Annotated in this window: 44 protein-coding genes (1 of these 44 running past the window's edge); 29 read left to right on the forward strand and 15 right to left on the reverse strand. The window is 65.5% G+C overall.

Going from position 1 to position 57,671, the window contains the following annotated elements:
• Positions 1-338 precede the first annotated feature (338 nt).
• A complete protein-coding gene (locus tag ABIC32_RS05510) occupies positions 339-764 on the reverse strand; it encodes a CBS domain-containing protein (RefSeq protein WP_354072969.1) in 426 nt (141 codons plus the stop codon).
• Positions 765-866: 102 nt separating this feature from the next.
• Complete coding sequence (locus ABIC32_RS05515) at positions 867-1,538, reverse strand: rhomboid family intramembrane serine protease (RefSeq protein WP_354072971.1); 672 nt, start codon at positions 1,536-1,538, stop codon at positions 867-869.
• Between the two features lie 119 nt (positions 1,539-1,657).
• Between ABIC32_RS05515 and hfaA the strand changes: the two genes are divergently transcribed.
• The 4 genes from hfaA (at position 1,658) to ABIC32_RS05535 (ending at position 7,293) form a co-directional block, all read left to right on the forward strand.
• Positions 1,658-2,098: a holdfast anchoring protein HfaA gene (gene hfaA, locus ABIC32_RS05520; protein WP_354072973.1), complete on the forward strand. Its 441-nt coding sequence runs from the start codon at positions 1,658-1,660 to the stop codon at positions 2,096-2,098.
• Entirely contained in the window at positions 2,095-3,111 is a 1,017-nt protein-coding gene (gene hfaB / locus ABIC32_RS05525; protein ID WP_039247049.1) for a holdfast anchoring protein HfaB, read from the forward strand. Before hfaA ends, hfaB begins: the two co-directional genes overlap by 4 nt.
• Positions 3,038-4,297 carry a holdfast anchor protein HfaD gene (gene hfaD / locus ABIC32_RS05530; protein WP_354072975.1) on the forward strand — a complete coding sequence of 420 codons (1,260 nt, stop codon included), beginning with the start codon at positions 3,038-3,040 and terminating at the stop codon, positions 4,295-4,297. The genes hfaB and hfaD overlap by 74 nt, the downstream gene beginning before the upstream one ends.
• A 110-nt stretch (positions 4,298-4,407) precedes the next feature.
• The gene (locus ABIC32_RS05535; protein ID WP_354072977.1) at positions 4,408-7,293 is read left to right on the forward strand and encodes a M16 family metallopeptidase; all 2,886 of its coding nucleotides are present in this window, start codon (positions 4,408-4,410) and stop codon (positions 7,291-7,293) included.
• A gap of 128 nt (positions 7,294-7,421) precedes the next feature.
• Here ABIC32_RS05535 and ABIC32_RS05540 read toward each other — a convergent pair whose 3' ends face one another.
• On the reverse strand, positions 7,422-8,324 hold the full coding sequence (locus tag ABIC32_RS05540; protein ID WP_153923261.1) for a hypothetical protein: 903 nt from the start codon (positions 8,322-8,324) through the stop codon (positions 7,422-7,424).
• Positions 8,325-8,640: 316 nt separating this feature from the next.
• Here ABIC32_RS05540 and ileS point away from each other — a divergent pair, with 316 nt between their 5' ends.
• From ileS to ABIC32_RS05565, 5 genes are all read left to right on the forward strand, one after another.
• Positions 8,641-11,562: an isoleucine--tRNA ligase gene (gene ileS / locus ABIC32_RS05545; RefSeq protein WP_354072980.1), complete on the forward strand. Its 2,922-nt coding sequence runs from the start codon at positions 8,641-8,643 to the stop codon at positions 11,560-11,562.
• Between the two features lie 751 nt (positions 11,563-12,313).
• Positions 12,314-13,567, forward strand: coding sequence for a cation:proton antiporter domain-containing protein (locus tag ABIC32_RS05550; protein WP_354072982.1), 1,254 nt, complete (start codon positions 12,314-12,316; stop codon positions 13,565-13,567).
• 40 nt (positions 13,568-13,607) lie between these two features.
• A complete protein-coding gene (locus ABIC32_RS05555) occupies positions 13,608-13,808 on the forward strand; it encodes a DUF2093 domain-containing protein (protein WP_354072984.1) in 201 nt (66 codons plus the stop codon).
• The gene (locus tag ABIC32_RS05560) at positions 13,805-14,662 is read left to right on the forward strand and encodes a M23 family metallopeptidase (RefSeq protein ID WP_354072986.1); all 858 of its coding nucleotides are present in this window, start codon (positions 13,805-13,807) and stop codon (positions 14,660-14,662) included. Before ABIC32_RS05555 ends, ABIC32_RS05560 begins: the two co-directional genes overlap by 4 nt.
• Positions 14,663-14,728: 66 nt before the next feature.
• Entirely contained in the window at positions 14,729-15,235 is a 507-nt protein-coding gene (locus ABIC32_RS05565; RefSeq protein ID WP_354072988.1) for a response regulator, read from the forward strand.
• Here ABIC32_RS05565 and ABIC32_RS05570 read toward each other — a convergent pair.
• Together ABIC32_RS05570 and ABIC32_RS05575 are read right to left on the reverse strand one after the other, a co-directional pair.
• The gene (locus ABIC32_RS05570) at positions 15,193-16,107 is read right to left on the reverse strand and encodes a lysophospholipid acyltransferase family protein (RefSeq protein ID WP_316408399.1); all 915 of its coding nucleotides are present in this window, start codon (positions 16,105-16,107) and stop codon (positions 15,193-15,195) included. The two genes, ABIC32_RS05565 and ABIC32_RS05570, sit on opposite strands and share 43 nt — an antisense overlap.
• Positions 16,108-16,150: 43 nt before the next feature.
• On the reverse strand, positions 16,151-16,921 hold the full coding sequence (locus tag ABIC32_RS05575) for an SDR family NAD(P)-dependent oxidoreductase (protein WP_295166408.1): 771 nt from the start codon (positions 16,919-16,921) through the stop codon (positions 16,151-16,153).
• A 109-nt stretch (positions 16,922-17,030) separates the two neighbouring features.
• Here ABIC32_RS05575 and tipF point away from each other — a divergent pair, with 109 nt between their 5' ends.
• The 4 genes from tipF to ABIC32_RS05595 all read left to right on the forward strand — a co-directional run bounded on the left by tipF (position 17,031) and on the right by ABIC32_RS05595 (position 20,806).
• The gene (gene tipF / locus ABIC32_RS05580) at positions 17,031-18,302 is read left to right on the forward strand and encodes a flagella assembly cyclic-di-GMP phosphodiesterase TipF (protein WP_354072990.1); all 1,272 of its coding nucleotides are present in this window, start codon (positions 17,031-17,033) and stop codon (positions 18,300-18,302) included.
• Positions 18,303-18,494: 192 nt separating this feature from the next.
• Positions 18,495-19,364: a TIGR01459 family HAD-type hydrolase gene (locus ABIC32_RS05585; RefSeq protein WP_354072992.1), complete on the forward strand. Its 870-nt coding sequence runs from the start codon at positions 18,495-18,497 to the stop codon at positions 19,362-19,364.
• A 39-nt stretch (positions 19,365-19,403) separates the two neighbouring features.
• Positions 19,404-19,865, forward strand: a complete 462-nt coding sequence (locus tag ABIC32_RS05590) for a MaoC family dehydratase (RefSeq protein ID WP_354072994.1) — start codon at positions 19,404-19,406, stop codon at positions 19,863-19,865.
• Positions 19,865-20,806 (forward strand): bifunctional riboflavin kinase/FAD synthetase, encoded by a 942-nt coding sequence (locus tag ABIC32_RS05595; RefSeq protein WP_354072996.1) that lies wholly within the window; start codon positions 19,865-19,867, stop codon positions 20,804-20,806. The genes ABIC32_RS05590 and ABIC32_RS05595 overlap by 1 nt, the downstream gene beginning before the upstream one ends.
• On the opposite strand, the gene ABIC32_RS05600 is transcribed toward ABIC32_RS05595, so the two are convergent.
• Positions 20,801-21,328: a gamma carbonic anhydrase family protein gene (locus ABIC32_RS05600; protein WP_112861495.1), complete on the reverse strand. Its 528-nt coding sequence runs from the start codon at positions 21,326-21,328 to the stop codon at positions 20,801-20,803. The two genes, ABIC32_RS05595 and ABIC32_RS05600, sit on opposite strands and share 6 nt — an antisense overlap.
• A 310-nt stretch (positions 21,329-21,638) precedes the next feature.
• On the opposite strand from ABIC32_RS05600, the gene ABIC32_RS05605 reads away from it, so the two are divergent.
• The 5 genes from ABIC32_RS05605 to ABIC32_RS05625 all read left to right on the forward strand — a co-directional run bounded on the left by ABIC32_RS05605 (position 21,639) and on the right by ABIC32_RS05625 (position 28,430).
• On the forward strand, positions 21,639-22,430 hold the full coding sequence (locus ABIC32_RS05605) for a PhoH family protein (protein ID WP_091752533.1): 792 nt from the start codon (positions 21,639-21,641) through the stop codon (positions 22,428-22,430).
• A 124-nt stretch (positions 22,431-22,554) separates the two neighbouring features.
• Entirely contained in the window at positions 22,555-23,877 is a 1,323-nt protein-coding gene (locus ABIC32_RS05610; RefSeq protein ID WP_055805536.1) for a UDP-glucose dehydrogenase family protein, read from the forward strand.
• Complete coding sequence (locus ABIC32_RS05615) at positions 23,877-24,851, forward strand: SDR family NAD(P)-dependent oxidoreductase (RefSeq protein ID WP_502909310.1); 975 nt, start codon at positions 23,877-23,879, stop codon at positions 24,849-24,851. The genes ABIC32_RS05610 and ABIC32_RS05615 overlap by 1 nt, the downstream gene beginning before the upstream one ends.
• A gap of 21 nt (positions 24,852-24,872) precedes the next feature.
• Positions 24,873-26,156, forward strand: coding sequence for an outer membrane beta-barrel protein (locus ABIC32_RS05620; protein ID WP_354072998.1), 1,284 nt, complete (start codon positions 24,873-24,875; stop codon positions 26,154-26,156).
• Positions 26,157-26,237: 81 nt separating this feature from the next.
• Positions 26,238-28,430, forward strand: a complete 2,193-nt coding sequence (locus tag ABIC32_RS05625; protein WP_354073000.1) for a GumC family protein — start codon at positions 26,238-26,240, stop codon at positions 28,428-28,430.
• 22 nt (positions 28,431-28,452) lie between these two features.
• Here the strand turns inward: ABIC32_RS05625 and ABIC32_RS05630 are convergent, their stop codons facing one another.
• Positions 28,453-29,274: a hypothetical protein gene (locus ABIC32_RS05630; protein WP_199060630.1), complete on the reverse strand. Its 822-nt coding sequence runs from the start codon at positions 29,272-29,274 to the stop codon at positions 28,453-28,455.
• A 65-nt stretch (positions 29,275-29,339) separates the two neighbouring features.
• Between ABIC32_RS05630 and ABIC32_RS05635 the strand changes: the two genes are divergently transcribed.
• Positions 29,340-30,773 (forward strand): SLC13 family permease, encoded by a 1,434-nt coding sequence (locus ABIC32_RS05635; protein WP_354073003.1) that lies wholly within the window; start codon positions 29,340-29,342, stop codon positions 30,771-30,773.
• 457 nt (positions 30,774-31,230) lie between these two features.
• Here ABIC32_RS05635 and ABIC32_RS05640 read toward each other — a convergent pair whose 3' ends face one another.
• Positions 31,231-33,720, reverse strand: coding sequence for a TonB-dependent receptor domain-containing protein (locus tag ABIC32_RS05640; protein ID WP_354073005.1), 2,490 nt, complete (start codon positions 33,718-33,720; stop codon positions 31,231-31,233).
• A 216-nt stretch (positions 33,721-33,936) separates the two neighbouring features.
• Positions 33,937-35,823 (reverse strand): methyl-accepting chemotaxis protein, encoded by a 1,887-nt coding sequence (locus ABIC32_RS05645; protein WP_313008417.1) that lies wholly within the window; start codon positions 35,821-35,823, stop codon positions 33,937-33,939.
• A gap of 355 nt (positions 35,824-36,178) precedes the next feature.
• On the opposite strand from ABIC32_RS05645, the gene ABIC32_RS05650 reads away from it, so the two are divergent.
• Positions 36,179-37,270 carry a DUF2332 domain-containing protein gene (locus ABIC32_RS05650; protein WP_354073007.1) on the forward strand — a complete coding sequence of 364 codons (1,092 nt, stop codon included), beginning with the start codon at positions 36,179-36,181 and terminating at the stop codon, positions 37,268-37,270.
• A gap of 19 nt (positions 37,271-37,289) precedes the next feature.
• Here the strand turns inward: ABIC32_RS05650 and pelA are convergent, their stop codons facing one another.
• Entirely contained in the window at positions 37,290-38,591 is a 1,302-nt protein-coding gene (gene pelA / locus ABIC32_RS05655) for a pectate lyase (protein ID WP_354073009.1), read from the reverse strand.
• Between the two features lie 29 nt (positions 38,592-38,620).
• A complete protein-coding gene (locus ABIC32_RS05660) occupies positions 38,621-40,018 on the reverse strand; it encodes a glycoside hydrolase family 28 protein (protein ID WP_354073011.1) in 1,398 nt (465 codons plus the stop codon).
• A 168-nt stretch (positions 40,019-40,186) separates the two neighbouring features.
• On the opposite strand from ABIC32_RS05660, the gene ABIC32_RS05665 reads away from it, so the two are divergent.
• On the forward strand, positions 40,187-42,439 hold the full coding sequence (locus tag ABIC32_RS05665; protein ID WP_354073013.1) for a glycoside hydrolase family 88 protein: 2,253 nt from the start codon (positions 40,187-40,189) through the stop codon (positions 42,437-42,439).
• A 109-nt stretch (positions 42,440-42,548) separates the two neighbouring features.
• Here the strand turns inward: ABIC32_RS05665 and ABIC32_RS05670 are convergent, their stop codons facing one another.
• The 4 genes from ABIC32_RS05670 to ABIC32_RS05685 form a co-directional block, all read right to left on the reverse strand.
• A complete protein-coding gene (locus ABIC32_RS05670) occupies positions 42,549-45,410 on the reverse strand; it encodes a TonB-dependent receptor (protein ID WP_354073015.1) in 2,862 nt (953 codons plus the stop codon).
• Positions 45,411-45,604: 194 nt separating this feature from the next.
• Complete coding sequence (gene lldD / locus ABIC32_RS05675) at positions 45,605-46,738, reverse strand: FMN-dependent L-lactate dehydrogenase LldD (protein WP_354073017.1); 1,134 nt, start codon at positions 46,736-46,738, stop codon at positions 45,605-45,607.
• Between the two features lie 9 nt (positions 46,739-46,747).
• The gene (gene lra1, locus ABIC32_RS05680) at positions 46,748-47,509 is read right to left on the reverse strand and encodes an L-rhamnose 1-dehydrogenase Lra1 (RefSeq protein ID WP_199059904.1); all 762 of its coding nucleotides are present in this window, start codon (positions 47,507-47,509) and stop codon (positions 46,748-46,750) included.
• Positions 47,510-47,533: 24 nt separating this feature from the next.
• Positions 47,534-48,340: an IclR family transcriptional regulator gene (locus ABIC32_RS05685; protein ID WP_284877676.1), complete on the reverse strand. Its 807-nt coding sequence runs from the start codon at positions 48,338-48,340 to the stop codon at positions 47,534-47,536.
• A 140-nt stretch (positions 48,341-48,480) separates the two neighbouring features.
• Here ABIC32_RS05685 and rhmD point away from each other — a divergent pair, with 140 nt between their 5' ends.
• The 8 genes from rhmD to ABIC32_RS05725 form a co-directional block, all read left to right on the forward strand.
• On the forward strand, positions 48,481-49,677 hold the full coding sequence (rhmD, locus tag ABIC32_RS05690) for an L-rhamnonate dehydratase (protein WP_284877677.1): 1,197 nt from the start codon (positions 48,481-48,483) through the stop codon (positions 49,675-49,677).
• Positions 49,678-49,707: 30 nt separating this feature from the next.
• Positions 49,708-50,556, forward strand: a complete 849-nt coding sequence (locus ABIC32_RS05695) for a fumarylacetoacetate hydrolase family protein (protein WP_354073021.1) — start codon at positions 49,708-49,710, stop codon at positions 50,554-50,556.
• Complete coding sequence (locus ABIC32_RS05700; protein ID WP_307510374.1) at positions 50,553-51,305, forward strand: SDR family NAD(P)-dependent oxidoreductase; 753 nt, start codon at positions 50,553-50,555, stop codon at positions 51,303-51,305. The genes ABIC32_RS05695 and ABIC32_RS05700 overlap by 4 nt, the downstream gene beginning before the upstream one ends.
• A gap of 9 nt (positions 51,306-51,314) precedes the next feature.
• The gene (locus ABIC32_RS05705) at positions 51,315-52,217 is read left to right on the forward strand and encodes an amidohydrolase family protein (RefSeq protein WP_354073024.1); all 903 of its coding nucleotides are present in this window, start codon (positions 51,315-51,317) and stop codon (positions 52,215-52,217) included.
• Positions 52,218-52,277: 60 nt separating this feature from the next.
• Complete coding sequence (locus ABIC32_RS05710) at positions 52,278-53,543, forward strand: sugar MFS transporter (protein WP_354073026.1); 1,266 nt, start codon at positions 52,278-52,280, stop codon at positions 53,541-53,543.
• On the forward strand, positions 53,543-55,825 hold the full coding sequence (locus ABIC32_RS05715; RefSeq protein ID WP_354073028.1) for a hypothetical protein: 2,283 nt from the start codon (positions 53,543-53,545) through the stop codon (positions 55,823-55,825). Before ABIC32_RS05710 ends, ABIC32_RS05715 begins: the two co-directional genes overlap by 1 nt.
• A gap of 27 nt (positions 55,826-55,852) precedes the next feature.
• Entirely contained in the window at positions 55,853-57,307 is a 1,455-nt protein-coding gene (locus tag ABIC32_RS05720) for an oligogalacturonate lyase family protein (protein ID WP_354073030.1), read from the forward strand.
• A gap of 206 nt (positions 57,308-57,513) precedes the next feature.
• Positions 57,514-57,671: the 5' portion of a TonB-dependent receptor gene (locus tag ABIC32_RS05725; RefSeq protein ID WP_354073032.1), read on the forward strand. The gene runs 2,623 nt beyond the window's last position; the window shows 158 of its 2,781 coding nt (coding positions 1-158); the start codon lies at positions 57,514-57,516; the stop codon falls past the right edge of the window.

The raw sequence follows: 57,671 nt of genomic DNA on the forward strand, positions 1-57,671 counted from the left end.
CCCCGTGTCAACCGCTCTTTTCAGAGATCTTTCGGAGAGAAGAGCGAACCCTTCAGACCGCAAGAAACCACCGGAGGAAAGCGAGGCTTACCTCTGAAAACCCGTCGGCGATTCGATTGGAGCGCGGAACCTAGTGAAACCAACCGATGAAAGCAAGAAGTTTTTCGCTTCTTCCTTCCGTGGGACCTTGGAGATCTTCACCCCCGCGGCCCCGCCGGCCGGCCCGTTTCCGAGCGAGGCGGCTCTATACGGAGAGGCGGATTTGTCAGCAAGCGGATTCTGACAGGAGAGGGGAAGTTTCTCGCAAAACCGGAGTCGGCCAACAGCGCGCGCGCCTCTCAGCCTGCAATATAGGTCCGCAAGCTCTCAGCCTCATGGGCGTGTTCGGCGATCTGGCACTTCACCACGTCGCCGATGGAGATGACGCCGACCAGACGATCCGCCTGCATGACCGGCAGATGCCGGATGCGCCGATCAGTCATGCGGGTCATCAAGACCGACATCTCCTCGGCCGGCTCGGCATAGATCACCTTGGCCGTCATATAGTCGGCGACCGGACGGTCCAGCGCATGGGCGCCATCGGCCGCCAGCGCCTTGACCACATCGCGTTCGGAAAACACGCCTACCACGCGGTCTCCGTCACAGACGACCAACGCTCCGACCCGCTTCTGCTCCAGTTCTTCGCACGCCTGCGTCACGGTCAGATCCGGCGCGATCGAGAAGACGGCGTTTCCCTTGGTCTTGAGGATTTCGGCGACGAACATCGCGGTCCCTTCTCTCTATAAGAGACGACCGCAGGGCCGGAATGGCGACAGGGCCGCTCAGGGAGCGATGATCGCTCACCCCCCGTCCGGAATCAACGCGCCTCACGGATGAGGCGCGGCGCCCGTTCCGAACATCCGCCCCAAGGGACCGATGGCCAAAAAGCCAACGATGAAGCCGACCGCGTGGGCCTCCCAGGCGATCCTGGCCCCTTCGGCGCCGGGTAGTCCGCCGATCATTCCGGTCACGGCGTTGACCGTCATCCAGGTGATGGCCGCGCCGATCACGCGGCGATCACCCGTCGGCAGGACCCTGCCCTGTCCGCCCAGCAGTCGTGTCGCGGCGCCGATCAGGCCGAAGACGGCGCCGGACGCGCCGACCATCGGCTCGCTGGATCCCCAGTGGATCAGTCCATAGCCCAGCGACGCCAAGACGCCGCACGCCAGATAGAAGAGCAGAAAGACCGTCGGACCGATCCTGGTCCCGAACAGCCGCGCCACCGGCGTCCCGAACGCCAGCGCCGCCACCGCATTCATGATCGCGTGGGTCCAGCCGCCGTGCAGCAGCATGACCGTGAGCAGCCCGCCCCACCGCCCCTGCTCCAGATCAATGGGCGCGAACGCCATGCTCATGCCCATGTCGGGCAGGTCGCGCTGGAAGAAAAAGAGCGTCGGCATCGATACCGCGATCAGCAGCACGACCAGCGGCACGTTGAACATCGGCTCTCGCGCCGGGCGGCTGTTCGGCGGATCGAATCGACCGGATGCGTCTGACATGACGCCACAAATGCTCAGTGACCTGCGTCACATCAAGCGCTTCTTAATAACCTTAATGCAGGTTGGGGTGCGGATCACGCTCGTGGTCCGGCGTCCGTTTGTGCGCGAGGAACCCCGGAATGCCCGCCAAGAGGCTGTTTGTATCCACCGCCGTCATGGCCTTCGCCGCCGCTGCAAGCGTGCCGGCGATCGCGCAGTCGACGGGTTCGGGCGGCGCTGCGCGCTTCCAGCAGGGCTATGGCGGCGCGCGAACGGCCGCCAATACGGCCGCGACCGGCTATACCCGCGACGCCAACGGCAATCGTCTGATCGTCAACGGCATCATCCAGTCCGGCGCCTCAACCTATTCCAGCCAGTCCGGCGGCGCGGCCTCGGCCTATGCCGGCGCAGGCGCGTCCAGCAACGGCGGCACGACCATCGGCGGCTCTACCGCCATCGGCAATCAGCTGAACGTGGTGGTCCAGGGCAGCCGCAACACCGTCATCGTCAACTCGACCCAGACCAACACCGGCGCCATGAACGCCGGTACGGCCCTGAACGGGAATATCAACCTGCCATGAGCCGCCGTCATCTCATCAAGGGGTCCGCCGCCGTTTCGGCCGTCGCCCTTCTGCTCGCCGGCTGCGTCAGCCCGGTCGCGGGTCCGTCGGGGCAATATGCGACGCCGATCGGCAACGCGCCGGTGACCGCAAACCCCACGCCCTATTCCGCCGCGCTGTATTGCCTGGCTGACTACGCACGTCGCTATAATCTGCCCTCGCCGCGCATGGCCGTGGGCCGGATCAGCGACTACACCGGCACGGTGTCGTCCGATGGCGGCCGCCAGATCACGGGCGGCGCCTCGCTGATGGCGAACTCGGCGTTGGCCAAGGCCGGCGCCCGCATCGTCGAACGCTACGACACCTCGGTCTCCGAGCTTGAGCTGCGCTACGCCAACAACAAGCTGATCGGCGACCAAGCCCCCGACGCCAAGGGGCCAGAGGACACCCAGTACCGCCGCATCCTGGCAGGCCAGGTGCCGGGCTCTGACTTCTATGTCGTCGGCGGCATCACTGAGGTGAATTACAACATCCGCTCCGGCGGCTTCGACATCGCCGGCGGCGAGGTCGACAGCAACCGCCCCGGCTCGGGCATCGTCAATCACCGCGTCTATGTGATGAACATCGCCATGGATTTGCGCCTGGTCCAGACGACCACGCTGGAGGTCGTCGATGTCGTCTCCTATCAGAAGCAGATCATCGGCCGCGAAATCTCGGCCGGCGTGTTCGACTTCCTGAACGGCAACGTCTTCGACATCTCGGCCGGCACGGGCGGGATGGAGCCGACGCAACTGGCCGTCCGCGCCCTGGTCGAACGGGCCACGGTCGAGTTCATGGCCAACCTCTATGGCGCGCCAGGCCCCGAAATCTGCCTGAACCCCGCCAACGACCCGCTCGGCGATTCCACGGTCGGCCCGACCGGCGGCTATTATCCGGCCTATCCCACTCAGGACACCAACAATGGCCAGACCCGCGCCGATCCGTCTCGTTGGCATGATGGCCGCGACGGCGACGTTCGCCGCACTCGCCACTGAGGCGAGCGCCCAGCAGACGCCGGCCTGCGATCCGCAAGCCGGCGAAACCTGCTCCAGCACCCAGACCCAGACCGGCGACGTCACCGGCCTGGTGAACATCGACCTGTCCGTCGACCAGGTGACCGTGAGCACAAACGCCCAGGGCAATGCGCTTGCGGGCGGGGTCACGGCCGCCTCCGCGGGTCTAGTCTCGCGCCAGTCGATGACCGGCGCTGCCGTGGCCCGCAGCAATGTGGTCGTGAACGGAGAGGCCGACAGCCAACTCAGCGTCGATACGACCGCGCGCGGCAACTATCTCAGCGTCACCACCGATCGCGCAACCTTCGCCGTGGACTCGAGCCAGTCCGCGACCGGCGACCGGGTCGAGGCAGGCACCTATGTTCAGGCGCCGAACGGCCGCGTGCTGCAAGGCGGTTTCGCGACCAGCACCGCCGTCGCCAACACCGTCGCTCTGGGCGGCCCCTCCTCGTCCCTGACCGGCGTCATCGACCAGAGGGCCCAGACCACCGTCTTCGCCGAGACCGTCGCCGACGTTCAATACATCCCCGCGCCCGCGACCTTCTCGTCCCAGGCTGTCGCCAATGCGGTCCAGACGAACACCACCGGCGCCTCGCACCAGGACTTGGCCATCCGCCAGTCGAACGCCGCCTCGACGACCGAGGCGCGCACCGACGTCTATGTCGACAACGGCTGGGACCTGACGGTCGGCGCCAATGCTGGGGCCAACCAGGCGATCACCGCCAACGCCGGCGGCTCCATGCTGATCCAGACGGACCAGGCCAACGCCGGCCGCGTCCGCGCCGACGCCCGCGTCCAGACCAACCTCCAGGGCCAGACGGTTCTGGCGGCCCGCAGCGTCGCCAACGAGACCGTCGCCGGCAACAACGACATCTATCTGAAGCTGGACAACACTCAGTTGAACACCGGCGGGGTCGAGGCCAACGCGACCTATGTCGGCGTCAACGGCTATGACGCCTATGTCGGCTCCGACGCCGTCGGCAATGCGGTGACGGGCTATGCCTGTTCCCAGTGCGGCGGAGACGTCAACGTCAACAACAACCAGACCAACAGCGGCAATGTCACCGCGACCACCAACGCCACGGTCTCGTCCGGACGCACCGCCGTGATCGGCGCCAACGCCGTCGGCAACAGCGCCAGCTTCTACATCAGCCGCCCCGGCGGCTGATCCGAACATGACAAGTCGGTAAGGTTCGCCAGCCCCGCTTGTGGCGAAGGCAAGCACACTTTACACATCCGGCATCGCGCCATCGGGGGTTGCGGTTTCGGAGTGATACTATGCGTTCTGCGCGTCATCTACTGCTTGTCGCCGTCTCGGGACTGGCCCTGACCACCGGGGCGTTCGCCGCCCCTGCTCTCGCCCAGACCACGCCGCCCGCTGCGGCCGCCGCCGGTCAGGTCGCGCCGTCCGCCCCCTGGGCCCAGGCCGCCAGCGACATTCCCGCCGATCCGGCCGTCCGTTACGGCCTGCTGCCCAACGGCATGCGCTACGCCCTGCTGCACAATGCGACGCCTCCTGGTCAGGCCTCGTTCCGTCTGCGCATCGACGCCGGCTCGCTGATGGAGCGCGACGATCAGAAGGGTCTGGCTCATTTCATGGAGCACATGGCCTTCAACGGCACCAAGGACGTGCCGGAAAACGAGATGTTGCGCATCCTCGAGCGCTTGGGCCTGGCCTTCGGCGCCGACACCAACGCCTTCACCAGCTTCGACCAGACCGCCTATATGCTGGAGCTGCCCAACACCAAGGACGAGACGGTCGATCCCAGCCTGCACATCCTGCGCGAGATGATGTCGGCGGCGCTCATGGCCTCGGACTCGATCGATTCCGAACGCGGCGTTATCGTCGGCGAGGAGCGCACGCGCGACACGCCGCAGTATCGCGTCTTAAAGACTCAGCTGGGCCTGCTGGCGCCCGGCCAGCGTCTGTCGGAACGCCTGCCGATCGGCGACCTCGACATCATCCGCACCGCGCCGCGCCAGCGCTTCGTCGACTTCTACGACGCCTACTATCGCCCCTCGCGCGCCACCTTCATCGCCGTGGGCGACTTCGACGTGGATGCGATGGAGGCCAAGGTCCGCGCGGCCTTCGGCGACTGGAAGCCGACCGCCGCCGATGGTCCCGAGCCCGACCTGGGAACCGTCGCCCCGCGTCAACCGCAGACCAGCATCCTGGTCGAGCCGGGCATCCAGTCCTCGATCCAGATCAACTGGATCAAGGCCCCGGACCTCAGCCCCGACACGGCCGCCGAACGCGCCGCCGACGTCCGTCGCGGCCTGGGTCTGGCCGTGCTGAACCGTCGCCTGGGCGAGATCGCCCGCGCCGACAACCCGCCCTTCATCGGCGCCGGCGCCGGTTATCAGTCGCTGTTCGACAGCCTGGACGCCGGCACCCTGTCGGTCGCCTTCAATCCCGGCGGCTGGCAGCGCGCGTTGGAAAGCGTCGAGCAGGAAAGCCGTCGTCTGGCCGAATACGGCGTCAGCGACGCCGAGCTTCAGCGCGAGATCGTCAACACCCGCACCGCGCTTCAGAACGCCGTGGCCTCGGCCGCGACCCGTTCGACCCCGGCCCTGGCGACCGGCCTCCTGGGCGCCGTCAACGACGACCAGGTCTTCAGCTCGCCCCAGACCAATCTCGATCTCTTCAACAAAGCCGTCGAAGGCCTGACCGTCGACCAGGTCAATCAGGCGACCAAGGCGGTGTTCGAGGGCCAGGGCCCGCTGCTGCTGTTCAGCTCCCCCGTCCCGGTCGAGGGCGGCGAGGCCGCCGTCACCGCCGCGCTGGAGGCCTCGCGCAATACGCCGGTTCAGGCCCGCGCCGCCGAGGCCGAGTTGAAATGGCCTTATGACAACTTCGGCGCCCCGGCGGTCCCCGCCGCCCGTTCCGAAGTCGCAGACCTGGGCGCGACCCTGGTTCGCTTCCCGAACGGCACCTTGCTGAACATCAAGAAGACGGACTTCCGCGCCGACCAGATCCTGGTCAGCGCCCGCACCGGTCTTGGCGAACTGGGCCTGCCTGCCGACACCCTGTCGCCCCTGTCGATGGCCAGCACCGTCCTGGCCCCCGGCGGTCTTGGCAAGCTTAGCTTGGACGAGATGAACCGTGTCCTCAGCGGACGCACCTATAGCGCCGCCGTCAATCAGGCCGGCGACGCCTATATCTTCGCCGGCGCCACCAAGCCCGCCGATCTCCAGCTGGAGCTTCAGGTCCTGGCCGCCTACCTCACCGATCCGGGCCTGCGCGGCGCCTCGTTCGAACAGACCAAGGCCATGTTCCCGCAGATCCTTGCCCAACTCGGCGCCACGCCGCGCGGCGTCTTCCAACGCGACGCCTCGGGCCTGCTGGCCAGCGGCGACGCGCGTGAGACGACCCCGACGGCCGAACAGATCGCCGCGATCCAGATCGACGACATCCGCTCCGGCGTTCGCTCGGCCCTGGCCCAGGGTCCGGTCGAGATCACCGTCGTCGGCGACGTCGACGTCGACGCGGTCATCGCCGCAGTCGGCTCGACCTTCGGCGCCCTGCCCTCGCGCGGTCAGGCGCCCACACCGCCCGCCGGCTCGACGGTGCGCAAGTTCCCCGCCCCGACCGCTACGCCGGTCCAGCTGTATCACACCGGCCCCGCCGAACAGGCGCTGGGCTTCGTCGCCTGGCCGACCACCGACCAGGTCGACGATCGCAAGACCGCGCGTCAGCTATCGATCCTGTCGGACGTGCTTCAGCTGCGCCTGAACGACGAAATCCGCGAGAAGCAGGGCCTGGCCTATTCGCCCAGCGCCGGCTCGACAGCCTCGGACACCTATCCTGGCTACGGCTTCATCTCGGTGACCGCGGAAACCCCGCCGGCCGCCCTGCCCAAACTGTTCGAGACGGTAGACGCCATCGCCGCCGACCTGCGCGACAATCCGATCAGCGAGGACGAACTGAACCGCGCCCGTCGCCCGGCCGTCGAGCGCATCCGTCGTAGCATGGCCGACAACGGCTATTGGCTGACCCAGCTGTCGCAGGCCCAGAGCGATCCGGCGACGCTGGACCAGACCCGCAACCAGATGGCCACCCTGGAAGCCGTCACCGCCGCCGACCTTCAGGCCCTGGCTCGCCAGTATCTGAAGTCCGACAGCGCCTGGCGCGCCACCGTCACGGCTCAGCCGGCGGCCCAGTAACGCCCACGAAAAAGGCCCCGGTTCTCGCGAACCGGGGCCAGTCGTCAGGATCGTCGACGGAGAGCCGACGGTCGCCTTATCTCATGTCCCGCCTGATCGGCGGCTGAACGGGCGTGTTCAGGTCCGGTTCAGAAGACCCGGCCGCCGACGCCGCCGTCCAGGGTGATCACCCCGGTCAGCACGGTCGCGCTCTCGACCTGTTCTTCGCGGTATTCCGTGTATTCCTCTTCGCGATACATCGTCAGGATCTTGATCCCGGCGCCGTAGCGACGCAGCAGCGAACGCTCGTTGCAATCCCGCTCGGGCTTCTCGGGCCGGCATTCCAGCTTGCCGCCCGTTCCGTACCACAGCGCCTCATGCTTGCGGCAGGTCAGGGTCGTGCCGTGATCGAAGCTGATGTCGCCGTTGTAGTCGGCGATGGTCGCCTGCAGCCAGGTGCCCGACAGGCAGCGATACAGCTCGCCCTCGAACCCTTCGGCGATCTCGCGGTCCGGCCGCACCTGCGAGGCAGGGTGCGGCACCTGGCGGTCGTCGATGCAGACGGCCTGGATGACGACCCGCTTCATCATGCTGCGGAAGGCGCTGTAGGGTGTGCGCACGGTCTGGGCGATCACGCCCTCGACAGCCAGGCCCTGGATGGTGGTCGGATAGGGCTGATCGACGCTGACATAGGCCGCGCCGCCGCCTCCGCCGAAGCTGCCCGAGAACCCGCCGGCACGCGCATTGACGTAGGATCGCGCGCCCGAGTTGGCGTTGGCCCCAGCGCCCGCGTTCGCATTGGCGCTCGCGCCAAGGTTCACGTTCACATTGACGTTGGTGTTGATGTTGCCGTTCCAGTTTCCACCGCCGCCGGGACCGCAGTTTCCACCGCCGTTGCAGGGCGGCGGCTCAGGCGGAGGCGGAGGCTCGCACGAGGTGCAGGGCGGCGGCTGACAGCCGGACGTGCATTGCGCCAGCGCGGCTCCGGCGCCCGCCGAGACGGCGAGACCGGCCGCCAGGCCCAGCATCCATTTCGTGATCCGCAGCCGCATCGGCGGGAACTCCCAAGCGAATATCGTGTCGGCCGAACAAGATTCCGGCCGATCCTCCCGTCACAAAACCGCAAAAGCCTTTCGTTTCCGTTGATGAGGCCCGCGCTTCGGGATGGCGCAATGCCGCATCCGTCTGCTAGACCGCCCGCACAATGACCGTCCGCGTCTCCATTCGCCTGATTTCGATTAGCCGCCCGGCGTAGCGCTCCTGGGCCTGATGGCCCCGTGCACGCCGGGATCGAAAGCCCTCAAGCAGCGCGAAGCGCGATAGGGCGAAGAGAACAGCGACCTAATTTTCAAGACGCCGAGACGACCTATGGCCGACGCCCCCGAAAACACCTCTGAATCCACCGCCCGCGACTATCGCGACACCGTCTTCCTGCCCGAGACCCCCTTCCCCATGCGCGGCGGCCTGCCTCAGAAGGAGCCGGTCATCCTGGAACAGTGGGGCGACCTCTACGGGACCCTGCGCGCCGAGCGTCAGAAGCAGAACGCCCCCCTCTACGTCCTTCACGACGGCCCGCCCTACGCCAACGGCGACATCCACATCGGCCACGCCCTGAACAAGACGCTGAAGGACTTCGTGGTCCGCAGCCGCTTCCTTCTGGGCTACGATGTCGATTACGTCCCCGGCTGGGACTGCCACGGCCTGCCGATCGAGTGGAAGATCGAGGAGCAGTTCCGCGCCAAGGGCCGCCGCAAGGACGAGGTGTCCAAGGACGAGTTCCGCCGCGCCTGCCGCGAATACGCCGGCAAATACATCGACCTGCAAAAGGACCAGTTCCACCGGCTGGGCATCGTCGGCGACTTCGCCAACCGCTACGCCACCATGGACTTCACCTCCGAGGCGGCCATCGTCGCCGAGTTCCACAAGTTCAAGAACTCGGGCCAGCTGTATCGCGGCTCCAAGCCGGTCATGTGGTCGCCGGTCGAGCGCACGGCGCTTGCCGACGCTGAGATCGAGTACCACGACCACGTCAGCCCGACGATCTGGGTCAAGTTCCCGGTCACGGCCATGTCCGACGACCATCCCGACGACCTGCTGGCCTTCCGCTCCAGCACACCCTCTATCGTCATCTGGACGACCACGCCCTGGACCATCCCGGCCAACCGCGCCATCAGCTACGGCCCCGAAATCGCCTATGGCCTGTATGAGGTCACGGCCATGGAAGAAGGCCTGGAGTTCGCGCCCTGGGCCAAGCCCGGCGATCGCCTGATCCTGGCCGACAAACTGGCCGAGGACGTGTTCAAGGCCGCCAAGATCGCCGCCTGGACCCGCGTCTACGACATCAATCCGTCGGGCCTCGAAACCGCCCACCCGCTGGCCGCGCTCGACAGCGGCTACGGCTTCTCCGTGCCCTTGCTGGCCGGCGACCACGTCACCGACGACGCCGGCACCGGCTTCGTCCACACCGCGCCCGGCCACGGCGCCGACGACTTCGAGGTCTGGAAGGCCCACGGTCATCACGAGGTGCCCGACACTGTCGATCCCGACGGCGCCTACTACCCCGGCGTCCCCCTGTTCGCGGGCCTGAAGGTGCTGGAGACCGAAGGCAAGAAGACCGGCAAGTTCGGTCCCGCCAATGGCGCGGTGATGGAAAAGCTGATCGAGGCCGGCAATCTGTTGGCGCGCGGGCGGCTGGAGCACTCCTATCCGCACAGCTGGCGCTCCAAGGCGCCGATCATCTTCCGCAACACCCCCCAGTGGTTCATCCGCATGGATCAGCCCCTGAAGAGCGGCGACACCCTGCGCGAGACGGCGCTGAACGCCATCGACGCCACCGCCTTCCATCCCGTCGCCGGCAAGAACCGCATCCGCTCGATGGTCGAAGGCCGTCCCGACTGGCTGGTCAGCCGCCAGCGCGCCTGGGGCACGCCGCTTGCCATGTTCATCGACAAACAGACGGGCCAGCCCTTGCATGACCCCGAGGTCGATGCCCGCATCGTCGCGGCTGTCGCCGAACACGGCGCCGACATCTGGTTCACCGCGCCCGACAGCGATTTCCTGGGCGCCCACGACCCGGCCCGCTACGAAAAGGTCGAGGACATCCTGGACGTCTGGTTCGACTCCGGTTCGACCCACGCCTTCACGCTCGACCCGCGCCTGCCGGAAAACGGCTACACCGGCGACCGTCCCGCCCACTGGCCGGCCGACCTCTATCTGGAAGGCTCCGACCAGCACCGCGGCTGGTTCCAGTCGTCCTTGCTGGAAGGCTGCGGCACGCGCGGCCGCGCCCCGTTCAAGGCGGTCCTGACCCACGGCTTCACCCTCGACGAAAAGGGGGAGAAGATGTCCAAGTCCAAGGGCAATACGACCGACCCCCTGACCATCATCAAGGAATCCGGCGCCGACATCCTGCGTTTGTGGGTGGCCCTGGTCGACTATTCGGACGACCAGCGGATCGGCAAACAGATCCTGCAGACCACGGTCGACGCCTATCGCAAGCTTCGCAACACCGTCCGCTATCTGCTGGGCGCCCTGGCCGATTTCGACGAGGCCGAACGCCTGCCGCTGGACCAGATGCCGCCGCTTGAGAAGTTCGTCCTGCACCGCCTGCACGAGTTGGACGCTCAGGTCCGTGCGGCTTACGGCGAATACCGCTTTCAGGACGTCGTCCGTCCGGTGCTGGAGTTCTGCGCCGGCGACCTGTCGGCCCTGTATTTCGACATCCGCAAGGACGCCCTCTACTGCGACCGCCCCGATGCCTTGCGCCGTCGCGCCGCCCGCACGGTGATGGACGAGGTCTTCATGCGCCTGACCGCCTGGCTGGCCCCGCTGACGCCCTTCACGATGGAAGAGGCCTGGACCACGCGCTTCCCCGACGCCGGCTCCAACTGCGCGCGGGTCATCCCCGACACCCCAGCCGAATGGCGTAATCCGGCCGAGGCCGAGCGTTGGGCGGCGATCAATACGGTTCTCGAAGTGGTCAATGAATCGCTTGAAGCCGCCCGCCGCGAGAAGCTGATCGGCGGCGCCCTTGACGCGTGGCCGGCCGTCACCGCCCCGGCCTCCGCCTTCGCCCCGTTCGAAGGCCTCGACGCGGCCGAGATTTTCCGCACCTCGGGCGCCGATCTTGTTGAAGGCGAAACCATCTCGGTCACGGTCGCTGTCGCCGACTACCCGAAATGCGCCCGCTCCTGGCGCCGCGTCCCCGACGTCGGCTCCGACCCCGCCTACCCCGACCTCTCGGCCCGCGACGCCGATGCGGTTCGGTATTGGGACCAGACGCACGCCTGATCGCACCAAAGTCTCCTCCCCACGCGTGGGGAGGGGGACCGCGAAGCGGTGGAGGGGCTCTTGAACTCCCACAGACGCCTGCGATGCGCGAAGAGCCCCTCCGTCTCTCCGCTGCGCTTCGAGCCACCTCCCCATGGATGGGGAGGAGACGATGTTCAGCCATCGCAATGTCGCTGGTCCCTTCGCAGCGATTTCAATCGCTTGCCGATTTATGTCCCTCGTCTCCCGTCCACGGGGTCAAACGGGCCCATAATACATCCGTCTCGTCGCATGGAGGGCTCGCCTGGCCTGCGACCTTGCGGCGGCGGGAGCGGAGGGAACGGGGGCGATGGTGAAATCCCATCGCGGCGCCGGGGCTGATCGGTCGGGGAATCGCCCCGGCGTCCGCAGTCGCGTCGCAGGGTCGAGGGGGATACTCGGCCGCACTCGGGACGGTCCTCGCAGGGACCGCCGACCCGTCGCAGGCTTATGGGGTTAGGCGATAAGACCGCCACCGCTCGGCGCCCCGAGCTTGCAGGCCAACCCACCGCGCGGAGCGTCATACCCTTCGTCGAAACGGTACTTACAAACTCACACTCCGGGCGAAGGCCCGGCGCTCCGCCCAGCCCTCCATTAACTTCGCAGGCCGAACGCCGCGAAGACGAAGCCGTTTTCCGTCCCGCGCGACACCGCGTCATCTTGTCAAACCGCCCCTCGCGCCCCAACTGCAAAGCCTACCAAAATCCCACCTTCGCTCGCGACGGGAGCCCTGATGCCGCATGCCGACAGCCTGATTCTCACCCTGGTCGGGGGCTTTGTCCTCGCCTTCGTGTTCGGCATGCTGGCGCATCGGCTGAAACTGTCGCCCTTGGTGGGCTATCTCGTCGCGGGCGTGATCGTCGGCCCCTATACGGGCGGCTTCGTCGCCGACACCGAACTGGCGCCGCAACTGGCCGAGATCGGCGTCATTCTGCTGATGTTCGGCGTCGGCCTGCATTTCTCGCCCAAGGATCTGATGCAGGTCCGCAAGGTCGCTATTCCGGGCGCCCTGGTTCAGATCGGCGTCGCCACCGTGCTGGGATGGGGGCTCGGCCGTTTCGTGCTGGGCCTGGGCGATGTCGAGGCTGTGCTGATGGGCTTTGCATTGTCCGTCGCCTCGACCGTCGTCCTGCTGCGGGCGCTGGAGGAGCGCAAACAGGTCAAGGGCGAGATCGGCCGCATCGCTGTGGGCTGGCTGATCGTCGAGGATCTGGTCATCGTCATTGCCCTGGTCATGCTGCCCATGGTGCTTGTCCCGGCCGGAACACAGACGGACTTTGCGGCCCTGGGTACAGACGTCGGCCTGACCCTGCTAAAGGTCGTGTTGTTCGTCGTCGGCATGCTGGTCGTCGGCGGCAAGGTCATTCCCTGGCTGCTGATCCGCATCGCCCACACCAAGTCGCGCGAGCTTTTCACCCTGGGCGTCCTCGCCATCGCCCTGGGAATCGCCTGGCTGGCCTATTTCCTGTTCCACTCCTTCGCGCTGGGCGCCTTCCTGGCCGGCCTGGTGATGAACGCGTCGCCCCTGGGTCACAATGCGGCCGAGCGATCCCTGCCGCTGCGCGACGCCTTCGCGGTGTTGTTCTTCGTTTCGGTCGGCATGCTGTTCGACCCGATGATCGTGGTGCGCCAGCCCTGGGCGGTCCTGGGCGTGCTGGGCATCGTCATCGTCGGCAAGTCGGTCGCGGCCCTCGTCATCACCCAGACCTTCAAGCTCGATCGGCCGACCGGCTTCACCGTCGCCGCGTCCCTGGCCCAGATCGGCGAGTTCTCCTTCATCCTGGCCGCGCTCGGCGTGTCCCTGGGCGCCATGAGCCGCGAGACCCACGACCTGATCCTGGCCGCCGCCCTGCTGTCGATCTCGCTGAACCCCTTCGTCTTCCTGTTCACCGATCGGATGGGCGGCAAGCCGAAGCCTCCCGCAGCCGGCGCGCTCCGACCCGCAGCGGCGGACGGCCCGATCACGGATGCGGTCGCGGCGCCCTGAGCCCCTTTCCGCGCCGTCCGCCGCCCGCTATCGTCCGCTCATGGACAAAATCGCCGCAGATCAGGCCGTTCTTCACTATGGCGACGGCGAGTTCGCCGTCTTGAAGCCCGGCCGCTTCGTGCGCTGCGCCGTCACGGACAAACCGATTCCGCTGGAAGTCCTCCGCTACTGGAGCCCGACCCGCCAGCAGCCTTACTACGGCCCCGCCGAATTCATCGCGGCCCAGCAGGGCGAAAAATGATCCCGTCGCGCCGCGCCCTGCTGACCGGCGCGGGCGCCAGCCTGATCGCCGCGCCGCTGATGGCTGAAGACCGCAACGCCCTGCCGCTGACCTTGAACGGCGCCTGGCGTCAGGGCGGCTACGCCTTCGGTCGCACCGCGCCGCGCGCCCTGATCTTCGTCGACGGCGAGGCTCTGACCACCGCCTCGGCCGCCGGCCTCTTCGTGATCGGCTTCGACCGCGACGCCGGTCCGATCACCCAGATCGAAGCCCGGTCCGGCGACCGGTCCGCCCGACGCACCCTCGACATCGCTCCCTACGCCTTCCCGTCAACCAGCGTGAACGGCCTGCCGTCCTCGACCGTCGAGCCCAGCGATCCCGCTCTGCTGGCCCGCATCCAGCAGGAGATCGCGCTGAAGACCGAGGGCTTCGCCAGCCGCATCGACGCCGACGACTTCAAGGACGGGTTCGTCTGGCCGCTGGAGAGCTACCGGGTCTCCAGCGCCTGGGGCGTTCAGCGCGTCCTAAACGGCACGCCCGCCCGGCCGCACTATGGCATCGATCTGGCCGCCCCTCAGGGCAGCGTGATCCGCGCCCCCGCCGACGGCCGCATCGCCTTCGTCCGCCCCGACATGCATTTCGAGGGCGGTCTGACCCTGATCGACCACGGTCAGGGCCTGATCAGCTGCTATCTGCACCAGTCGCGGCTGGACGTGGCGCTGGGTCAGCGCGTCCGGCGCGGCGATGCGCTGGGCCGCGTCGGCATGACCGGCCGCGCCACCGGCCCCCACCTGTGCTGGCGCATGAAATGGCGCGATCGCAACCTGGATCCTTCCCTCATGATCGGGGCGCGTGTTCCAGAAAGTCTAGCCTGATCAAAGGCTCCTCTTGCGAGACTACGCATATCCCCTTAGCCTCGATCAAAGATCTGGCGGGGCCCGATGTTTTCTCTGAAATCGCTGAACGTCCTGCTTGTGGACGACAATCAGAATATGCGCGCCATCGCGTCAGCCGTGCTGCATTCGGCCGACATCCGCAACGTCTATGAGGCGTCCGAAGGCGCGACGGCTTTCGATTTGCTGCGTCGCCACGCGATCGATCTGGCCATCGTCGATTTCAACATGTTCCCGCTGGACGGGGTCGAGTTCACACGGCTGGTCCGCATTAGCCCCGACAGCCCCAATCCGTTTCTGCCGATCATCATGATGACCGGCCATTCCGAACGCAGCCGCGTCTATGAGGCCCGCGACGCCGGGGTGACCGAGTTCATCGTCAAGCCGATCACCGCCAAGGCCGTACTGGATCGGCTGAACGCCGTCATCATGAAGCCCCGCCCCTTTATCAAGGCCGATGGCTATATCGGCCCCTGCCGTCGGCGCCGCGAGACGCCCGACTACGCCGGGCCCTACCGTCGAGGATCGGACGCCTCGCGGTCCAACGCCGCATAGACCTTGTCCGGCCAGCGCTTGTGGACCCAGAACCAGTCCACCGGATGCTCTTTCACACGGTCCTCGACGAAGCGATTGGCGGCCTGAATGCCCGCCAGCGTATCGGCCGCCTTGTCCTCGCTTTGATTGACCACGATCGGCTCGTGCGCCGTGACCCGGAACCGCACGCCAGGCAGGCGCACCACCGACAGCGGCAGCATGACCGTGTCGAACTTCAACGCCAGCCTCGCCGCTCCAGGGGAGGCGTTCACCGGCTGGCCGAAGAACTCCACCTCCGGCCCCTGGTTGTATTTCTGATCGACCAGCAAGGCGATGGAGTCGCCGCGCTTCATCCCCGCCATCAGCTCGCGCGTCCCGTCGCCCTTGGGTGCGAACAGGCGGATGCCGTACCGCTCACGGCTCTGGCGGATCAGGGCGTCGACATACGGATTATTGGCGGCGCGATAGGTCACCTGACACGGCACGCCCGAGGCCATGATCACCGCCGCCATCACCTCGAAGTTGGCCAGATGGCCCGAGATCAAAACGGCCGGCTTGCCGCTGTCGCGCAGGGCGTGCAGCCGCTCCATCCCGACCACCTCGACCCGCCCGCCTTCGGGCGTCAGATGATCCATGACCGCCAGCTCGGCGAAGGTCCGGCCCGTCTGGTCCCACTGCGCCAAGGCCAGGGCCTCGCGCTGATCGCTCGGCATGTCGGGAAAGGCGATCCGCAGATTGCGCATCACCGTCTTCTGCGTGCCGGTCAGCGGCCCCAGAGTGCGCAGCAGCCAGCCGCCCAAGCCGGACGCCCGCTCGACACCCAACAGGCGCAGAAAGCCGAACAGCGCCTGAAAGCCGAAGGCCTCCAGGCGCCAGATCAGATCCTGCTTCACGCTTGTCGCGCTACCGCCCGCCGTGCGGCTTGAGCGCGTGTCTTCACCAGGCAATCGTCAATCCACCGTCCACCACAAGGGTCTGGCCGGTCACATAGGCCGACGCAGGGCTGCACAGATAGACCGCCGTGCCCGCGATTTCATCGGGCTGGCCGATCCTTTTCAGCGGCGCCGGCTCGGTGACCTGTTTCAGCAGCTCCGGGTTCTCCCACAGATATTTGGCGAAATCGGTCTGAACCAGCCCAGGCGCGATGCAGTTGACCCGCACGTTCGACGGCCCCCACTCCACCGCCAGATTGCGCACCAGCTGCATATCCGCCGCCTTGGAGATATTGTAGGCGCCAATCAGCGCGTTGCCGCGAAGCCCGCCGATGGACGAGATCACCAGGATCGACCCATCCTTGCGCTCCACCATCTGCGGCGCGACCATCTGGATCAGCCAGTGGTTCGAGATGACGTTATTCTGCAGGATCTTCTCGAACTGATCGTCGGCGATGCCCGCCATCGGCCCGGCATACGGATTGGTCGCGGCGTTGCACACCAGGATGTCGATCTGGCCGAAGGCGGCGTTTGTCTCGTCGACCAGCCGCTGCAAATCCTCCTTCGAGGCGATGTTGGCGGGAACGGCAATTGCGCGTCCCTCGCCATACTTGCCGTTGATCTCGGCGGCGACCTCGTCGCACGGCCCGGCCTTGCGCGACGAGATGACGACCTTGGCGCCATGTTCGGCCAGCCGTTCGGCGATGGCCTTGCCGATTCCCCGCGATGAGCCGGTGATGATTGCGACCTTGCCGGTCAGATCGAACAGTTCCATTGCGTTTCCCGTAGGTTTGGCGGGGATATTTGCAGCCCCGCTCTAGCCGAATGACATTGATAGCCTGATACTCAGGCGATTCCATCCGGGAGTGGCCGACCGCCAGCCGATGCGCAACGTAACAACGGGCTTTCTCTACTTCGCCTATCTGTTCCTCGGCATGACCGTGGGCGCCTTCCTGTGGCGCGCGGGCCTTGGGATCGGCGCAGGCGTGGCCGGAACGCTCGGCGCACTGGGGCTGTTGGGCGCCTTCCACGGCATCGTCACCGGCATCGCCGAACGCCGCGTCCTGAAAAAGGAGTTCGGCCAGGTCCGCGAGGCCCACCGGCTGCTCGCCGATGCGATGGAATCGACACAGGGCGCCCTGACCGAACTGGCGCACGCCATCGAGACCGGCGTCCTGTCCGACACCGACGCCCTGACCGGCGAGGTCCGGATGCTGGAATCGCTGGTCCAGCAGATGAGCGAAAGCATCGACGAACGCCTGGCCGCCGCGCCCCATATCGGCGTCGAGACTTTCGAGGGCCGTCGCATGGCCCAGTCCAACGTTCTGCTGCGCACCATTCACGAGGCGCTCAGCGAAGGGCGCGTCGATCTGTATCTGCAGCCGGTCGTCTCCCTGCCCCAACGCCGGACCATCTTCTACGAGAGCTTCACCAGGCTGCGCGACGCCACCGATCGCGTCATGATGCCGGCGGAGTATCTGTCTCTGGCCGAGGGCGAGGGCCTGGTGCCGGCGATCGACAATCTGCTGCTGTTCCGCTGCGCCCAGATCGTGCGGCGCCTGGCGCGTCAGGACCGCAAGGTCGGCGTTTTCTGCAACGTGGCCCTGACCTCGCTGGGCGACGAGACCTTCTTCCCGCAGTTCCTGGATTTCCTCAGCGAGAACCGTGACCTGAACCAGGCGCTGATCTTCGAACTGGGTCAGGCGACGTTCGACGCCCGCGGCGCCATCGAGGCGCGCAACATGGCCAAGCTGGCCGACCTGGGCTTCCGCTTCTCGCTGGACAAGGTGCAGACGCTCGACCTCGACTTCGCCGACCTGCAACGCTCGGACGTCAAATTCATCAAGGTCGCGGCAGACCTGATGATCGAACAACTGCTGGACCTGGACGGCGGCGCCCCCTTGCGCTCCATGCCCGACATCCAGGCCGCCGACTTCGCCGCCCTGACCCGCCGCTACGGCGTCGAGGTCATCGCCGAAAAGGTAGAGAACGAACGCCAGGTCGTCGATATCCTCGAACTGGACGTCGGCATGGGCCAGGGCCACCTGTTCGGCGAACCCCGCGCCATCAAGGAACAGGTGTTGGCCGAGACCGACCCCCCGGCCGAGTTCCTGCGCTCCACCCTGCGTAGCGCCGAGCAGCGCAGACGCTACTAGAGCCACTGTCCCGTCTCTTTCCCGCTTTGCGGGGAGGTGGCGCGGCGCCCCTTCGCGCCTCGACGGAGGGGGTCTTCCCCCACAACAGGCGCCGAGCCAGTTTCAAGAACCCCTCCACCGCTTCGCGGTCCCCCTCCCCATTTCATGGGGAGGAGACTTTCGCCTCTGCGTCGTAGCGGCTACCAAAGTCCCATGACCCTCCCCCACGCCCTGCCCCACCTCGGCGCCGTCGCCGGCGACTATGACATCCTGCTCTGCGACGTGTGGGGCGTGATCCATAACGGCCGCGAGAGCTGGGCCGCGCCGTGCGAGGCGCTTACGCGGTTCAACCGCGAGGGCGGCCATGTCGTGCTGATCTCCAACTCGCCCCGGCCGGCGTCGGACGTGATCGCTCAGCTGGACGGGCGGGGCGTGCCGCGCGAGGCGTGGAAGGCCTTCGTCACCTCGGGCGACGCGACCCGCGCCGAACTGGCCAGGCGCGCGCCCGGCCCGGCCTGGATCGTCGGCCCCGAACGGGACGCGCCGCTGTACGCCGGCCTTGGCCTCGAGCGCGCCGCGTCGCCTGAGGACGCCGCCTTCATCTCCGTCACCGGCCCGGTGGACGACACGGTCGAGACGCCCGAAGACTACCGTGAGCGGTTCGCCGTCGGCGCCGCACGCGACATCGAACTGATCTGCGCCAATCCCGACCGCGTCGTCCAACGCGGCGACCAGCTGATCTACTGCGGCGGAGCACTGGCCGACCTGTATGAATCGCAGGGAGGACGCGTCGTCATGGCGGGCAAGCCCTTCGCCCCGATCTATGATCTGGCGATCAAGGAGGCGGAAGGCCTGCTTGGCCGCTCCGTCGATCGCTCGCGCGTCCTGTGCATCGGCGACGGCGTCGTCACCGACGTGATGGGCGCGAACGCGCAAGGGCTCGACTGCCTGTTCATCGCCCAGGGCATCCACGGCGACCAGGCCAAGGGAGAAGACGGCGCGCTCGACCCGGCCCGCGCCGCTGCCCTGCTGAAGGCGGAAACGACCTATGCGCGATACGCCGCGCTCGAACTGAACTGGTAAGGCTCGCCATTTTGTCGCACCGCCGCTAAAGCCTCATCCATGGTCGAATTGGTTCAGCAGCATCCGTCCGGTGGTTACATCCTGGACGAACTTCACGTCGGCATGGCGGCCGAGAAAATCGTCGTCGCGACGGAGGACCGCATTCGGCTGTTCGCCGAGGCGTCCGACGATTTCAACCCGGTGCATCTGGATGAGGCCTTCGCCTCCAAGACCGCCTATCGCGGCCGGATCGCCCACGGCCTGCTCAGCGCCTCGTTCGGCTCTGCAGTGGTCGGCACCATCCTGCCGGGCGCCGGCTCGATCTACATTTCCCAGACCCTGGCCTTCCATCAGCCGGTGCGGATCGACGACGTCGTGCGTATCCTGATCACCGTGATCGACGTCGAGCCCGAGAGCGCGCGGGTCAAGCTCAGCTGCGAAGGCTTCGTCGGCGAGACCATGATCATGGACGGCGTCGCCGTCGTCCGCGTCCCCCGCCGGCGCAAACCGTCCCAGCGTTGATGCAGATTGCGCGTATTTGGCGCGACTGGCGCGAGGTGCCGGACGCGCTGAAGGGCGCGGCGGTCGCCGTCGGCGCCTTCGACGGCGTGCATCGCGGGCATCAGGCCGTCATCGCTGGCGCACGTGACGCGGCGCAACGGCTGGGCGCGCCGCTGGGCGTCGTCAGCTTCGATCCTCATCCCCGCCGCTGGTTCCAGAAGGACGCCGCACCCTTTCGATTGATGACGGCCGAGCAGATGGCCGAGGCTTTGGCGCCGCTGGGTGTGGACATCCTTTATCTGCTGCCCTTTGACACCGAGATGGCCGGCATGACCGACGCCGCCTTCGCCGAGCGGGTTCTGGCCGAGGGTCTGGGCATCCGCCACGCCGCCGTCGGGTTCGACTTCACCTTCGGCAAGGGCCGCTCCGGCTCGCCCGAGGCCTTGCGCGCCTACGGCGAGCGGCTGGGCTTCACTGTCTCGGTCGCCGAACGGCTGGATGACGCGGACGGGCTGAAACTGTCGTCCAGCGCCGTGCGCGAGGCCCTGAAGGCTGGCGACATGGCCCGCGCCGCCGCCATCCTGGGCCGCCCCTTCGCTATTCGGGGCGAGGTGATCCACGGCGACAAGCGCGGCCGCACCATTGGCGTGCCGACGGCCAACGTCGCGCTCGGCGACTATATGCGCCCCGCCTACGGCGTCTATGCGACCCGCAGCCGATTGCCGGACGGGCGGGTGATCGACGGCGTCGCCAGCCTGGGCGTGCGTCCCATGTATGCGCTGGAGACCCCGCTGATGGAGGTCTGGCTGTTCGACTTCGACGGCGACCTCTACGGCCAGACGCTGGACACGGAACTGGTCGCCTGGCTGCGCGGCGAGGAGACCTTCGACGGTCTCGACGCCCTGAAGACCCAGATCGACGCCGATGCGGCGGCGGCGCGAACCATCCTCAGCCGATCATAGAGGCCGCAGCTCCGCCGCGAACCGCTTCCAGTTCTGCACATAGTGTTCGGCCGACATCTGCAGCACGGCGATGTGCGCCGGGTCACGCTCCCGCACCACCTTGCCGGGCTGGCCCACGACCAGACTGTTGTCCGGGATGATCTTGCCTTCTGTGATCAGCGCGTTGGCCCCGATGATGCAGTTCCGGCCGATCTTGACCCCGTTCAGCACCACCGCTCCGATGCCGATCAGGCTGTAGTCGCCCACCTCGCAGCCATGCAGCATGGCCTTGTGTCCCACCGTCACGCCGCGTCCCAGCGTCAGCGGCGAACCCATGTCGGTGTGCAGCACGCTGCCGTCCTGAATGTTGCTGTCAGGCCCCACTGTGATCGGATCGTTGTCCCCGCGCAGCACGGCGCCGAACCAGACACTGGCGTTGGAATGGAGAATCACGTTCCCTATCACGGATGCGCTTGGCGCCACCCAGTATTCGCCCTGCGGCGGAAGCTGCGGTTTGCTGTCGCCCAAGGCGTAAATGGTCATCTGTACACCGCCTAATCTTTGAAAAACGAGGGCTTTAACGGATCGCTAACCACGATAGCATCATTCTGTTGATGCGATTCGTGGGTCGCCATTTCGGCCCCGGATCCGAAACCGGATCAAGCCCGATCCGGTCATCAAGTCGGGGCTTTCGCGTGGCGCGTTGGGATCCTGGTTCGGTTGTTCGGCGGCGGGCGCACCCCGTTGCAGACGGCCCTGCTGTCGATCCGGGCCGCCGCTCTGCAGGCCGCGACCTCTTCCTCCCCAAGACCATCCAAGGCGGCGCCCGTTCGGGTCCGCCTTTTTTCATGCCCTGGAGGCGTCCATGACCAAGCGTGCTGCAACCAAGCGTCAAACGCGTGAACACGGAATCCTGGATTCGCGTGATTTCATGGAGGAGTCGAAAGTTCGTCGGCTTCACGCCCCGCATAACGAGCGATCAGGGTGGTCGCCCTACCCTTCGAACGACGACCGCGACCAAGGCTATCTGAAGACGTTGAAGCCCAAATCCGAGGGCCAGGGCGAGTTGATGGAAGCCATCGACCACCACAACCTGGTCATGGCGCTGGGTCCCGCAGGCACCGGCAAGACCTACCTCGCCGTCGCCAAGGCGGTCGAGGCGCTGGAGGCGGGCAAGGTCGGCCGCATCGTCCTGAGCCGCCCTGCAGTCGAGGCCGGCGAATCCATCGGCTTCCTGCCCGGCGACATGGAAGACAAGCTGGCTCCCTATCTGCGCCCGCTCTACGACGCCCTGTCCGATCGTCTGTCGATGAAGCGGGTCAAGGCGCTGATGGCCGAAGGTCTGATCGAGATCGCCCCGGTCGGCTATATGCGCGGCCGCACGCTGAACAACGCCTTCATCGTCGTGGACGAGGCGCAGAACTGCACCTACGTCCAGCTCAAGATGTTGCTGACCCGCCTGGGCTGGCATTCGACCATGGTGGTGACCGGCGATCCGCAGCAGTCGGACCTGCTGCCCGGCATCTCGGGCCTGTCGGACATCTCGGCGCGACTGGAGGCCGTACCCGACATCGCCGTGGTGCGTCTGGCCGAGCGCGACATCGTCCGCCACCCGCTGGTCGCGTCGATGATCGGCGTGCTCTAGCTCTGATCCTGCAGCCGACGTTGTCCGCGTCGGCTGCAGGCGCGTTGCACCGCGAAACCAAAAGCCATTGTCCCCGGGCGCACCGCACCGCTAAAGGTCGGCTCGCGGCTGATGAGGGATTTCGATGCGCGTAGCGATGATTGGGACGGGCTATGTGGGCCTGGTGTCCGGCGCCTGTTTCGCCGACTTCGGCCATGTCGTCACCTGCATCGACAAGGACCCCTCCAAGATCGAGCGGCTGGAGCGGGGCGAAATCCCGATCTATGAGCCCGGGCTGGATGATCTGGTCGCCGCCAATGTGCGCGAGGGTCGACTGTTCTTCACCCTGGACGGCGCCGAGGCCATTCGCCGGGCCGACGCCGTCTTCATCGCCGTGGGCACGCCGACACGCCGGGGCGACGGCCATGCCGACCTGTCCTACGTCCACGCCGCCGCCGAGGAGATCGCCGGCCTGATCGAAGGCTTCACGGTCGTCGTCACCAAGTCGACCGTCCCGGTCGGCACGGGCGACGAGGTCGAGGCGATCATCCGCAAGACCAATCCGAAGGCCGACTTCGCCGTCGTCTCCAACCCCGAATTCCTGCGTGAAGGCGCCGCCATCGGCGACTTCAAACGCCCGGACCGCGTCGTCATCGGCATCGACGATATGACCGGCGACGCCGGCGGCCGGGCGCAAAAGGTCATGAGCGAACTCTATCGCCCGCTGAACCTGAATGAGAGCCCGCTGCTGTTCGTGGGCCGTCGCACATCCGAGCTGATCAAATACGCCGCCAACGCCTTCCTGGCGATGAAGATCACCTTCATCAACGAGATGGCCGACCTGTGCGAAGCCGTCGGCGCCGACGTCCAGCAGGTCGCGCGCGGCATCGGTCTGGACAAGCGCATCGGTTCGAAATTCCTGCACGCCGGCCCCGGCTATGGCGGCTCGTGCTTCCCCAAGGACACTATCGCCCTGGTCCGCACCGCCCAGCAGTATGGCGCGCCGACAAAGCTGATCGAGGCCACGGTCGAGGTCAACGACGCCCGCAAGAAGGCCATGGCCGACCGCGTCGCCGCGACCCTGGGCACAAGCGTTCAGGGCAAGACAGTCGCCCTTCTGGGTCTGACGTTCAAGCCGAACACCGACGACATGCGTGACGCCCCGTCGCTGGACATTGCGCCTGCTCTGATCGCCGCCGGCGCAACCGTCCAAGCCTTCGATCCCGAAGGCATGCATGAGGCCGCCAAGCTGTTGCCGGACATCCAGATGAAGGACAGCGCCTATGACGCCGTCGTCGGCGCCGACGCCGTGGTCCTCGTCACCGAATGGGACCAGTTCCGCGCCCTGGATCTAGATCGCATCAAGCTGCTGATGAAACAGCCGGTCTTGGTCGATCTGCGCAACATCTATCGACCCGAGGACATGAAGCATCGCGGCTTTCGCTACATGGGCATCGGGCGCGGCTGATGGGGTCGCCGATCCTCGTCACGGGTGCTGCCGGCTTCATCGGCATGCACGTCGCCGAGCGTCTGCTGGACCGGGGCGAGCAGGTGATCGGCGTCGATGTCTTCAATGACTACTACGATCCGCGCCTGAAGGCCGCCCGGGCCGCCCGCCTGGAAAGGCGAGACGGCTTCAAGATGGTCCGCGCCGACATCGCCGACCACGAGCAGATGCGTGCCCTCGTTTCAGACGCCGGGGTCAAGCGGATCGTCCACCTCGCGGCTCAGGCCGGCGTCCGCTACTCGCTCGAAAACCCCTTCGCCTATGAGCGGTCGAACCTGGCCGGCCATCTGTCGATGCTGGAGGCCGCGCGCCACAACGGCGTGACCCATCTGGTCTATGCCTCATCCAGCTCCGTCTATGGCGACCGGCCCCTGGAGGGTTCGGGATTTCGCGAGGATGACCCGACGGTCAATCCCGTCTCGCTCTACGCCGCGACCAAACGCTCGTGCGAACTGATGAGTCAGAGCTACGCCAAGCTCTACGGCTTTCCCCAGTCGGGCCTGCGCTTCTTCACCGTCTATGGCCCCTGGGGCCGGCCCGACATGGCCTATTTCAGCTTCACCCAGAAGATCGTGCGCGGCGACGCCATCGAGGTCTATGGCGAAGGCAAGATGGCGCGCGATTTCACCTATATCGACGACATCGTCGACGGCGTGGTCGCCGTTCTGGACCGTCCCCCCGCGCGGGGCGTCCATGAGGTCTACAACATCGGCGACAGCCAGCCCGTCGGCCTGATGGAGATGATCTCCACGCTGGAAACCGCGCTGGGCGTCAGCGCGAACAAGATCATGCGGCCGATGCAGCCCGGCGACGTCACCGCCACCTATGCGGACACTTCCAAGCTGAATGCCCTGTGCGGTTATCAGCCCAAGGTTTCGCTGAAGTTCGGACTGGAAAAGTTCGTCGCCTGGTGGCGTCAATACGAGAACGGTTGACGCAAGAAGGCTGGGGGGCCGATGCGACGCGAAATCCTGCCGGCGGGCGTCGCCCTGATGCTGTTCGGCGCAACCGACGCCTCGGCCCAGGCTTTGCGCTCGGCTCAGGACACGCAAATCGACCTCTTCGTTCGCAATCGCGCGGTCGCCGTGCGCGACCGGCCGCAACCCGCCTATGACCCGCTCGGCGTCCGGGCCGGCGGTTTCACGGTCTTTCCCCGGCTTCAGTCGGGCGTCATCCATGACAGCAATGTCTTTGCGGCCGAAGACGACCCTCAGACTGCAACGACCTTGCGCCTGACGCCTGAGGTCGTCGTCCGATCCCAGTGGTCGCGCCACGCGCTTGAAACCCGTGTCCGCGCTGACATCGACCGCAACCTCGACTTCGACAGCGAGAACACGACCGACTGGAGCCTGGGCGGCGCCGGCCGTCTCGACATCGTTCGAGGCGCCGACATCACTTTGGCCGCCGACTACGCCCGCGATCACGAGCCCCGCACGGCCGCCGGCGCCGATCCCGCCGCTCGCCGCCCGATCGCCTTCGATATGGCCTCCGCCTCGCTGGCGGCGACGCGCACGCAAGGTCGATTGCGCCTGTCCGCCAAAGCCGCCGTTCTTCGCTACGACTACCGCGATGGGCTGAACGACGCCGGCGCCGTCATCGAACAGGATGACCGGGATCGCACCGTCGCCCGCCTGACCGGCCGCGCGGACTACGCCCTCTCCCCCGCGACAGCTTTGATGGTCCAAGTCGCCCGCGATGACCGCGACTATCGAAACGTGGCAGGGTCGCCGGAACGATCCTCTTCCGGCCACGAAGTGCTGGCTGGCGTGGACTTCGAGCTCGGCGCGCTGATGCGGGGCGAGGTCGCCGCCGGATACATCCGCCAGGATTGTCAGGACGCAGCCTATGGCGATCTCGACGGCTTCGGCGGTCGTGCGCGCCTGTCGTGGTTTCCGACGCAGTTGACGACCCTGACCGCCACCGCCGGGCGCAGCGTCGAGGACACCGGCGTGATCGGCTCGGCCGGCGCACTGCGCACCGACCTGTCGATCGGCGTGGACCACGAACTGCTGCGCAACCTGATCCTGACGGCGGAAACGGCGTGGAGCGAAGAAGACTACAACGGCCTCGACCGCACCGACACCCGCCTTGCCGCCAGCTTCAGCGCCATCTATCGCCTCGACCGTCGCTATGGCCTGACCGCCGGTCTGACCTATCTCGACCAATCTTCGTCCGGCGCGGCTGCGGGACCGAGATATCGCTCGACGCGCCTGTCCATCGCGGTCGTCTCGCAGTTCTGATCGCACGGCCACAGCGCGAAGATTGACAACCTGAAGGCATCATCGCACCACTGGACGGGACGATCACCGTTCGATGGCGCGATGACCCACCACGACCCCGCGATCGGCGGTCCCGGCCAGCCGGCGGACGACGCCATTGACCTCCATGCCTTGATCGCCGCCTTCCGCCGTCGTCTCGGTCTGTTCACCGCTGTCGCAGCGGTCGTCTGTCTGATCGTTCTGGCTTTGATGCTGGGCCAGCCGTCGGTCTATACCGCGACCGCCAGCCTCCAGATCAATACGCGCAAGGAACAGGTCGTGGCGGGACAGGCCGTGCTGTCGGCGCTCGACGCCGAGGCGGCCATCGTGGACACCGAGGTCGAGGTTCTGAAGTCACCCCAGCTTGCTGCCCAGGTCGTGCAGACGCTGGGTCTGATCCGCGATCCCGAGTTCAACGCTCGCCTGCGATCCTCGCCCCTCACCCACCACCTGTCGCGCGCCACGCCTGCGCCGACCGATGCTGAGATCGAGCGTCAACAGGTGATCGACGCCGTCCGGCGACGCCTGACCGTGCGCCGCGTCGGCCTGACCTATTCGATGGCGGTCAGCTTCACCTCCCAAGACCCGACCAAGGCGGCCCGCATCGCCAACGCCTTCGCCGACGCCTATCTCCAGTCTCAACTCACCGCCAAGTTCGACGCCAACGCCCAGGCCAACACCTTCCTGGGCGCCCGGCTGGAAGACCTGCGCCGCCAGGTCGAGGCCGCCGACGCCGCCGTCTCCGCCTACCGGATCGACAACGGCCTGCTCAGCGCCCAGGGCGCCACCCTGACAGAGCAGGAGATTTCAGCCTATAATCAGCAACTTGCCCTGGCCCGCGCACAGCAGGCCGAACAGGACGCCCGCCTGCGCACCGCCCGCGCCCAGATGGCGGCGGGCTCCAACGGCGACGATGTCGGCGAGGCCCTGTCCTCTCCCGTCGTCCAGAACCTTCGCGCTCAGCGCGCGGCGATCAGCACCCGCGTCGCGGACCTGTCGGTCCGTTACGGCCCACTGCACCCCGACATGATCCGCGCCCGTCAGGAGTTGTCCGACATCGACGCGCAAATCCAGGCCGAGATCCGCCGTGTCGTCTCGAACCTGGACGCCCAGGCTCAGGTCGCCCGCCAACGCGCCGCCTCGGTTCAGTCCAGCCTGGACGCCGCGCGCGGCGCCTTGGCCGACAACAACGTCGCCTCGGTGCGCTTGCGCGAACTGGAGGGCGAGGCCGAGGCCGCCCGCGCCATCTACCGCGCCTTCCTGGATCGCTATCGCGAGACCAGCGCCCAGACCGGCGTCGAACAGGCGGATGCCCGCATTGTCTCGCGCGCCACGCCTCCGACCGCGCAAAGCGCGCCGAACCTGATGATCAGCCTTGCACTCGGCCTGATGCTTGGCGCGGCGGCGGGAACCGGCGCCGTCATCATCGCCAACGCCATGCAGACCGGCCTCAGCGGCCCCGATGACATCGAGCGCAGGCTGGGCGTCGGCGCCGTCGGCGCCGTTCCGCTGGCCTCCTCCGTGGCGACGGCTGAGGATCAGACGTTGCACCCGATCGACCTCGTCGTCCAACGCCCGCTGTCGGTCTTTGCCGAGGCCTTCCGGGCGCTGCGCACCTCGATCACCCCCATCGTCAGCGTCGTGGGCGAAGCGTCCGCGCGCATCGTCGCCGTGACCTCCGCCCTGCCCGGTGAAGGCAAGACCACCGCAGCCGTCTGTCTGGCGCGCGTCGCTGCGCGCTCCGGCGGACGCGTTCTACTGATCGACGGCGACCCACGTCGGCGCGGCGTGACGCGAATGCTGGGCCTGACCCCAGATCACGGCTTGGCCGAGGTCCTGCATGGCGCGGCGGTTTGGCGAAACACGCTGGTGCTGGACCCGGCCTCCGGCGCGCACGTTCTGCCCCTGTCGGGATCAGGCCTGTCGGCCGACGACCTGTTCGGCGCCCCGCCGATGACCGCGCTGCTCGACGAACTGCGTCAGGCCTTCGACCTGATCGTCATCGACACCGCGCCCGTCCTGGTCCTCGCCGACGCCCGCATCCTGGCGGCCAAGGCCAACACCGTCGTCCTGCTCGCCCGCTGGCGAAAAACCCCCGCGCGCGCCGTCACCGCCGCGATCCGCATCCTCAGCCAATCCGGTGTTCGCCTTTCCGGCGTCACCCTCAGCCAAGTCGATGTCCGGGCGGAGGCCGGCCGGAACTACGGCCACCACGACTACGACTATCGAGCCTATCGCAAATACTACGCCGCCTGATGCGAACGGGGCGTCAGCGCCCTCAGCCTTCTCGCCATTCGCTCAAGGTCTTGCCCTCGGCGTCCTCGAAGGCGACGCGGTCAAGTTGAACGGCGCCGATGCAGACCGGCCTTTGATCCGCATCCACGGCGCGGCAGCGAATGGCGCGACCGTCCGCGAAAGCGGTCATTCGTCCCTCAAGCACCAGGCGATAGCCTTGCGCGGACGGCATCAAAGGCTGGTCGCGTTCGGCGCGCAGCGTCGCCTCATAGGCCCGGCCGTTGCGCCGCACGGTCCTGGACCCGCCTTCTTTGAAAACAGCAGCCAGTCCCACGGTCTGGGTCGCCGACGGCGCTTTGGGCGAGGCGGGCCCCTGTACCACCGGACAGCCATCGACGCGCAGCCAGGGGTGGGCCAACCAGAAGCCTTCGGCCGCTTCCCAAGTTTCAGCGTCACCCGCAATCAAGGCCGATTGCGACCAGTCGTCAGGCGTCAGCGTCAGCGTCATCTTCGCGCTCTCGCGATCCTCGCTCCATGTCACTGTCGCCAAACCGGCTTGCGACGGCCCATTCACGGCGGGACCGCCACAGCCAAAGGCCTGGCGCACGATGAAGCGGCGGCCGGCCAGAGACGCGCCTGTCACATCCTGCCCGGCGGCGAATGCAGAGGCGGCGACATCCATGGCCTGAAGCAGGCTTGCGCGATCGAGGATCGGCGCAGGCGCGACCGTCACGACCGGCGGCGTTTCTGATTTCTCAGCCGGAGCAGGTGCTGGCTGCGGCTCACGCTGGCAGGCGGCGAGCGCCAGCAGGGACGCCGCAAGCGCGATTATCGAATACCGAGGCGATGCAATCGTTTCGAGCATGGAACCACCCTAACACGCGAACCGCTGATGGGGATGCGCTCACCCGAAAAAGGTTGACGCGAGCGATGGGGGACGGTCTGCACAGCATCATGACTTTCGACCAGATCGCCGCCCTCGCCGTGCTCGTCGCCGTCGTGGGTGCCCTGATTCACGGCAAGATGCGGGCCGATGTCGTCGCCTTGACGGGCGCCGCCGTCCTTCTGCTTCTTGGCGTGGTGCGGCCGATGGAGGTGCAGGGCGCCTTCGCTAGTCCCGCAGTCATCGCTCTGGCCGGCCTATTCGTCATCGCCTACGCCATTGAACTGTCCGGTCTCTTGGGCTGGTTGATCCGACAGGCGACGCAGCTCGCTTCAAGGATCGGTGCCAGAGGCATCTGGATCGTCATCGGCCTTTGCGGATCGGTCGGCGGCTTTTTGAACAATACGCCGGTGGTGGTCCTGGCTGCGCCGGTGATCCGCGATGTGGCCCAGTCACTTCGGCTATCGCCCAAACGGTTCCTGATGCCTTTGAGCCATGTCACAGTCATGGGCGGGCTGCTGACTCTGATCGGCACCTCGACCAACCTTCTGGTCAACGACATGGCGCGCAACGCTGGACAGCCCGTGTTTGGTTTGTTCGAGATAACCCCCGTGGGCTTGGCGATCGCTGTCGTCGGCGGCCTGTGGCTCTATTTCGTGGGCGCGCGCCAACTGGGTCGATCGGTCGCCATGGATGAGGCGGAAGCCGCGCGTCTGGCGGAAATGGAAGAGGCGCGTCGCCGCGCAGAGGCCGAAGCCATCAATCGCCGCAAGCGCCTGCTGCCGTTCGGCCTGCCGCGCCTGGGCGGATCCCGCAGTCAGGCCGACGGATCCGGCGACGCGCACCTGGGCGATGTGGATTTGTATGGAGCGGCGGACCGGCCGTTCCGACTTCGCCCGGCGATGATCTCCCTGGGGATCTTTGTCTTGGTGATTATCTCGGCTGCGCTCGGCTGGGCGCCCATCGCCGCCTCGGCCTTCGCCGGCGCCGTCGCCTTGATCCTGCTTCGGGTCATTACGCCCGAAGAAGCCTACGCCGGACTGAGGCCGGAAATCCTGCTGCTGATCGCGGGAATGGTGGTTGTCGGCACGGCGATCGAGGTGACAGGTCTGGCCTCCGCCGGCGCCGACCGACTAATCGGGTTCATCCGTCCACTAGGACCGCTCGGGGCGCTGATCGTGCTGTACGGCGTGACGCTGTTCGCCACCGAATTGCTGTCCAACGCTACCGTCGCGGTGCTGATCACCCCCATCGCCGTGGCCCTGGCCGAAAGCCTGGGCGTCGATCCCCGACCCTTCCTGGTGTGCGTCATGATGGCGGCCTCTGCCGCCTTTGCCACGCCCTTCGGCTATCAGACCAATGTCCTGGTCTTCAACATGGGTGGTTACAGCTACATGGACTTCGTTAGGATAGGTCTGCCGCTCAACCTCATCACTTGGACTGCGGCTATGATTGCGATTCCGCTCTTTTTCCCATTCTGACAACATTCTCGAGTTTAGGTTTAGGCGGAACAGGGAATCCTTACCCTCGCTAAATCTTAGACAATTAAATCAAAGCGAGTGTGCTATGTTGGAAATACGCAAAAAATATTTAATCTATTATTATAAGTAATGTCACAATTAAACTTCAAATTGTCGACATCGTGTATTCGTCAGTAATATATTCTACCGCGCTCTGTCTTTAAAATTGTTCTCTGGAAAAACGACCTTCGGAGACGGTCATCTCCTAGTCGGCTTGGATAAGCGGATGCGCAGAAAGCTCGCGACCAGATCCGCCGACGAGAGTACGCACGTAGCCATCAAGCATCGAGCTCTCGTCCGGCCGTTCCTCGTTGCCCATGCAGGAATTTACAAAGAGCCTGGCTCAACTTCTGTAACACCTGATTGCGCAGATCTTTGACCTAGGCTTCCGGGCTCACGCCCGGAAGCCTGCCTTGCATCAGAAGTAGAAGCGCACAGCCGCGGTGACGGTGCGGCCAGGCAGGGCCTGGGCCAGGACCACGCCGCTGGCGGGCAGGCTGTCGGCCGACACTTCCGTCAGGGCGGTTTCGTCGAACAGGTTGTTGGCGGTCACCGACAGCACTACGCGGTCGATGGGGCGCACCTGGACGAAGGCGTTGACGGTCGCGTAGCCCGGCATCTTCAGCTGGTTGACGTCCTGCGTATAGCTCTCGGTCGTGCCGACGACGCTGGCGCCCACCGTGAACAGGTCCGTCTCGTACTGCGGCATGATCTGGAAGATCAGGTCGGCCTGACGGCGCGGCGAGTTGCCGACCAGGGCCGCGTCCTCGGCCTTGGTGATCTCGGCGCTGGTGACGGTGGCGCTGCCGGTCAGGCTGAACGGACCGTGACGCACGCCGGCCTCGAATTCGGCGCCCTTGGCCTCGTAGCTGCGCTGGACCAGCACCAGACGCGTGACGCCGCCGGCATCCGCGCGGATCTGCTGGTTGGTTTCGCTGACCTCGGCCCAGAAGCCGGTGACGTTGGCGAACAGGCCGTTGGCGCGATACTTCATGCCGATCTCGGCCTGGTTCACCGGATCATAGGCCGCGTCAGCCTGCAGCAGGTCGCCATCGACATTGCTGATGGCCGGCGAACGCAGGATCTTGTCCGCTGCGGCGCGCGCGCCCTCGCTGTAACGAGCGAAGGTCGAGAAGCTGTCCGAGACGCGGTAGTTGGCGCTGAGCGAATACGAGACATAGTCGTAGTCGTAGTCGACCGGCGTCGCGCTGGCGGCAGGCGCGAAGGCGAAGGTGCGCTCGGCTTCCGAGATGACGCCGTCGTTGTCCACGTCGATGGTGCGGACGTCGGTCAGGCCGTTGGCCACCGTGCGGCCGTTGACGTCGCCGCTGTCGAAGCGGATCGATCCGCCCAGCGCCAGCTTGCCCAGCCGGTAGTTCAGCGAGGCGTAGGGCGCCAGCACCTTGTAGGTCACATCGGTGCGCGAGTTGGACCCGGCGCCCGAGGGACCGAAGAAGTTGACCACGCCGTCCTGCGTGCGGGGCGTGCCGTTCGTATTGAAGATGTCGACCAGGGCCGAGTTTCCGCCACCCACGACATCCTGAAGGAACGGGATGTACTGACGATCGAACTTCAGATCCTGTTGGGCCGAGTAGACGCCAACGGTGGTCGTCAGGTCGCCGCCGCTGATCTTCCAGACGCGGTTGGCGCGTAGATCGTTGGTGAAGTTGTCCAGGCTGTCGATGTCAGTGTGGACCAGAGTCGAATAGGCCAGCAGGCCGTTGCCGTTCAGGGTCGTCGGGCTGGTGATCGCCTGACCGGCGCGCGGTCCCGTCGCATAGGCCAGGGTTCCGGGACGACGGCCGAACGCCAGCGGCGCCTGGGCCGCCGGCACCACGGCCAGCGGATAGTTGAACGACTGATCGCCCGATTGCTGCGCGTAGCGCATGTGCTCGGAAATCGTCCAGCCGTGCAGGTTGAAGCGGGTCTGGAAGCCCAGCGCGCGCACCTGAACCTGATTGCCGTCCTGCAGATTGACGCGCTTCAGATTGTTGTCGCCGTCCAGCAACGGGAAGACGGTGGTGTTGCGCGACGTCAGGGTGTCGCGCGTCATCGAGAAGTTCGGAACGTCGCTGTAGTTGGGATCGTCGTTCGTGCCGGACACCAGCAGAGGCGTCGGCCCATAGGCGATGACGGTGTCATCCAGGATCTTGCCGTACAGACGTACGAAGCCGCCGTCGAAGGTCTTGGTGATGTTGGCCTTGATCTGGCCGCCCTTGTTGCCCGTGAAGCCGGAGTCGCGCGGGCCTTCACCCTCGCGATAGAAGCCGCCGACGTGGAAGCGCACGGTGTCGCTCAGGCGACCGCCATAGCTGAAGTCGCCGCGGTATGTGTCGTAATCCAGGCCCGAAGACACCTGGACCGAGCCGCCTTCAACCTCACCCGTCTGCGAGATAAGGTTGATCACGCCGCCCGGCGCGTTCGATGCGAAGGTCGAGGACGACCCGCCGCGGATGGACTCAATCTGGCCGACGTTGAAGTCATAGCGCATGAAATAGTCGGACGTCAGCGCCAGGATGTCGCCGAACTCCAGGACCGGCAGACCGTCTTCCTGGAACTGCAGATACTTCGCGCCGGTGCTGACCATGGGCAGGCCGCGGATCGTATAGTTGCCGTTGGTCTCGCCCGTGCTGGCCTCGGCGCGAATGCCGGGGATGGTGCGGAACAGGTCGTTGACCGAATAGGCGCCGATCTTGGCGATCTCGACATCGTTGATCGAACTGGTGGAGGTCGCGCTGTCCAGCCTGTCGCGCGCCTTGGCCACGCCCGTCACGATCACGTCGTCATTGGCCCGCGTCCGGCTGGCCTCCCAGGCCGTCTGGCGCTGCGGCGCAGGCTGCGTCTGCGCATGAGCAGGCATGGCGAGGATAAGCGGCGCAAACGCAGCCGTGAGGTACAGGGATTTCAAGGAAGCCTCCAAGGTGTTGTCTTGCAGTACAGAGACTGGACAACTGATTTTCGTTCGGAAATTCTTCCATGCAGTTTCTTGCATGGCTGTTATCAATAGAACACGGATGTGTTTGATGATTTATAATGCCAGAATACGGATTAATACTGACATAACGGCGCTTACGAAGTTCAGATTGGAGCGCCGATTTCTTCTACACTCAACTGGATCGATATCTTAGAACTCGTTCCAATCGTCATCGGCCGCTTCGCTCGACAGGGCGAGCGCACCAACCGTGCGGATGACCTTTGGTGCCGACCTGGGGGCGGACGCGGTATCTCGGCGAGGCGCCGGCGCGGCCGAGGCCGAGGCCGTCGTATTCAGCCGGAATCTGGAAACCAGGGTCGCCAGCTCATCGGCTTCGGTCGCCAGGATGCGCGCGGCCGCCGTCGCCTCTTCCGCCATGGCGGCGTTCTGCTGGGTCATGCGGTCCATGCTGCCGACGGCGCTGTTGACCTGCTTCAGGTTCTCGGACTGGACATGCGCCCCTTGCGCGATGTCCACGATTAGGGTGTTGGCGTCGCCGATCTTGGACACGACCCGCGCCAGCATCTCGCTCGTTTCGCCGACCCGATCGACGCCCAGCCGAACCTCGTCCGACGACTTGCTGATCAGTTGCTTGATGTCTTTGGCGGCGTCGACGGTGCGCTTGGCCAGTTCGCGCACCTCGCCGGCGACAACGGCGAAACCGCGTCCGGCATCGCCCGCTCTCGCGGCCTCGACGCCGGCGTTCAAGGCCAGAAGATTGGTCTGCAAGGCGATGGCGTCGATCATGTTGATGATCTCGCCGATCTCCTGAGATCCGGCCTTGATGGCGTCCATGGCGACGATCGCTTCTTCAACGATCACGCGACCGTCCGCGGCGTCGCCATTGGCCAGGGTGATGGCATTGCGGGCGTTGGCCGCGCTGCGCGCCGTGTCGCCGACCATGTCGGTGACGTGGTTGGTGGCGGTGGTGGTTTGCTGCAGGCTGGACGCCTGCTGTTCGGTTCGCAACGACAGGGTTTCGGACGCCGAGCAGATCTGCGTGGCGCCCAGTCGAACGCTTTGGGCCGAACCGGCGACGCTGGCCAGGCTTTCTTCCAGGCCCTGCACCGCCACGTTGAAGGCCGTGCGCAGGCGCTCATACTCCGGAGCGAACGGCGTGCGAATGGTGTGGGTCAGATCGCCGGCGGCCAAGGCCTCCAGAGCTGTGTCGAGCTCCTCGACGACATGACGTTGCGCGGCGTCGGCGACGATCTTCTCACGCTCGGCCGCGTCCTTGGCCAGATCGGCGGCCGCCTTGGCCCGTTCCGCCTCGGCCTTGGCCAGAGCCGTGTCGCGGAACACCAGGACCGCGCGCGCCATGTCGCCCAGTTCGTCGGCATGGCTGGCGTCCACGACGATGTCGTTGTCGCCCTTTGCCAGTTGGCCCATGGCCTCGGTCAGGACCGTGATCGGGCGCGCGATCATGCGGCTGAGCATGGCCGACAGCACCATGGCGATCGTAATCAGGGCGATGCCGCCGACAATCAGGGCGATGATCGCGGTGACGATCGCAGCCTGCTGACGTTCCAGATTTTTCTCGGTGACCGCGGCTTCGGCCTCGCGCAGATCGCGCAGAGGCAGGACGGCGTCGCTGACCAGCACCTTCTTGCCCGCGTCTCGCACGTCTTGCTGGGCCTGCTCGCGCTTGCCGGCGCGAACCTCGGCGATCATGCGATCACCCCAATCGGCTCTCCAGGCCAGGGTGGCAAGGCGCGATTTTTCGAGCAGGGCCTGCTTTTCGGCGTCGCCCAGCTGACCATTCAACTCGACGACCACCTTGTCGAACTCGTCGCGCCCTTCGTAGTAGGATTTCAGATAGGTCTCGTCGCCGGTGACCAGAAAGCCTCGAAACTGGCTGTTCTGACGCAGGATCGCGGTTTCCAGCGACATCGCCTGCGCCTCGATCGTGCGGCTGAGATTGTTGCTCTCGATGGACGCGCGGATCATCATGATCGTGGCGAAAAAGACCGCCATCATGATCGCCGCCGAGACGCAGATCAGGATGAAGGAAAGCCGCAGCTTTCTCGGAATTCGCATCTTCGACATCATGAGCTCACCCCCGTTACGCACTTATACTTACCTAGGGGCAACCGATTACTCAGCTGACGCCACTGCGCACAGCCCGATCCTTGTTCGAGCTACGCAAAACACCCTGTTTTTCAGGTGACTATCCACCCCTATGACGGAACGACTAAAAAGATAGTTAAGCTGCCGACGCCCGGGCGCTTACATCGACCGGACCCAAATTTCGCGAGATTCATGCGCTGTTAAGCGAGGTGATCATAGGTAAGTCACCCTTCCCGTCCGTGCTTCAAGAAACGCCGGGTCGCAACCCCCGGGCGAATACTTCTTCAGGCCGGGGACACACAAGTAACAGTTCGTTTTATTCGGAATGCGCGACGATGCGATTGGTGACTGGATGATCTGCCCCGTCGCCGACCGTTTCACCCAGGAACTCGCGGCCCAGGCCGACCGCTGCCGCGCCATGGGGTCACCCTTCGTCGCCGGCGTTCTCGAAGCCGCAAGCCGGCAGCTGTCGCATGCGCCGCTCACCGCCGCACGGCTGTATGACTGGTCGGGAGATCAAGCCGCAGCCGCCTTGGCTCTACGTTTGAACGGCGCCCTGCATGCCCTCGCGCGCGCGGGCCGGTCCTACGCCCTGACCAGCCTCTATCGTCGAGAACACACCGACTTCGACGCGGCTGTGGCCGACGCCCTGGCCCGGAACGATCGATACATCGCCGACTGGATCTTGCATCCGCCGCAAACGAACGAGGTGGCGCGCGCCGCCGCGCTGATGAGCGCGCTGATGGCCGCCCCTCTGGATTGCGCCATGCCCTTCGAGCTGCTCGAGCTCGGCTCCAGTTGCGGTCTGAACCTGAACTTGCATCGCTACGCCTATGCTCTGGGGTCGGCGTCAGCCGGCGATCCATTCTCGAACGTGCAGATCGAGCCCCTGTGGCAGGGCGCGTCGCCGAAGGCCGGCCCGGTTTCCATCGCGGCGGCGCGCGGCGTCGATCTGCACCCGCTGAATGCCGCAGACCCGGCGCATCGCGAACGTCTGCTGGCCTTCGCCTGGGCGGATCAGCCGGCGCGCACCCAACGCCTCGAGAACGCCCTGCGCATCGCCGCCGATCATCCGCCGCGCATCGATCAGGCCGACGCCGTGACCTGGCTGGCCGACCGGCTGGCCGAGCCGCAGGCGGTTGGGCGCTGCCGCGTCGTCATGCACACCATGGTGCTGCAATATCTGAGCGACGACGACCGGCGTCAGATCACGGCGCTGCTCTCGACCGCCGGCCGCCGCGCCGACGCCGACCACCCGCTGCTCTGGATCAGCTTCGAATGGACCCGCGACCGCAGCCACGTCGAGCTGCGCCTGACGGCCTGGCCCACCGGCGAAACCCGCGTCCTGGCCCACTGCCATCCCTACGGCGATGAACTGGAATGGCTGGCGTCATCTGCGTCGGCCTTGGCGGCCTAACCCATTATCAAAAGCGCTCTCACTGTGCGTGCCACGTCGCGTACATATCCAGCGCCTTCTGCGGCGATGAAATCCACCAGGAATAGCCGTTGCGCCTTCCGACAGAGATTTCATTGACGTCGTTGTGGATGGTCTGATCCTTGTCGCCGAAGATCGGACGCCCGGTCACCAGATCGTAGTTGCGAGACCAGATCGGACCCGCACCGGCCTTGTCGATCAGCTTGCGTCCGTCGTCGGTCATTTCGAATGACTTGTCATAGACACGCACCGCCTGAAGCCATTCGGCGGCGCCGCGAACGGCGGCCCTGATCTCCGGCGATGGGTTCTCCTCGCCCATCAGGAAGATCAGGATATCGGTTGTTTCGCCGCTTGCGATGGATCGCGGCTCGTAGTTCCGAGCGCTGGTTGGAACCAGTCGCATGGGCTCGACCTGCTGCGGCCAGCCCAGCAGTCGATCCCCCTGACGCACCTGTGCCGCGAGGATCACGTCGATCGCCTTTCGAGTCGCCTCGGCCGCCCGTGTCTCCAGTTCAGCCGGCACGAAGTCGAAGCCCTCAGCGCCATGGGCGACATCACGAAGCAGCATGGCCGCGTTCGCCACCGCATTGTCGTTGAAGGTGATGGAGTCGTGGAAGCCGCCTTCGAGCGGCCAGATCTGAGGCCAGCCGCCATTTGGATATTGCGCGTTCAGAAGATACCGCACGCCTCGGATGACGCTGGCGCGCCAGGCGTCGCCGTCGCGTCCGGGCGCGTGGGCGGCGACCTTGGCCAGGAAACGCATTTCCGACCACGTCGCCTCGTTGTCCAACGTGCCGACGAAGGTCCAGAAGCGATCCGCCGGCGCATCGAAGTTCGCCGGGTTCTGCTCCATGGTTTCGGCATCGTTGGAGAACCGCTGACCCGGCAGGCGCGCAATGCTGCGATCCTGGTTTTTGCTCCATCCGCCGGCGGGCGTCTGGAAACTGACGATCGCATCCGCGACAGCCCGGGCGTCGGCCGTGGCGTACCAGTCGGCAGGCCGATCCAGCGGCATGTTGTAGTGGGCGGGTCCGACGGCCTTGGGCGGCGGCGGCGGAGCAACTCCGGCGGGAAGCTCGGCCGCGAGCGCAGCGCGGTCGGCCAGATGCTGGGCCTGGGAGCGTGCCAGATACTCGGCCCACGGACCGCGCTCCGCGTCGGGCAAGGCGCCGATCCTGTCGCTGGTCAGGCCCACCGCCGGCGTGTTCAGCCGCAGGACTTCAGCCTGGGCGGCGCCGGAAACGCCCCCCACAAGCGCGACCGCGCCAAATGCCAAGATCGAACAGGCGGAAAGGATTTTCATCGCGCTAACTCCCAAAATTTTCTGGTTTTTCATGCTTGTCTGGATCGCAGGCCAGTGACGCCGGACGACGCGGTCACCTTGGGACCTTGGCCATCCAGGGTTTCGATGTTGCAGTCGCGGAAGCGCCAGTTCTCGGCATTGGCGATGGCGCCCGCATCCTGCACATCCCAGTCCAACCGTTCGAAAATGAAGTCTTTCAGCGGCGCTTCAGGATAGGCGGCGGCGGCGAATCCGACTTTGCCGCCGACGGCCTTGATGTTCGACAGGCGAACATCGTGGATACGGGGAATGCCCTGTTCGCGCGGCACGGGCGTGGCGAGCGCGCGCCAGTAATCCGGCACGTCCGCGATGCCGTCCGGGATCTGGGCGTAGCTGTAGTTTGGGTACCAGTTCAGGTTCACCTGCATCAATGTGCGCACGTCCTGCAGATGGATGTCGCGCAGGCGGATGTTGGAGATCACGCCGCCGCGTGTGTGGCCTGATTTGAAGAAGATCCCCAGCGGTACCGGATACTCGATCCTCAGCCCAGAGACTTCGATGTCGTCAAATCCGCCAGATGTCTCCGATCCGAAGGTCATCCCGGCCAGGGCGTCACGGACGATGCAGTCGCGAATCTTCACCTGACGGCACGGCCGGGCTACCCGCAGCCCGTCCCAGTCGCGTCCGGCCTTGATGCAGATCGCGTCGTCGTTGACCGACAGGTCGCATCTCTCGACCAACACCCGCTCCGATGAGTCGATGTCGATGCCGTCCGTCGAAGGGCCGCGTCCGCCGATGTTATTCCTGATGATCAGGTCGGCGACCTTCACGTCCCGCGAATAGCAGACGTGGACGGTCCAGAACCCGGATCGCGCCAGGTTCAGACCGGAAACCTCAACCTGCTGTGAATCGTAAACGTGAATCAGACGCGGACGGCGGCAGTCGTAGTCGGCAGCCCATCGCAGATCGCGCGGATCATAATCGCGTCGCAGCGCCCAATAGGAGTCCCAGAAGACCTTGCCGTCGCCATCGACAAGACCCTCACCCGTGATCTTGGCGTTCTGTTGCTGATAGACATTTAGCAAGCCGGCGGGCCAGTCCATCTCAACGCCTGCAATACGCGTGCGAACCATCGGATAGGCGGCCAGATCTTGAACGCCGCGCAGGGTTGCGCCGCGTTCGATCGACAGGGTCACCCCCGACTTCACGAATAACGAGCCTGACAGGTACAGACCGGGCTTCAGGACCACGACCCCTCCGCCCTGCCCTGCCGCTGCGTCGATGGCGGCCTGGATAGGACGAGTGTTGATGGCGACCCCGTCACCCACCGCGCCATAGTCGGACGCGTCGAACGTGCGCAAACGGCTAGACTGCGCAAACGCCGGCGTCGCTGGCGTCAAGGCGCTGACGACCCCCAGTTGCAGCAGCGTGCGGCGATCGGCGCGCATCTAGATTTCCCACATTCTGTTCTTTCGTCTCACAATAGTGGACGATATAAGACTGGCAAGAGATACCGACAGCTGATCGTCACAAATTGACACCGGTTACGTTGCGGCTCGCTATCCAAGTGGGCCACCAACCATCATGCGCCGCCGGGAGCAGCGCCGGAGGAAAACATGGCCCTGCCAACCCGACCCTGCCTTGGCCTGATTGCAGTCCTTATGAGCTCGGCCGCCATGTCCGGCCCCGTTCTAGCGCAAACGGTCGGAGCCTTGCCGCCGGGCGTCGAGGTTGAATGGCTGGCTCAGCGCGATCGCCCCGCCCTTTACACTGACTTGGCAGGCGTGCCGTCACGCGAGAGCACGATGGCGGCAGTCGAATATGTCGCCTCCTCGCAAATCGCAGCCATGGCCGCCGAGCCGCTCGCCTTATCGACGGGCAGCAACCTGACGCAGATGTCGTCGAACTGGGTCGCAGCCACCTTTTACGTCGGCGCTTCGCGGCTTGCGCGCGTGTCGGACGATACGCGGACGCTGCGTTTCTTGAGCGCCGTGGCCGATCACTACAACTACAGTGTACGTGGCGCGCGGTCGGGCAAGACGATGCTGAACGCCGACGATATCGCGATCGGCGATCTCTACGAAGAACTCTACGCGCGTCGTGGACAGGAGGGCGTGCTGATGCCGCTGCGTCAGCGGCTGGACTGGCAGGTCCCCTATCTGGCCCGGGCGGAAGACACACCCGCGCTCGTCTGGTGGTGGGCCGACGCGCTCTATATGGCGCCCCCGGTCTTCGCCCGGATGACCGCGATCACGGGCGATCCAAAATATCTGAACGCCGCAGATAAGGAATGGCGACGCACAGCGGCGCGGCTGTGGGTCGAGGACGAAAAGCTGTTCCTGCGCGACGAACGGTTCAAGGATGAGAACCATCGTGACGCTGACGGCGACCGAATCTACTGGTCGCGAGCCAATGGCTGGGTCATCGGCGGTTTAGTAAGATGGCTAGAGTCCGTGCCGGCCGATTTCGCCGGCCGCGCCTTCTATGTCGATCTCTTCCAGAAGATGGCCGGCAGGGTCGCAGGACTTCAGCAGGAGGACGGACTGTGGCGCGCCAGCCTTCTGGACCCCGAGGCCTATCCCGAGGCTGAAACCTCAGGCTCGGTCTTCTATGTCTACGCCCTGGCCTGGGGGATCAATCACGGCCTTTTGGATCGCGACACCTACCTGCCGCATGTGTTGAAGGGGTGGGCCGGCCTGAACCGCCATGTCCTTGCGAACGGCTTGGTGGGCGCAGCGCAGAAGACCGGCGATCAGCCCGTGTCGACCGACCCTGAGGACGTCGGCCTCTATGCTTCAGGAACCTATATTCTGGCCGGGCTGGAAGTCGCGTCGCTGAATGACCCAGTTCGCTCTCTGCCATTGGCGGAACCCACGCGCGACACGGCCGAAGTGATCGCTGCGACCACACCTGTCCCGCCCGCCCCCGTGACGGTCGTCGGCGCCGAAGAAATCCGCCGTCGAGACGCCGAGATGCGTGCGACCTCCGCGCTCTCCTACGATCCATCCGCTCTGAATCGACCCTCGAGCATCGAACCGCTGGAGCCGCCACCGGTAGACCAGCAGCGACCGCGCGCGGTCGCTCGCTTCGCGCCGGATCGTTTGGATGACCTGCTATGGGAAAACGATCGCGTCGCTCATCGCATTTACGGTCCCACGCTTGAAGCGCGCGAGGCGCCCTCTGGCTCGGGCATCGATGTGTGGGCAAAACGTGTCCGCTATCCCTTCATGGACCGCCAGCTAAAGTTCCCGAACTATCACGTCGATCGCGGTGAAGGCCTGGATTATTACGACGTGGGACGCGGCAGAGGCGCCGGAGGTCTGGGCATCTGGTACGACAACAAGCTCTGGACCAGTCGCAACTTCTCCACCTACCAGATCGATAAAACCGGCGGCGACGAGGCGCGGTTCAGCGTGACCTACCGCCCTTGGCCGGTCGATGTCGTGCGCACGGTTTCAGAAACGCGTGAGTTCAGCCTTCCGTTAGGCTCCAACTTCACGCGCATGACTTCGACTTTCAACTCGAACTCCGACGCACCGCTGATCGTCGCGATCGGCATCTCGAAGCGCAGCAACGACAATGGACGGGGTTTCGTAACGCGCGACGCCGCACACGGGCGTCTGATGTTCTGGGAGCCTGAGAACCCCGAGCATGGCTCGCTCGGCATCGCTCTGGCGGTTGATCCCGCAACGGTCGAAGGCTTTACCGAAGACGCCGACAACTATCTGATACTGGTGCGGGTCACGCCGGGTCAGTCGTTCACCTACTACATGGGATCGGCGTGGGATCGCGGCCTGGACTTCGCCACGCGCAGCGCCTGGGAAGATTTCGTCGCAAACCAAAGTTTCGACTTCCGCCAAGGCGACTAGCCGGCAAGCGAAAATTCTCTCGCCGCGTTGCCCAGTTCGGTCGATGCCAAAAGAAAGGCGGCACCGGTTATACCGACGCCGCCTGTCTTATCTCGCCGATCTGTTGGGATCAGAAGCGATACCGCGCGCCGATGTAAACCTGGCGGCCAGTGTGGTGATAGACATAGGTGCTGTCACGCGGCAGGCCGATGTCGCCATGGTTCTGACGATTGGCTTCGTCCGTCAGATTCAGCCCCTCGACCGAAACACTGAGGTTATCGGTGAGGTTGTACGATGCGGAAGCGTCGATCGTCGTGGTTTCGGTCTTGCCCTGATAGGGGATCAGGCCCGTGGCGCCGTTCGAACCCGGCACGCTCTGGAAATAGGTGTCGCGATAGGCCGCCGACACACGGGCATTGAACTTGCCGTCGTCATAATACAGCGTCGCGTTCCAGGCGTTTGGCGACAGGTTGACCAGATCCGCCGTCACGAAGGCCGCGCAGGTTGCGGTGACGCAATACTGAATCTCGGATTCAACGTGCGTGTAGTTCAGCTGCGTACCGATATTCGACAGCAGGCTGGGCAGGAAGGAGAACGTCTGCTGATAGCTGATCTCAAAGCCTTTCAGCGGGCCGCCCGGCGTGTTGGTGGGCGTGCTGAACTGATAGATGTCGCCGGCAGGACGACCGCCCGCCGGGAAGGCCACAGGGTTCAAGGCCGTCAGTTGGCTGTACGACAGCGGTTCGGTGGTCGTCTGCACATAGGTCGAGATGTCCTTGTAGAAGTAGGCGAAGGACAGCAGAGCTTCAGGCGCGAAGTAATATTCAACCGACAGGTCGTAGGTTGTTGCCCGATATGGTTCCAGCTCGACATTGCCCAGCGAGGCCGTATTGGTCGCCGCCCCGGCCGCGCTCAACGTGAAGACCGGAACGAGGCTGGTGACAGGCGGTCGCGCCATGACCTTGGCGGCGCCCACGCGCACGATCAGATCCTTCATCGGCTCGATCGACACGTTTAGCGACGGCAGGGTGTCGTCGTACTCGTTCTCGCCCCGGACCGGCGTCGCAACACCACCGACGTTGGAATAACCCAAGGCGTCAACCTCGGTCTTGACCTGACGTACGCCGACGTTGCCTCGGAAGGGCACACCCATGATTTCCGTGTCCCAGTCGGCCTGGACATAGGCGCCGGTGTCGGTCTCGGTCACGTCACGCCAGTTGCCATAGGTGGACGGATTGCCGTTCAGGCCGATCAGTCGGAAGTCACCGCCTGCTACGCCCGTGTCGCAGTTGCAGTTGTAGTTCCAGACTGTTTGCAACGCAGCCAGATCCGGCCGAACCCAGCTGGTCGCAGCGCCCGACGGCAGATCGAGATTGCGACCGAACCCGCTGAGCAGATTGGTGACCGAAGCCATGCTCGTGCCCGCCGGCAGCGCTGGCGAACCGTTGGCGTTGTTCGGGCGCGCGAAGGCGCGGCTGCTCGACTCATATTCCTTGCGGCTGACGCCCGCTTTCAGTGTGAGCCAATCGCTTACGTCGAAGGCGAAGTTGGCCTCACCCGTCGTATAGACGTTTTCCTGGAAGTTCGAACTGATGCGCAGCTCCGAGCGGGGCTGGGCGCCGGTCGGTCCGACAACACTCCACTGCGTAGGGTCGGCGACATTGAAGCCCCAGTTGATCGCCGGCAGATTGCGATTCTGACGGAAATCATAGGAATAGCCATCGACATTCTGGCGATCGATGATGGCGCTGACCTGGACCGGGTTGGCGAAGCTGGATTCCGCGCGACCGATCAGGCCGTCGAACCGCAGCCGATCCGAAAACTCGTGCTCGACCCCGAAGGTCATCTGCTTGAATTCGGTTTCCAGCTCGTCAAACCGCTGCTCGCTGCGGATGTCCATGTCGTCGAGTTGGGCGTAGATCATCTCGCCAGTGTCGGGATCGATCTCGAAGCTCATGATGTCGACCTGCGGCTTGCCGCCCTGATCGGCGCCACGGCTGAGCGACCACGCTTGCAGGAAGTTTTCGCTGCGCGTCGAATCCAGCTTCGAGTACAGCATGTCCATCGTGAACAGGGTCGGACCGTTGCCGGGGCGGGCTTGCACCGACAGCGTCGCGCCCAGACGCTCCTGGCTGTGCTCCAAGCTGCCATAGCGCGGGATGCGAGGGTGGTAGGTGCGCGCGGCGTTCGGCAGGACAGCGCCATTCTGGAAGCCGCCGTCAGCGCTGGCAGGTCCCCAGCGCACCGAGCTGAAACCTTCCTCCAGACTGTCGCGCTCGCTGTAGGCGATCGAGAACAGAGCGCCGATCTGGTCATCCGCCCAGGTGTTCGAAATCAGACCGGCGAAGCGCGGGCTCCAGTCCTGCGACAGATCGTTGTAGCCGTACTGGCCAGACAGCGCGCCCTGGAAGCCCATCTTGTCGAATGGACGGCTGGTGCGCAAATCGACGGTCGCCCCCAGCGACCCCTCTTCCGTCTCGGCCGAGGCGGTCTTGCGCACCGTGATATTGTTAAAGAGCTCTGAGGCGAAGACGTTGAAGTCAAAGCCACGACCGCGATTCACCCCGCCCGACGAGTCGGTGGCGCCGGTCGATGCCTGGGCCTCGATGCCGTTGATCCGCGTGCGGGTGAACTCCGAACTCAGACCGCGGACGGTGATCGACCGGCCCTCGCCCGCATCGCGGTCGATCGAGACGCCGGGAATGCGCTGGATCGACTCGGCCAGATTGGTGTCGGGGAAATCCGCGATGTCCTCAGCTGAAATGGCGTCGACGACGCCAGGTTCGCGGCGTTTGATGTTTAAGGAATTCTGAAGGCTGGCCCGGAAGCCCGTGACGACGATGTCATCGACTTCTGCAGCGTCATCCGTCTGAGGTGCAGCGACCTCGGCCGTTTGAGCGGCGGCGTCATGCGCCATCATGGCGAGAGCTAGGGCTCCCAGCGACGCGGTGGCGACCAGGGCGTGGCGCGCAAATTTGTGGCGTTGGATCATTCTAGTTTCTCCTCCCAAGTGTTGCGCATCAAGGATCGAACGCCCTCGTTCACGCCTCCCGCTGCTGACGGGAGACACCGGTGTCAAAGCGAGTTGGCCGCTCGACTGCTACCGGTGTCATGACGGATATAGTCACAACAAGCGTGGCCTAGCAAGGCCGAGCTGACAACCGTAAGATTGGTTGGTCATCTTCGTCAAATCGCCAGCATCTCGCGGGTCATGCCGGCGACCGACTTGGCGCCGGTCAGGGTCATAGCGACGCGCATTTCCTTTTCGAACAGGTCCAGCAGATTTTCGACGCCCGCCTGACCGTTCGCCGCCAAGGCATAGATGAAGGCCCGGCCCAGCAGGACCGCGTCGGCGCCCAGGGCGATGGCGCGAACCACGTCCAGACCGTTGCGGATGCCGGAATCCACCAGAATCTTCAGCTCGCCCTGCACCGCTTCGGCGATGGCTGGCAGGGCCCGGGCCGACGACAGCACACCATCCAACTGACGCCCGCCGTGATTCGACACCACGATGCCGTCTGCACCGAAGCTTACGGCGTCGCGCGCGTCCTGCGGATCCAGGATGCCCTTGATGATCATCGGCCCGTCCCAGAAATCGCGGATCCATTGCAGATCCTTCCACGAAATCGACGGATCGAAGTTGTTGGCCAGCCAGCCGATATAGTCGGCGAGACCCGTCGGCTTGCCCAGATAGGCCGAGACATTGCCCAGATCGTGCGGCGTGCCGCGCACCCCGACGTCCCAGGCCCAGGCCGGATGGGTCATCGCCTGGACCATGCGGCGGATTTCGGCATTGGGCCCGCTCATGCCCGAATGGGCGTCCCGGTAGCGGGCCCCGGGGGTAGGCATGTCGACCGTGAAAACCAGCGTCTTCACTCCCGCCGTCCTAGCCCGCTCCAACGCATTCTTCATGAAGCCCCGGTCGCGCAGCACATAGAGCTGGAACCACATGGGCCGGGCGATGGCGGGCGCCACCTCCTCGATCGGGCAGACCGAGACGGTGGACAGAGTGAAGGGCACGCCGCGCGAGGCCGCCGCCTTGGCCGCCTGCACCTCGCCGCGCCGGGCGTACATGCCGGTCAGGCCGACGGGCGCCAGGATGATGGGCAGGCGCAGGGTTTCGTCGAACAGCTTGGTATCAAGACTGAGGCTGGTCATGTCCTGCAGCACGCGCTGGCGCAGGGCGATGGCCTGCCAATCCTCGACGTTGCGCCGCAGGGTCTGTTCGGCGTAGGCGCCGCCGTCGATATAGTGGAACAGGAAGGGCGGCAGCTTGCGCCGCGCCGCCTCGCGATAGTCGCCGGGCGACGAAATGATCACGCCGCCGTCCTACTGGAAGTTGGCGAAGGCGCCGCCGTCGACCAGCAGGGCCGCGCCGGACATGTAGCTCGCCATGTCCGAGGCCAGGAAGGCGACGACCGAGGCGATGTCCTCTGGCCGGCCCAGACGACCCAGCGGGATGCGGCCCTCCATGTATTGACGCTTGTTCGGATCGGCGAGGTCGTCCTTGTTGATGTCAGTGGCGATGGTGCCGGGCAGGACCGAATTGCAGCGGATGCCGTGACGGCCCAGGGCGACGGCGCAGGACTGCATCAGGCTGTGCACCCCCGCCTTGGTCGGGGTGTAGTGGGTCTGCATCTCGCCGCCGACCAGGGCCGAGATCGAGCTGATGGCCACGATGGAACCGCCGTCTCCCTGGCGGACCATCTGATTGGCCGCCGCCTGCACCATGTAATAGGCGCCGTGCAGATTGACCTCCATCGTGCGGCGCAGTGTCTCGACCGGCATGTCGAGGAAGGCGTGGAACGGACAGATGCCGGCGTTGGAGACGAAGACGTCCACCCGGCCCAGCGCCTGAACCGCGGCGGCGACGAAGGCTGCGGCGCTCGCGGGCTGGGCCACGTCGCCGTCGACGGTGATGGCCCGGCGGCCCAGGGTCTCGATCTCGGCGACCACCTCGGCGGCGGCCCCATCGTCCCGGAAGGTGTTGAGGGCGACGTCGGCGCCCTGGCGCGCGGCCTCGATCGCCGTCGCCCGCCCGATGCCCCGCGATGCGCCCGTGATCAGGACGACCTTGTTCTCAAGCAGCATGTGGGCTCCGGCGATGGTTCGGTTTCAGGGTTTGGGCGACCAGCCTAGGTCGGCGCTGATCGCGTCGGCGGCCTCGGTCACGGTCTTGGTCAGTTCGGTCATCCGCGCGTCGGACATATATTGCGCGGCCGAGGACACGCTGAGGGCGGCGACGATCTGGCCGTTCACCGAACGGATCGGCGCGGCGACGCAACGGATCTGGTCTTCGTTCTCTTCCAGGTCGAAGGCGTAGCCCTTCTGGGCGTAGCCATGCATCCGCTCCAGCCAGACGGCACGGGCGGATGAGTCATAGGTCGCGCCCGGCTCGGCGTAGAAGTCGATCCAGTCCGCCTCGGTCTTGTCCAGGATCAGCGCCTTGCCCAGGCCAGTCGAGGCGATCGGATGACGTTCGCCCAGGCGCGAGCCGATGTTGATCCGCCTGCGCCCCGCCACCTTGTCCAGATAAAGCGCATGACGGCCGTCCAGCACCCCCAAGTGGACCGTATCGTCGGTCTGAGCCGACAGTTGTTCCAACCAGGGCCGGGCCACGCGCGGCAAATGCATCTGCTGGCTGGCGGCATGGCCCAGCTCCAGCAGTTTGGGGCCGAGGGAATAGCCTTCGCGCGGGCGGAACGACAGCAGGCGACGCTCGACTAGGGCCGAGGCCAGACGGTGAGTGGTGCTGCGGGTCAGATCCAGCTTTTCGGACAGTTCCGCCAAGGGCAGAGAACCCTCGATGAGGGCGTCGATGACGTCCAGACCACGCAGCAGGGTCTGGCTGCCGGACGCCTTGGCCCCCGGCTCTTCTTCCCCATCGACCTGCACGGTCTTGATTGACGACGATCGTCCCATTTCGTAATCCTCATTCTCAGAATGTAGCAATACGCGCAAGTCGCTCCGCCACACCGGCCTGACTTTGACGTTATGCACGGAGGAACGCCAGTGAAATCCCGCATTATGGGAGCAAATCACCAATCACTGGTGATGACGCGATGAGCCGCCTGCCCCGCATCAAACACGTTCGCGCTTTCGTCGTGAAAAACGACGGCACGGGAGGCGGCGCCGACTATCACGATCAGGGCGACGGTCACTGGATCGACGACCACATCGCCACCCCCATGGCGAGATACCCGGAGTACCGCCAGAGCCGCCGCAGCTTCGGCATCAATGTGCTGGGCACGCTGGTGGTGGAGATCGAGGCCGAAAACGGCGTGGTCGGTTTTGCGGTGACCACCGGCGGCGAACCCGCCGCCTATATCGTCGAGAAACACCTGGCCCGCTTCCTGGAGGGCCGCGATCCGTCCGAGGTCGAGAAGATCTGGGACCAGATGTATTTCTCGACCCAGTATTACGGCCGAAAAGGTCTGGTGGTGAACGCCATCTCCGGCGTGGATCTGGCGCTGTGGGACCTGCTGGGCCGTCTGCGTCAGGAGCCGGTTTTCGCCATGCTGGGCGGGGCGGTGCGCGACGAACTGACCTTCTACGCCACCGGTACGCGGCCCGACAAAGCCAAGGAACTGGGCTTCATCGGCGGCAAGATGCCCCTGCACCACGGCCCGGCCGAGGGCGAGGAAGGCCTGCACAAGAACATCGCTGAACTCGCAGCCATGCGGAACGCCTGCGGCGACGATTTTTGGCTGATGTTCGACTGCTGGATGGCGCTGGACCTGAACTACGCCACGCGGCTGGCTCAGGAGGCCCACAAGCTGGGTCTGAAGTGGATCGAGGAGGCGCTCAGCCCCGACGACTACTGGGGCTATCAGGCGCTGAAGAAGAACGCTCCCAAGGGGATGCTGGTCACGACCGGCGAGCATGAGGCCACCCGCTGGGGCTTCCGCATGCTCTTGGAGATGGAATGCTGCGACATCATCCAGCCGGACGTGGGCTGGTGCGGCGGCGTCACCGAACTGCAGAAGATCTCCGCCCTGGCTGACGCCAAGGGCGTGCTGATGATCCCTCATGGCTCGTCGGTCTATTCCTACCACTTCGTGGTGACGCGCCATAACAGCCCGTTCGCCGAGTTCCTGATGATGGCCCCCGGCGCCGACGAAGTCGTGCCGATGTTCCATCCGCAACTGATCGGCGAACCCGTCCCCGTAAACGGCCGCCTGAAGGTTCCCGATACGCCCGGCTTCGGCGTCGAACTGAACCGCGACATCGCCCTGCATCGCCCCTACGCGCGCCCCTAACTTCGCCAAGACGAAAGCTCCTCCGCCACTATGAAACTGCTGCGTTACGGCCCCAAGGGCCAAGAAAAGCCGGGCACGCTGGACGCCGAGGGGCGCATTCGCGACCTGTCGGGATACATCGCCGACATCACGCCGGACCAACTGTATGGCCCCGCACTTGAGGCGCTGAAGGCCATCGATCCGACCACCCTGCCCGTGGTCGAGGGCCAGCCTCGCTATGGCGTGCCGATCAATGGCGTGCGCAAATTCCTGGCCATCGGCCTGAACTTCGCCGACCACGCAGCCGAATCCAATTTGCTGATCCCCGAAGAGCCGGTGCTGTTCACCAAAGCCATTACCTGTCTGAACGGGCCGAACGACGACGTGGTCATCCCGCGCGGCTCGGAAAAGACCGACTGGGAGGTCGAGCTGGGCATCGTCATCGGCAAGCCCGCCTCCTACGTCACCAAGGCCGAGGCTTTGGATCACGTGGCCGGCTATGTCCTGATCAACGACGTGTCCGAGCGCGCCTATCAGACCGAGCGCGGCGGCACCTGGGACAAGGGCAAGGGTTGCGACACCTTCGGCCCCGTCGGCCCCTGGCTGGTGACGACCGACGAGGTCGGCGACGTTCAGGACCTGGACATGTGGCTGGACCTGAACGGCAAGCGCATGCAAACCGGCAACACCCGGACGATGATTTTCGGCGTCGCCGAGATCGTGTCCTATCTGTCGGAGTTCATGACGCTGAAGCCGGGCGATCTGATCACCACCGGCACCCCGCCCGGCGTGGGTCTGGGCCAGAAGCCGCCGCTATATCTGAAGGCGGGCGACACGGTGCGCCTGGGCATCCAGAAGCTCGGTGAACAAGGCCAGACCTTCGTGGAGTGGACGCGATGAGCGCCTATCAAGGCCGTTTTTCGGGCCGCACCGCCATCGTCACCGGCGGCGCGTCGGGCCTGGGCAAGGCCGCAGCCGCCCGCATCGTCGCCGAGGGCGGCAAGGTCGTGCTGTGGGACCTCAACGCCGAGGCGCTGACGGCCGCCGCCACCGAGGTCGGGGCCGCCCATGTGATCGCCCTGGATGTCGCCGACCCCGAGGCCGTCGCCGCAGCGGCCCAGGACTCGGCCCAGGCGCTGGACGGCCGCATCGACATCCTGGTCGCCTCGGCCGGCATCACCGGCGCCACCGTGCCGGTGCATGAGTTTCCGATCGACAGTTGGAAGAGGGTCGTCGACATCAATCTGAACGGCGTCTTCTACTGCTCGCGCGCCATCGTGCCCTTCATGCTGGCCAACGGTTACGGCCGGATCGTCAATGTGGCCTCGGTTGCGGGCAAGGAAGGCAACCCCAATGCCTCAGCCTATTCCGCCTCCAAGGCCGGTGTGATCGGCTTCACCAAATCGCTGGGTAAGGAACTGGCCGGCAGGGGCGTCATCGCCAACAGCCTGACCCCCGCCACCTTCGAAAGCCCGATCCTGGAGCAACTGCCCCAGAGCCAGGTCGATTACATGCGCTCCAAAATCCCCATGGGACGCCTGGGTGAGGTCGAGGAGAGCGCCTCCATGGTCTGCTTCATGGCCTCCGAAGAATGCAGCTTCACCACCGCCTCGACGTTCGACACGTCGGGCGGCAGAACGACCTATTAGGACGCACGCGTGGCCTCGGACCTTCGCATCGTCGACGGGCACGTCCACCTGTGGGACCTGTCGCGTGCGCGCTATGGCTGGCTTCAGGACGATCCCCTGCCGAACAATCCGGCGGGAGACATGTCGCCCATCGCCAACGCAAACTATCTGCTGGACGACTATCTGGCGGACACGGCGGGCTGGCGCGTGGACAAGATCGTTCACGTCGAGGCCGGCCAGCCTGTGGGCCAGCAGCTGGCCGAGACCGACTGGCTTCAGTCGATCGCTGATGACACCGGTTATCCGCACGCCATCGTCACCGGCGCCGATATGTTGGATCCCGACCTGGACGCCCTGCTGGAAGCACACGCCGCCCGACCGAACGTCCGCGGCGTGCGCCAGATCGTTTGCTGGCACGAGGATCCGTTGAAGACCTATACCGATCGCGATCTGTTGCGTGATCCGAAATGGGTCGAGGGCTTCGCCAAGCTCGCGCACTATGGGCTGTCGTTCGACCTCCAGCTCTATCCGTCCCAAATGGCGACCGCCGCCATCATCGCCGCCCGCCACCCCGACATTCCGATCATCGTCAACCACGCCGGCCTGCCGACCGACCGGGATGTGGCGGGGATGGAGCGGTGGCGCACAGGTCTGCGCCTGCTGGCCGCTCAGCCGCAGGTCTCGATCAAGATCTCGGGTCTCGGCATCACCGATCGCGCCTGGACGCCCGACAGCATCCGTCCCATCGTTGTGGAGTGCATCGAGGCCTTCGGGACCGAGCGCGCCATGTTCGCCTCGGACTTCCCCGTCGAAAGCGTCCACGGAACCTTCGAAGTCTTCTATTCCGCGTTTAACGCGATCACGGCCGACTTCTCGATCGACGAACGCGACCGCCTGTTCGCCGCCAACGCCGAGGCGATCTACCGTATCTGACCCATCCGCCGAAGCCGCATCAAGACGGCGAGGCCCGAGGAACACCAGGAGAGTATCCCCATGGTCATCGAGACCGACGCCGCCCACACCCCCGGGGGCTTGGCCAAGCCCGCCGGGTCGCTGAAGGGCCCGCTGGCCTTCGCCATCGCCTGCTTCCTGATCTGGGGCCTGGCCTACGGCCTGCTGGACGTGCTGAACAAGCATTTCCAGGAGACGCTGAGCATCAGCCAGGCTGACAGCGCCTGGCTGCAGATCGCCTATTTTGGAGCCTATCTGCTGCTGTCGATTCCGGCAGGCATGCTGCTGCATGCGCGGGGCTACAAGTTCGGCATCGTGTCGGGCCTGGCGGTCACCGCCGTCGGCGCCCTTTTGTTCATCCCGGCGGCGGGCGCCGGCGCCTTCCTGCCCTTCGTCGGCTCGATGTTCGTTCTTGCCGCCGGTCTGTGCATCCTCGAGACCAGCGCGGACACCTACGTCAACGTCCTAGGCGATCCGGCCAAGGCCTCACAGCGGCTGAACCTGGCCCAGTCGTTCAACGCCCTGGGCGTCTTCTTCGGCCCCCTGATCGGCGGCGCGGTCTTCTTTAGCCCCACCACGACCGAGGCTCTGGGCGGCGCGACCCGTTCGATCCAGATCGTGTACGGGCTGATCGCCGTCGGCGTGGTCCTGTTCGCCCTTGCCGTCTGGCGCGCCCGGCTGCCGGAGACCGGCCTGTCCGACCACGGCGGTGCGGTGCAAGGCGACGCCCCTGCCCTGCCCCTGTCCAAACAGCCGCACTTCATCGCCGGCGTGATCACTCAAGCCCTCTACATCGGCGCCCAGGTCGGTATCGGCGCCTATTTCATCAACCTAGTGACGCACAACTGGGAGGGCCTGACCTCGCAGCAAGGCGCCTTCATGCTGTCGCTGGCGGCTATCGGCTATCTGGTCGGCCGCTTCTTCGCCACCGCCCTACTGCTGAAGATCAAGCCACGCGTGCTTCTGACGGCCTACGGCGTCATCAATGTCGTGCTGACGCTGATTGTCGCCGCCGGGATCGACAAAGTCTCGCCCATCGCCCTGCTGGCCGTCTTCTTCTTCATGTCCACCATGTTCGCGACCATCTTCGCCCTGGGCACTGCCGGCCTGGGCGCCGGCACCAAGAAGGCCTCATCCCTCATGGTCATGGCCATTGGCGGCGGCGTTCTGCTGCCCTGGCCCATGGGCAAGATCGCCGATCTCTACGGCGCCAATGTCGCCTTCCTCCTGCCCGCCGCCTGCTTCGCCGTCGTGGCCTGGTATGGCTGGAAGGGCGCTGGCCTTGGACTGAAGAAGGACGCCGCCTGATGCGCCTGCGCACCGCCCTCCTCGCCTTCACCCTGCTCGCCGGCCCCACGGCCGCCTGCGCCCAGACGGTGACGCCTACCGCCGCCGTCGCGCCCGCCGCGCCGATAGACCGGCACGCCCTGGTCACGCGCCACAACGTCAGCCTGACCGCCATCAACCGACATGCCCCGATCATGCTGGGTAACGGCGACCTGGGCTTCACCGCCGACATCACCGGGCTCCAGACCTTCCCGGAGCAGTATTCGGAACTGTCGCCCCTGCTGACCATGGCCCAGTGGGCCTGGCACAGCTTTCCCAATCCGAACGGCTATACCGAACAGGATGGCCTGATCGACGTGCCCGTGCCGGGTCGGGGCGAGCAGCCCTATGCCTGGATGAAGTCCTGGGACGTGGCGGAAACCCAACCCGCCTACACCTGGCTGCGGGCCAATCCGCATCGGTTCTCGCTCAGCCGCATCGGCCTGACCTTCGCAGACGGCAAGCCTCTGGACTTCGCCAAGGTCGCCGACACGCGCCAGACGCTGGACCTGTGGTCCGGCGCCCTGACCAGCCGTTTCACCTATGACGGCCAGCCGGTCGAGGTCGTGACCCGCGTCCACCCGACGCTGGACATGGTGATGGTCGAGATCGCCTCGCCCCTGGTCGCCGCCCAGGGTCTGGGCGTCCAAATCCGCTATCCTGGCGTGAACCCCGCCATCAATCCCGACCCGACGACGTTCGAGGCCTCTGATACGCAAAGCCTGAGCATCGTCGCCTCCGACACGGGCGACGTCCACATTCGCCGCACCCTGGACGACACCACCTATTATTCCGGCATCACCGCGTCCGGTAAGATCGAACAGAGCGGCGCCGGCGCCTTCCGTGTCGTCTCCTCCGGTCGCGACCGGCTGACCGTCATGGTCCGTTTCGATCAGCAGGAGCCCGTCGAGAAGACACCCGCCTATTCCGCCGGCGTCCAGGCGACCGCCGCACACTGGAACGCCTTCTGGACCCAGGGCGGCGCCGTCGATTTTTCGGGGTCAACCGACCCGCGCGCAGCCGAGCTGGAGCGGCGTGTGGTCCTGTCTCAGTACCTGTCGGCCGTTAACGGCGCCGGCGAACTGCCTCCGCAGGAAGAGGGCCTGTTCTCCAACAGCTGGTACGGCAAGTTCCATCTGGAAATGCATCCCTGGCACTCCGGCTGGCAAGCGATGTGGGGTCACGCCGACATGCTGGAGCGCAGTCTGCCCTGGTATGTCGGCAATCTGGACAACGCGCGCGCCGAGGCCGCCCGTCACCACGTCAAGGGCGCCTGGTGGCCCAAGATGGTCGGACCCGAGGGCCGCAACAGCCCCAGCCTCGTCTCGCCCTTCATCATGTGGCAGCAGCCGCACCCGATCCTGTTGGCCGAACTGGTCTGGCGCGCCGAGAAGGACCCGGCCGTGCTGGATCGATACGGCGAGGTGGTCGAAGCCACGGCCGATCTTTTGGCCACCTGGCCTATCGAACGCGACGGCCGGCTGAACCTGGGCACGCCGATGATCCCAGCGCAGGAAAATTATGATCCCCTGACCACGGTGAACCCGACGTTTGAAGTCGAGTATTTCCGCTGGGCCCTCGAAACCGCGCAACAGTGGCGCGAACGCAAGGGTCAGGCCCGCCGCGCCGACTGGGATCAGGCCCTAGCCAAGATCGCGCCGCCGCCAATGAGGAACGGCCTGTATCTTCCTGTCGAGAGCGTGCCGGACTTTTGGGAGACGGCCATGTCCGACGCCTGTCGCCGACACGCGGCGGCGGCTCAGTGCAAGAACCGCGACCATCCCTCCTTCCTGATGGCCTATGGCTTCATTCCGGGCGAACGGATCGATCCCGCCGCCATGCGCCGCACCTTCGAGGCGGTGGAGCAGACCTGGGACGTGCGCCAGACCTGGGGCTGGGACTTCCCAATGATGGCCATGACGGCGGCCCGTATCGGCGAACCGGACAAGGCGGTGAACTGGCTGTTCGCCGACCTGAAGAACAATCAGTGGGGCGTCACCGGCATGACCCCTCGCGTCCACCTGGACGAACACGCCGACGAACTGGTCCCCGTTTCGGCCGGCGCCGGCGGCGTCGAGATGGCGGTCAACCCCGATGGTCCAGGCTATCGCCGCGCCGCCGAGACCTATTTCCCGTCCAATGGGTCGCTGCTGATGGCCGTCGGCCTGATGGCGGCGGGCTGGGACGGGTCCAGCGGTCATGCGCCGGGCTTTCCCAAGGACGGCTGGACCGTCCGGGTCGAAGGCCTGACACCCGCGCCGTAATCCAGAAAAAACGAGAGGACCGCCCCAATGACGACCTCCAGACGCACCGCCCTGAAGGCCCTCTTGGCGGCCCCCGCCGTCGGCGCCTTCGCCACCACGACCGCCCAGGCCCAGCAGGCCGCATCCGCAACCCCGCCTGCGCCAGGCCAAACCCCTGTCTGGCCCGCGCCCAACACCGCCCCGCCTTCGACTCAAGAGACGCCGGTCGAGCGGCCGCGCTGGGACGGCCCCGCGCCTACCGAGTGGGTCGATCCGAAGACCGGCCATCGCATCCGCCGCGTCTCGCCCGATGGCGGGGGCGGAAAGCCCTATTTCTACAAGAACATGTTCTTGCCCAAGAAGGTCGGGGCGCCCGACCTGATGGTCATCTCGACGCCTCAGGGCATCTCGACCGTCAATCTGGCGACCTGGGCCATCAACGTTCTGGTGCCCGACCATGACGCCGACCTGATGTTCACGGGCCGCAAGGGGCGCAACGTCTATTATTCGGTGACCGCGCCTGGCGAAGGCCAGTTGATGGACCGCGCCAAGACCCTGTTCGTCATCGACGTCGACACCACGCACCGTCGCGAGATCGGCCGGATACCGAACGGTCAGATCAATTCGGTCAATGCCGATGAGAGCCTGCTCCTGGGCTTCGTGGCCTATGACAGCCAACCGCTCCAGCCGACCGTGCCCGACCCGCGCAACCGCCGCTTCGATCAGGCCGAATACGAAGCTGATGGGCCGGACGGAAAGCCGCTGAACTTCGCCCGCGCCAAGGGCGTGCGGATGCTTCAACGCTGGGCCGCGCGCTATCCTATGGAAATCTTCGTCATCGACCTGACCACGGGCGAGCGACGCGTGATCCACAAGACCAACGAATGGATCGGCCACACGCAGTTCTCCCCCACCGACCCCCAGCAGATCATCTTTTGCCATGAAGGCCCCTGGCACCGCGTGGATCGAATGTGGGCTATCCGCGCAGATGGCACGGGCCTGAGAAAGACCCATCAGCGGACGATGAACTTCGAGATCTTCGGCCACGAATGGTTCAGCCCGGACGGCAGACAGGTGCTCTATGACCTGCAGACCCCGCGCGGCCAGGTCTTCTGGGTTGCCTCGGTCGATCTGGAGACGGGCCGCCGGGTCTATCGTCGGGTCGAGCAGAATGACTGGTCGGTTCATTACAACGTCTCGCCGGACGGCCGTCTGTTCGCTGGCGACGGCGGCGACGGCGACATGGTCGCTCATGCGCCAGACGGTAAATGGCTGGTCCTACTGCGCCCCGAACCGATCGTTGATGAAGATCCGTCTAGCGATAAGGAAGACCAGATCTTCGTCGAATACCTGCGATCCGAGCGGCTCGTGGATCTGTCAAACCACGACTACCGGCTTGAGCCGAATCTGACTTTCACGCCGGACGCAAAATGGATCGTCTTCGTGTCAAACATGCACGGCGCCAACCACGTCTATGCTGTCGAAGTCGATCGTAGCGCTTAGGAACATCGCCAGCTTCTCGAGCCCTAACGCCTGAGATGTCGAGGATTTATCGGCATCTCAGCGGAATCTCTCGGTCCTGACATCACCTTGTTGCAAAATGCGGGAAGCTGTTGCAATAAGCGATACGTCGCTAATCCAAATATGCGCGACGGCATACCACAAAATGACACCGGCGCCGGATGGACGCCGGGATGGGGAGAGAACGAATGCGACGGACCAACACCCGGACTCTGTGCGCGGTTGGCGTTTCCCTGGCGGCCCTGATGGGTGCGTCGGCGGCTGCGGCTCAGGCCGTTCCTGCCTCAGAACCCGTCACGCAAGACGCCGCCCAAGACGCAACAGTGGTCGATGAGATCGTCGTCAC

Source organism: Brevundimonas sp. 1080, from assembly GCF_040545985.1.
Classification (GTDB): domain Bacteria; phylum Pseudomonadota; class Alphaproteobacteria; order Caulobacterales; family Caulobacteraceae; genus Brevundimonas.

What these genes read in the sequence shown, in the direction of transcription:
- ABIC32_RS05510 (WP_354072969.1), bottom strand. Translation starts at nt 764, where the DNA reads ATGTTCGTCGCCGAAATCCTCAAGACCAAGGGAAACGCCGTCTTCTCG.
- ABIC32_RS05515 (WP_354072971.1), bottom strand. Translation starts at nt 1,538, where the DNA reads ATGTCAGACGCATCCGGTCGATTCGATCCGCCGAACAGCCGCCCGGCG.
- hfaA (WP_354072973.1), top strand. Translation starts at nt 1,658, where the DNA reads ATGCCCGCCAAGAGGCTGTTTGTATCCACCGCCGTCATGGCCTTCGCC.
- hfaB (WP_039247049.1), top strand. Translation starts at nt 2,095, where the DNA reads ATGAGCCGCCGTCATCTCATCAAGGGGTCCGCCGCCGTTTCGGCCGTC.
- hfaD (WP_354072975.1), top strand. Translation starts at nt 3,038, where the DNA reads ATGGCCAGACCCGCGCCGATCCGTCTCGTTGGCATGATGGCCGCGACG.
- ABIC32_RS05535 (WP_354072977.1), top strand. Translation starts at nt 4,408, where the DNA reads ATGCGTTCTGCGCGTCATCTACTGCTTGTCGCCGTCTCGGGACTGGCC.
- ABIC32_RS05540 (WP_153923261.1), bottom strand. Translation starts at nt 8,324, where the DNA reads ATGCGGCTGCGGATCACGAAATGGATGCTGGGCCTGGCGGCCGGTCTC.
- ileS (WP_354072980.1), top strand. Translation starts at nt 8,641, where the DNA reads ATGGCCGACGCCCCCGAAAACACCTCTGAATCCACCGCCCGCGACTAT.
- ABIC32_RS05550 (WP_354072982.1), top strand. Translation starts at nt 12,314, where the DNA reads ATGCCGCATGCCGACAGCCTGATTCTCACCCTGGTCGGGGGCTTTGTC.
- ABIC32_RS05555 (WP_354072984.1), top strand. Translation starts at nt 13,608, where the DNA reads ATGGACAAAATCGCCGCAGATCAGGCCGTTCTTCACTATGGCGACGGC.
- ABIC32_RS05560 (WP_354072986.1), top strand. Translation starts at nt 13,805, where the DNA reads ATGATCCCGTCGCGCCGCGCCCTGCTGACCGGCGCGGGCGCCAGCCTG.
- ABIC32_RS05565 (WP_354072988.1), top strand. Translation starts at nt 14,729, where the DNA reads ATGTTTTCTCTGAAATCGCTGAACGTCCTGCTTGTGGACGACAATCAG.
- ABIC32_RS05575 (WP_295166408.1), bottom strand. Translation starts at nt 16,921, where the DNA reads ATGGAACTGTTCGATCTGACCGGCAAGGTCGCAATCATCACCGGCTCA.
- tipF (WP_354072990.1), top strand. Translation starts at nt 17,031, where the DNA reads ATGCGCAACGTAACAACGGGCTTTCTCTACTTCGCCTATCTGTTCCTC.
- ABIC32_RS05585 (WP_354072992.1), top strand. Translation starts at nt 18,495, where the DNA reads ATGACCCTCCCCCACGCCCTGCCCCACCTCGGCGCCGTCGCCGGCGAC.
- ABIC32_RS05590 (WP_354072994.1), top strand. Translation starts at nt 19,404, where the DNA reads ATGGTCGAATTGGTTCAGCAGCATCCGTCCGGTGGTTACATCCTGGAC.
- ABIC32_RS05595 (WP_354072996.1), top strand. Translation starts at nt 19,865, where the DNA reads ATGCAGATTGCGCGTATTTGGCGCGACTGGCGCGAGGTGCCGGACGCG.
- ABIC32_RS05600 (WP_112861495.1), bottom strand. Translation starts at nt 21,328, where the DNA reads ATGACCATTTACGCCTTGGGCGACAGCAAACCGCAGCTTCCGCCGCAG.
- ABIC32_RS05610 (WP_055805536.1), top strand. Translation starts at nt 22,555, where the DNA reads ATGCGCGTAGCGATGATTGGGACGGGCTATGTGGGCCTGGTGTCCGGC.
- ABIC32_RS05615 (WP_502909310.1), top strand. Translation starts at nt 23,877, where the DNA reads ATGGGGTCGCCGATCCTCGTCACGGGTGCTGCCGGCTTCATCGGCATG.
- ABIC32_RS05620 (WP_354072998.1), top strand. Translation starts at nt 24,873, where the DNA reads ATGCGACGCGAAATCCTGCCGGCGGGCGTCGCCCTGATGCTGTTCGGC.
- ABIC32_RS05625 (WP_354073000.1), top strand. Translation starts at nt 26,238, where the DNA reads ATGACCCACCACGACCCCGCGATCGGCGGTCCCGGCCAGCCGGCGGAC.
- ABIC32_RS05630 (WP_199060630.1), bottom strand. Translation starts at nt 29,274, where the DNA reads ATGCTCGAAACGATTGCATCGCCTCGGTATTCGATAATCGCGCTTGCG.
- ABIC32_RS05635 (WP_354073003.1), top strand. Translation starts at nt 29,340, where the DNA reads ATGGGGGACGGTCTGCACAGCATCATGACTTTCGACCAGATCGCCGCC.
- ABIC32_RS05645 (WP_313008417.1), bottom strand. Translation starts at nt 35,823, where the DNA reads ATGCGAATTCCGAGAAAGCTGCGGCTTTCCTTCATCCTGATCTGCGTC.
- ABIC32_RS05650 (WP_354073007.1), top strand. Translation starts at nt 36,179, where the DNA reads ATGCGCGACGATGCGATTGGTGACTGGATGATCTGCCCCGTCGCCGAC.
- pelA (WP_354073009.1), bottom strand. Translation starts at nt 38,591, where the DNA reads ATGAAAATCCTTTCCGCCTGTTCGATCTTGGCATTTGGCGCGGTCGCG.
- ABIC32_RS05660 (WP_354073011.1), bottom strand. Translation starts at nt 40,018, where the DNA reads ATGCGCGCCGATCGCCGCACGCTGCTGCAACTGGGGGTCGTCAGCGCC.
- ABIC32_RS05665 (WP_354073013.1), top strand. Translation starts at nt 40,187, where the DNA reads ATGGCCCTGCCAACCCGACCCTGCCTTGGCCTGATTGCAGTCCTTATG.
- ABIC32_RS05670 (WP_354073015.1), bottom strand. Translation starts at nt 45,410, where the DNA reads ATGATCCAACGCCACAAATTTGCGCGCCACGCCCTGGTCGCCACCGCG.
- lra1 (WP_199059904.1), bottom strand. Translation starts at nt 47,509, where the DNA reads ATGCTGCTTGAGAACAAGGTCGTCCTGATCACGGGCGCATCGCGGGGC.
- ABIC32_RS05685 (WP_284877676.1), bottom strand. Translation starts at nt 48,340, where the DNA reads ATGGGACGATCGTCGTCAATCAAGACCGTGCAGGTCGATGGGGAAGAA.
- rhmD (WP_284877677.1), top strand. Translation starts at nt 48,481, where the DNA reads ATGAGCCGCCTGCCCCGCATCAAACACGTTCGCGCTTTCGTCGTGAAA.
- ABIC32_RS05695 (WP_354073021.1), top strand. Translation starts at nt 49,708, where the DNA reads ATGAAACTGCTGCGTTACGGCCCCAAGGGCCAAGAAAAGCCGGGCACG.
- ABIC32_RS05700 (WP_307510374.1), top strand. Translation starts at nt 50,553, where the DNA reads ATGAGCGCCTATCAAGGCCGTTTTTCGGGCCGCACCGCCATCGTCACC.
- ABIC32_RS05710 (WP_354073026.1), top strand. Translation starts at nt 52,278, where the DNA reads ATGGTCATCGAGACCGACGCCGCCCACACCCCCGGGGGCTTGGCCAAG.
- ABIC32_RS05715 (WP_354073028.1), top strand. Translation starts at nt 53,543, where the DNA reads ATGCGCCTGCGCACCGCCCTCCTCGCCTTCACCCTGCTCGCCGGCCCC.
- ABIC32_RS05720 (WP_354073030.1), top strand. Translation starts at nt 55,853, where the DNA reads ATGACGACCTCCAGACGCACCGCCCTGAAGGCCCTCTTGGCGGCCCCC.